The sequence below is a fragment of the Streptococcus sp. SR1 genome, from assembly GCF_000526075.1.
GTDB lineage: Bacteria > Bacillota > Bacilli > Lactobacillales > Streptococcaceae > Streptococcus > Streptococcus halitosis.
The window spans coordinates 57,672-115,342 of record NZ_JATR01000015.1 but is presented as its reverse complement, the minus strand read 5'-3'; the positions used below and the strand labels follow the sequence as shown (position 1 = coordinate 115,342).

The window sequence follows — 57,671 nt, the reverse complement described above, 5'->3', positions numbered from 1 at the left end:
TTTGGTTGCTGTTTCAGGTGTTGTCACGCCGATTACAACAAATTCATCACCTTCCACAGTCTTATCTTTATCAACGATTGTAGAAGCTTCAAAAAGACGAGCTCCATTGACATAGGTATTTGAGCTAAGTAATGGGAATTTCAAGATTTCCTTGTATTTTTTAACTTCATCAAGACCAAAGTCAAACTCATGGTTTCCTACTGCCATGGCATCATACTGCATCTGATTAAGAATTTCAGCACGCGCTTCACCCTTAGTAGAGTTGGAAATCGGTAAACCTTGAAAAGCGTCTCCCGCATCAACTACCAGAGTATTTTGATTTGACTTCGCACGCTCCTGTTCAATGACAGTCGCTAACTTGGCATCTCCAATTACTCCCTTTTCCTCTACAATACGACCATGGACATCATTGGTGTGTAAGATAACGGTGTCCTTTTCTTCGCTTTTGGTAGATTCAGCAGGAGCTGACGGAGTTTCTGCAGGTACAACCGCTTCTGAAGTTGCCGAAGTTTCCGGTACCGCAGGGCTCTCAACAGGAGCTGGAGTCGCCGACGTAGCTGGAGTCGCTACAACAGCTGAACTTTCTGCAGGAGTTGTTGCTTCTTCAGCATAGACTTGTCCAGCTAAGAAGGCTGGAGCTAACAGGGCTGTCGATAAGACAGGTAACAAAGAACGTTTGTTCATTTTAAAATCCCTTTCTTTTCTTTTTCTCTTTTATATTATACGCTATTTCTAAAAATTTTGAAACTTTTGACCTATTTTCATCTTAAATATTCGCCATTTAAACAAAAAAGCTTGGGTTTAAATCCCAAACCTTTAGACCATTTTATTTGAAATCTTTGATGTTCCCATCATAGGTCGCCCAGTCCTTGCTAAAGAAGCGGTCATTCATCTTGTAGTCTGGAGCTGGTTTCGGATCCGTCAAGAAAGGATTGACAACCTTATCAAAAGCCAGCCAACCTAACCATCCTAGATGAATGGTGTCCTTAACAAAATAAGGGTCCCCTCCATTTTTTGAAAAATCAGCAATATTGGTAAAACCCTGACTTTCTAATTGGTAACGAATTTTCTCCACTGCATGTTGATACATCTCTTCGCTGAGCCCTGTGTACTCCATCCACTTCTTGTTAACCGGCTGAATGACAAAGAGCACATTGACATTCGACTTAGCAAATTGATTGAGGACCAGCTGCAAATCATTGTATTCAGAGGACTTGAGGAAGTTGTAATTTTTTTGATACCCTTCCCATTTTTTTAAATCCTTTTGAATCTCTCTCGTATAGAAATGATTTTCCATCCCCATATCGTTATTGGTCGTATTTGCTTCTGCGTCCTTACGAACAATTTTTTCTAACTCATCATAAGAAAATTGATCCGGAAGATCTTTTAAATAGTTCTCCACGTGTTCCTTGTACTTGAGTTGTCCTCGAATGGAGAATTGTCCAAAGAGAGCGGATTGTTTTTCGTTGAATCGCGCAAAAATATCAATAGCAACCTGATCAACATCTGATAATTCTTCACCCTTTGACAGTTTTTGAACAATGCCTTTCAATGCAACATTAGGATTCTGCTTTAACAATCGAATAGCCGCATGCTTTGCAGCAATGTCACCAGATTGATTTCCCAAAAAAGCTGTTAATTGGTCACTGTTAAAAAATCTCTGAAACGCTGCGGGTTCATAATCTGTCTCCGTAAACCACTGAGGCGAAATCACAAATACAGCCTGCTTATTCTCTATTTCTGGCAAAATTTGCTGTAGACCAAAATATTGATTGAGAGAGGCTGCTCCTGCTTGACCTAGAAAGTAAGGACGATAGGGACGATGGTATTTTTCTGCTAAAACAGCTGGATGGACACTATCAAATCGAATCCATTCACTGGACCCTAGAAAAGGAATAAAACGCATATTTGGATCCGTAAGAGCCCTTACTTTTTGGCTTCTCTCTTTAAAACTCTCTGCACTAACAGAAGCCGCCGAGTATTTCTCCTCCGTCAGATTATGGCTTGTTGTACCTGGATAAAAAAAGATGAGTAGAAGAACCAAAAATCCAGCAATGAAGATAGGCCCGAAGATCAGCCACAAGCGTTTAAGCATTCTTCAACTCCGTAATACCTTCTACGATTTTATTAGCCGTATTCCAGTCATCACGACCGAACTCCGTCACTGGAACACGAATGTCAAAACGGTTTTCAATCTCCACAATCAATTCAACCGTTCCCATGCTATCCAAGACACCGGCATCAAAAAGATCTTCATCCATCATGTCAGAAACATCTTCCATAAACAACTCATCAATAATTTCAATAACTTCTGATTTGATATCCATTTTTTATATCCTTTTATTTTTTAAACCATAAATCATTCAAAAATCCAGAAAAGATTAAGAATGAAACCATCACGACATGGAAGGTGACAACCATGCCAAGCAACTGAATCCAGCGATTCTCAGGTAAGGAACCCTTTCCAGCTTTTTTCCGTTCTTTATTGAGCGCTTTTTTCTTACGAACCCAAGCATCATTGATGACCAGCCCAATCCCATGAAAAAGTCCATAGGCGATGTAGTACCAGGTCACACCATGCCAAAATCCCATAATCAGCATATTGAGAATATAGGCTACACTTGAAGTGACATTGCGATTTTTAAAGACCTTCTTTCTGGTCAACACCATGACCATCCGCATAAAGACAAAGTCACGGAACCAGAAAGACAGACTCATGTGCCAGCGATTCCAAAACTCTTTTAAATCCCTTGACAAAAAGGGCTTGTTAAAGTTGATAGGACTATGAATACCCATCAAGTTTGAAATGGCTAAGGCAAACATAGAGTAGCCCGCAAAGTCAAAAAAGAGCTCCAGACCAAAGGTGTACATGACCGCTAAAGCGTAGAGGTTAAAGAAACCACCTGTCTGCAAGGCCAAATTTTTCAGCGGAGGCAATAATGTCTCTCCTAAAATGTGAGCCAAGATAAACTTGTAGAGGAAGCCAAGCATGATATATTTGACAGCCTCTTCTAGCATGTCCATCAACTCATCCCGTTCAGGAATGGTCTCGTAATTTTCATTGAAGCGTTTGAAACGATCAATAGGACCACTTGAGAAAGTCGGCATAAAGAGAAGAAAACGTAAGAATTGCCAAATCGTTAATTCCTTGATGACACCGTCTCTCAACTCAACGATAACCCCAACTGCACGAAAGGTCAAGTAAGAAATCCCTAAAAATCCAAACAAAGATTGAGGTCCATGAATAGCAGGAGATACTTTCACAAAGACGATTGGCAATAGGGATAGAAAGCTAACCAGGTAAAATATCCATTTACTATCCCGTTGTTTCCTGTACCTTTTGTAGAAAGATACAAGAAGTACTTGCCAGATAACATAAAGGATCAAAGCGCTTATTTGATTCGTCTTTCCACCGACCAACATGGTGAGGATAAAGAAGAGACTAACAAACACCTCGTACAAGGCAAAACGTTTCTTGAAAAAAAGACCAATAAAGATAGGTAAAGTCGCAGCAATTACGTATAAAAAGTACTGAAGATCACCATAAGGTTCCAAATGAGGTAGCTGTTTATAAAGCTCCATCATTGGCTGTTTACCTCATTGATCAAGCCCTTGATGTCAATTTTACCATTAGGCGTTAGTGGTAAACTATCTCGATAAAGAAACTTAGACGGCATCATATAGGACATCATGATATCTGCTAGGTCTTCCTTGATAGCCTTGGTAATATCGATATCACGCTCAAACTGCTGACGGACACCGTCTTTTAGGATGACATAGGCCAGTAGATTTTGTACCTTGTGGTCCTTGTTATAACGTGGGACAGCAACAGCCGACTCGATAAAGCGAGACTTGTTGAGGTTTTGAGAGACATCTTCCAGCTCAATGCGATAACCATTAAACTTAATCTGGAAATCCATGCGTCCACCATAGAGAAGCAATCCCTCATCTGTCATGGTTCCTACATCCCCTGTGTGGTAGGCTGGAAGACCTTCGAACTCAAAGAAAGCTTCTGCCGTTTTTTCAGGATTATTCATATAGCCTTTTGAAACAGCTGGCCCTGAAACAATGATTTCTCCTTGCTCACCATTTGGCAGTTTCTTACCTTCTTCATCAATGACAAAGGTTGGAGAATCCGCCTTGGTATAGCCGATTGGCAGGCGTTTGAGAGTCTTCAACATCTCGTCTGTTACAGCAACTGCTGACAAAGCTACTGTCGCTTCTGTTGGACCGTAGGCATTGATAATACGAGCATTTGGGAACCGCTCACGTAGTTTTTGAGCTGTTTTAACCGTTAATTCTTCACCATCAAAGTAGAAATGCGTGATCCCTGGCATTTTCTCGCTGTTAAAGTCTTCTGACAACATGGCCATATCTGCAAAGGACGGTGTTGATGTCCAGATAGCGATTGGCAATGAAAAAATCGTCGCAAAGAGTTTTTTGAAGTCCTGAGTAATGGCTGAAGGAAGAGCGAAAAGCGTACCACCTAGTGCCAAGGTTGGCGCCCAGTACATGACAGATAGGTCAAAAGAATAAGGGGGCTGAGCCAGCATTTGTGGACGACTTGGCGTCGCAAATTCCTTATCTGTAATCATCCAGTTGGTAAAGCTGAGGAGATTGTCATGGGAAATCTGCACCCCCTTAGGCTTACCGGTCGTACCAGAAGTAAAGATGATGTAGTAATTATCATCTCCCTTGACTGGATGCGTCATCTCATAGCTATCCCCTTGAGCAAAGGCTTCTTGAACCTGAGCTAAAGTCATCATTGGCGTAGAGACTTGCTCTAATGGAAAATCTGAGATAGCAATAATCAAGCTTGGCTCTGCAACTTCTACGATAGCAGAAACTCGTTCCAAGGCCGAATGGCTGTCAATTGGAATGTAGGCATGACCTGACTTAGTTAGCGCTACAAAGGTAGCCAACATCTCATATTCCTGACCACCAAAAACGACGACTGGTGATTTCTCAGGCAAGCCAAGTCGATCGATAGCTGCAGCTAAACTATCTGAATCAGCCTTCAGATCACCATAAGTATGCTCTTGACCTAAAACATTATAGACAGGATATGTTGGTTGTATTTGAGCAAAGTGCTCAATCGTTTCAATCATATCTTTTATCGGTTTATTAGACACTGTTCCTTTTCTCCTTTAAACTAGAACTCATTATAAATAAAGCCACCTTGTCCCTGCCCAAGGTAACTAAAAAAATAAAGCAGGCCAAGCAAGATTACAAAATATAGGGCCGTTCGGCCTAAGAATACATGCAGATTTCGTTGTTTTTTCATAAGCTATCCATTAATATATCATTTCTATCGGCTACAAATACGCACTATTAGTAACTTATCTTCCTAACATTTTACCACTTTATCAACCTTTTTTTCAACTGTTTACCATAACTTAAAAGTTCGTTTTAGGTTATTTTAAGATAAATTAAAATGTTAACAGTAAATGTGAACAAAAATTTCCATTTCTATAAAACTCCTATACCAGTCATCACAAATTAAACAGTTTAAAAATTAACAGCAAACACACGGCTCCCCCTTTGGGCATTTTTATGCTAAAATAGAAGGTATGGATAAGATTATTAAAACTATATCAGAAAGCGGAGCCTTTCGTGCTTTTGTCCTTGACAGCACAGAAACCGTCCGCACTGCTCAAGAAAAACATCAAACTCAAGCCAGTTCAACTGTTGCACTTGGTCGCACCCTTATCGCTAGTCAGATTCTCGCAGCCAATGAAAAAGGAGATACCAAGATTACTGTAAAAGTTCTTGGAACGAGCTCTCTCGGTGCCATCATCACTGTCGCAGATACCAAGGGAAATGTCAAAGGCTACGTTCAAAATCCCGGTGTAGATATCAAAAAAACTGCAACGGGTGAAGTCCTAGTCGGACCTTTTGTTGGAAACGGTCAATTTCTCGTTATCACAGACTACGGTACTGGAAATCCCTACAACTCTATGACTCCTCTCATCTCTGGAGAAATCGGTGAAGACTTGGCCTACTACCTGACCGAAAGTCAACAAACTCCTTCAGCCGTCGGCCTCAATGTTCTTTTGGATAAAGACGACAAGGTCAAAGTCGCTGGTGGCTTCTTACTACAAGTATTGCCAAATGCCAAAGAGGAAGAGATTGCCCGCTTTGAAAAACGCATCCAAGAAATGCCAGCCATTTCGACTCTTCTAGAAAGCGACGACCATATCGAAGCCCTTCTCAAGGCTATCTATGGTGACGAATCTTACAAACGTCTATCTGAAGAAGAAATTCGTTTCCAATGCGACTGCAGCAAAGACCGTTTTATGAACGCTCTTGCCAGCCTTCCAAGCTCAGACTTAGAGGAAATGAAAGAGGAAGACCACGGGGCAGAAATCACTTGCCAATTCTGCCAAACAACTTACAACTTTGATGAAAACGACCTGGAGGAACTCATTCGTGACAAATCTTAATACACCCTTTATGATCGGCAATGTTGAGATTCCCAATCGTACCGTTTTAGCGCCTATGGCTGGCGTGACCAACTCAGCCTTTCGTACCATCGCAAAAGAGCTCGGAGCTGGACTCGTTGTCATGGAAATGGTCTCTGACAAGGGAATCCAATACAACAACGAAAAAACTCTACATATGCTTCATATCGATGAAGGCGAAAACCCCGTTTCTATCCAACTTTTTGGTAGCGATGAAGACAGTTTAGCACGCGCAGCAGAATTCATCCAAGAAAACACCAAGACCGATATCGTCGATATCAACATGGGCTGCCCAGTTAACAAAATCGTGAAGAACGAAGCTGGTGCTATGTGGCTCAAGGATCCAGACAAGATCTACTCTATTATCAACAAGGTCCAATCTGTCCTTGATATCCCCCTCACTGTCAAAATGCGTACAGGCTGGTCTGATCCATCCCTGGCCGTGGAGAATGCCCTCGCAGCTGAGGCTGCAGGCGTCTCTGCCCTCGCTATGCACGGCCGTACCCGTGAGCAAATGTATACTGGTCACGCTGATCTTGAGACCCTTCACAAGGTTGCTCAAGCTTTAACCAAGATTCCATTTATCGCCAACGGTGACATCCGTACAGTTCAAGATGCTAAACAACGCATCGAAGAAATTGGTGCTGACGCAGTTATGATTGGCCGAGCAGCCATGGGAAATCCCTACCTCTTCAATCAAATCAACCACTACTTTGAAACAGGAGAAATCCTTCCTGATTTGACCTTTGAAGATAAGATGAAAATCGCCTACGAACACTTAAAACGCTTAATTAACCTCAAAGGAGAAAAAATTGCAGTCCGTGAATTCCGTGGCCTCGCTCCTCACTACCTTCGTGGTACATCTGGTGCAGCCAAGCTTCGTGGAGCCATTTCACAAGCTAGTACTCTTGCAGAAATTGAGGCCCTCTTGCAACTAGACAAAGCATAGTCTCACATCTACAACTCACAAAAACGGCAAAGCTCAAAAATGAGTCTTGCCGTTTTTATATGTTTTCATCTTGTAAATCTAATTGCTTCACTCTAGCTATATAGTAGGACATAATCAAAAACAAATTAAGGCTGACAATCCATATAGACCATTCATGAAGAAAATGCATCAATACAGCCAAGCTGATTGCGCCCACTATGAAACTTCCCACAACAATCCCATAATTTAAGGCCTGACGACGGTATTCTTGGATATTTCCTTCTCTTCTAGCGATGCGATACAAAGCGGTCAACATCTTTCGGTAATTTCCAGACGTCATAAAAATGACATAGGGATGATCTTCAATCAAACTGCCCGTAAATGTTAGCATCATCATTCCTGTTCCAAAAGCAATGAAAGGAACTTCTAATAGAGGAAATCGTGAAAAGAAAGGTAGAATAAGAGTTCCAATAAATAAAGGGAGCAGCATCTTAACCCGCCAGTAGGCCGTTTTGCGGTATTCTTTCATGTGCAATGCAAACAGAAATCCTAGAGAAAAGAAAATAATGGAGCAGAATCGTAGCATCGTATTGGTAACATTTGAGTCGTGCCAATCAGATATCAGTAGGAGAATATTCCCTGTCTGTGTCGCTACCAAACTATGGTATTGAATATGGCAAAACACATCCAAAGAACCACCTACAAATCCAAGAAATACTCCCATCAGTCGTGTGTTTTGAGGTAAGATTAGTTTATCCGCCATGTATTATCACTCGTTTTCCTTTGATTTTTTTATTATACCACTTTCTCTTGGAGAAACTAAGTGAAAAACAGTTGACTCACTCTTTTACAGAACGATTTCTAGTAAGAGTTAAAACATCAAATTTTATTATTGAATCAAGGCAACGCTTGAAACTTTACCATCCGCACCTGTTGTAATTTGGATGATTTTTCCTCCTCCGATTTTAGCATTATACTTGCCATCATCAAGAGTGTAAGAGTAGCCTCTAATAGAGTAGTTTTCTTTATTTCCTTCTGCAGTTTCTACTGTAAATTGGCCCCCTGATGAAACCGTAATAGTTTCGCCATTCGCTCCCTTCCAGTTGCCTGCAGCTGCTGAGAAATCACCATCGACCATGGTTAAAACACCCTTGTAGCGTTTGTTGTGTTCTGCTTGCTTGTCTTGAAGTTTGCGGTCAGTTGTTGGATCATAGCCTGACTGGTTAGACTGGGCTTGAGAGCCTTGCTGAGTTGAAGGTGCCTGAGATGGAGCTTGCTGACTAGGGGCTGCTTGTTCTTGTCTTGATTCAGGCGCTGGTTTCGCTTGTGACTGATCCGCCGCTGTAGAAGACTGACCAGAAGATGCCTGGGCCTTTTCAGATGAAGCTGAGCTTGAAGATTTTTGAGTCTTGCTTTCTTTGCTAGAAGAAGCTGCTTTAGAGCTTGATGATTGACTTGTCTTTGCAGAGCTACTAGTTTGAGTGGTTTCGTTTTTATTTCCACAAGCTGCTAGTAGCAAGGTAGAAGCCAACACAGTCGCTGCCATCAATTTGATATAGGTTTTCTTTTTCATTTTTTACTCCTTTGTAACGTTTTTGAAATATTAAGAAATCTTTTTGTAACATAATTGTAACATTAGGTTTTGAATCTGTCAACTATTTAGAGAACCTATTTTAAAAAATGTTCTCTCCACTATTTCAATTCGTAATCGAAACGAAAAAATAGAAATTTTTTTAGATTAGAGTCCTATTTTTTGCATCGCTCTTGTGCAATTCTAAGAAAGATAGCCATTCATAAAAATGATGATAAATAAAGAGGTCGGGAACTTTGTCCCGACCTCACTTTTTATTTCAATCGATAGGTTTTTCTTGGTTTCTTTTTGGGTACTCGTTTGAGTCCGACTTCTTCTACATATTCGCCGTATTTTACGAGAAAGTTATTGCTGACGATTGGGCGACCAGGGTTGATGAGATTGACCAGTTCAGTCCCCTCGTAGACAGTGAACTCCTCCTCCAGCAGATAGAGGAAGGTCGGGTTCCAGTCGAGACGGCCTTGGATTCGTTTGATGGATTCTTGGATAATGGCATAATGGTCAAAGGCGAAGGCTTGCTCGTCCAGCTCGGCTCCCTCTAGGTAGCATTTGCCCGTCTGAAAATCGACATCTACGAAAACGACATCCTTGGCATCGTCACCTGCCCGAACGAGGTCTAAGGCACGACTAGGTAGGTACACTAAGTGGGCAATGGTCACTGTCCAGCCCCGTGGATCACGACCGGGGGTCGATACGGTCATCAATTGCTCGATTTTCTCCAAAGGTAGATCGAGATTGACTTCTTCACTCACCTCGCGCTGACAGGCATGTGCAGCATCTTCTCCCTTGTCCATAAAGCCTCCAACCAGAGCCAAGCAGTTTTGATAAGGGTGGGCCTTGCGACGGATCAGTAAGAGCTTGATCTTTCCTTCGACAAAGCAGTAAGCCACCATATCCACTGTCACACTTGGTTTTTCATATTGAGGGAGTTCCTGCCTGTAGTACCAGTCTAAAAACTCCTCCTGACTGGCATGGATTTCATAATATTCTTTTTCCGTCATTCCTTCTGGAATCTTTATGTCTGCCATCTTATGCCTCCTTTCGAACTGCCTTGGTCCATTGGTACCATCCCACTAGACTGTTCAGTGTGTAAACCCAGTACATCCCTTGAATGTGGATATTTTCACCCCACCAGAGATAAATACTAAAGAGATTGGTTGCAATCCAGAAAATCCATTGCTCACGGTAGAGACGTGTCATCAAGAGCTGACCAACACCATTGGTCGCATCAGTAACACTATCACGGAAAGGACGAGCGCTATTGATACTTTGATAAGCCAAGCCCATACCAATCCAGATAATGGCAGTCAAGGCTAAGTACTTGAGCCAGTCAATCACAGATAATTTCTTAGCTTCAAAGTGGGATTCTTCTGGTTTTTCCTGTTCATTGATACGATTGGACAACCAAGCATAGAGACCAATCGGCTGCATGACAAAGAAGTAAACGGTCGTCAAAACTTCTCCATAAAAAGTCGCGTTCATGGCCAAGATCAAGTAGATAGCGGAGTTAATGGTCCCAAAGAGATAATTGCTTGCACGCCCTTCTGCTACCAATATAACACAGACAATCCCAGTCCAAGATGCAAACAAGCTCAGCCAGTCATGACTTTCCGTATTTTGTGTGAACTCTAAGATCAAGGGAACACTTGACAAGGCGATGAGATACAACCACTGAAAAAGACTACGGCCGACAAAGAGATCTTTCCAGAGCAGGCGCATAATCCCTGCAAAACCGATCTTGCGGGCTTCCGCATGGACATTTTTAAAGTTTTCGATAAATTGTGTGATTTTTTTAGTTACTGTTTCCATAATTTTCTCCTAATCTGCTTGGTAAATTGCATCAATAGCCACTTTTGCTGCTTCATAATTGCCTAGGTAATCCTCAGCTAGATAAACTAGTGGAATGGTGGTTAAATATCGCTCTCTCATCTGGTCCAGATGCTGGGAAAAACTGTAGCGAATATGGTCTTCCGCCATGGTCATATCTCTAAATCCGTCATTGACATAAGAACCGACAGGCTGCACAAAGAGAATCAAGTCCCATTTTTCCTTGGCCAAGATTGAAACAAAGAGATTGTCAAAGGTTTCTCCTGATAAGTCCTCTTGATCCTCAGCCTCCATGTAATAATCATAGTAGCCCTTGGTTACTAAGGAGTTGGTGTCAGCTATTACTAGGCCTCGATTGGCATTGCTATCGATTAACTTGGAGGTCTGGTCATACTGCCCTAAAAGGAGATAATAGTAATCCTTTGGAGTCAATTCATCGTCGCGGACATTGTTTTTGATCTGATACTCACGTGCGTATTCCAGGCTGACCGGAGCATCGTAATACCTTGCCAAATCCTTGGCCAGAGTGGTCTTCCCATTGCTGGCACTTCCCATAATCAACACTTTCTTTGTAAACTGTCGACGGAAGGGTTGAGCAATATATTTCCAATATTTGCTTGGATTTTCTCGAATCATAGTCGCTGAGATTCCAAACTTTCTTTCTTGCAAAACGGTCTCAAAACCACGATTTGATAATTCTTGCTGGTAGTCACGTTCCCCCACAAAAAAGATCAGTTCTTGCTGGGCTTCATCGTAGGAAATCTCCGATAACATCTGGTCCAACCACTCCTGCCAGCCCATAGGGTAACGGGGAAGGTTGGTCTCATCTAACTTGCAGACAGAGGTCAATTCGTCATCACGAAAAGCCTCTCGGATATAGCGAAATCGTTTTTGAAGACTTAAACCTACCTGCTCACCTCGGTCTCCCTCGTAGCCTGAAACGACTACCCAGACCTGGTCACACTGACGCTTCGCTCGCTGGATCAGATCGATATGCCCTTGATGGAGAGGGGCAAAGGTCCCAAATACCACTGCTGTTTTCTTTTTCATAAACGTTTTTCCTTTTTATGGTTTTTGATATTTTTGTTTTCTATGTTTTTATTGTATACTATATTTTTGTTTTGTCAATAGTCTTTTATTACTTTTTATAAAAAGGTAACAAAAAAAAGAGAAGGCCATCTTTATACTGCCCCTCAAAAGTTGGACATAAAAAATCTAACTTTTGCGGTTCACTAGCCTTCTCTTTTTATATCTTAGATTCATCTCTATATGAAATGACTTATCATTATTAGATACCAATTATAAGTAAAATCTTTGGGATCTTCAATGGTTAACCAATCAAATGCTAAATATCGAAAGTGGATATTTTTAAAAAACTGAATCATTATTTCCTTCTTTTCATCGCGATGAATGAAGTTCCAATCAAACCAAGGAGACCAATGATCTCAAGAACTAGATTAGACGCCACTCCTGTAGATGGTAATTTCTTCTCAGTTGCTGATGTAGGATTTCCTTTTGCCACCGTTTCATTTCCAGTAGCCAGTGGTTTATGATTAACTTCTTTATTCTGGAATTTTCCAGTTCGGCTCTCTCCTATCTGTGTTTGACTATCTTGGATAGACGGCTTAGTCTGCTTAGGTGTAGTGACATTTTGATTCTTAGAAAGTGTCTTAATCGCAAACAAACTGAAGTGGCTCGTTTTAAAGACAACTTGCCCATTTTCAACTTTAGAAGGAATGCGTTCAAGGTCGCCATTTTCCTTTATGTGATAGACGTGAACATCTGATCCAGTCTGCCCAAGCGCGAGCCGAACAGTTCGTTCTCCATTGACATGAGTTTCCTTGCCTCCTTTAGAAAGAGATAAGTCAAACACACGAACTGTTCCCCCTCCTGTTTTACGAGCAATTTTATCAGCCAACTCTTTCGTCGTTACTTCCTTGAGATGTAACTTATCTGCATCTGTAGGTTTATCAAATATTACTGAGACTTTCGTCTTGCCATCTGCTGCTGTAAAAATTTTATGTGTCTTTGGTTGTGCCGGTGTTTGCGGTTTCTTACCCTCTGGTTGAGGACTTGGTTGCATACCTGGTTTTGGAGCAGATGGCTTCTTATCCTCAGTACCGGGTTGTGTCGGTGTTTGCGGTTTTTTGCCTTCTGGTTGAGGACTTGGTTGCATATCTGGTTTTGGAATTTCTTTCTTATCTTCTTTCTTTGGCACTAAGTTGGCCTTCGCTACCTTCAATTCCGATAAGCTCTTCTGAAGCTCTCCTATCTGAGTATCTAGCTGCTTTTCTGTAATATTTACTTGTTCTAGAAGCTCTTTCCCCTGTTTAATGATTTCGCTTGCGCGATTTCTGACCTTTTCATAAGCAGAACCAGCTTCTCCTGTTAACTTAGCTCCATCTGGAACCGTCTTCATTTCTTCTTCAAGCTGACTGATAGCCTTCTGAAGTTCCACAATCTGCTGAATCTTATTAAAGGATGGAAGAAATTCGTTCTTAAAGTAATCCGCTAGATATTTCCCTTCTAAGGTAGCATAATTCTTATTCCATATTTGCTTGATACCTGATTCAAATTCTTTTTCTAAACTAGGAATTTTCGCGTATTTCTCTCGATACAAAGCGACTTGTCTTGTCATCTTTTCGATTTGTGCATGGATTTGATAATAGATAAAGTCATCTATAAACGTTTGGAGAGTTTTGGCAGTGTATGAACCTTTTTCTAACTGCTCTCTAAATGCTTTTATTTTAGCAGGAGCAATCTTTTTAGAATCTTCCCAAATATCTTTTTTCTGCACCTTATAATCACTGTTATTTTCTGGTAACTCTGGATAGTTATTCACTTCAGCCAAAGCTTGCTCTAGTTTTTTTAGCTCTTCCTTAGCCTTATTCTTCAAAGATTCTATCTCTTTCGTTTCTTCAGTCGGTGTCTGAGATTTCCCATCTTTAGTTGGAGGAATATGACCTTCCATATCAGGCTTTCTTTGAGGCTCAGTTGGTTTCGTTAACCCTTTTTTGAATTCCTCCACAACAGCATTTAGCTCTGACTTCGCTGTTTCTAGAATCCGATCTAGTTCCTCTTTTGTTTGAGCTTTAGAAAGCTCTGATCTATATTTATTTACAATTCCTAAGGCATTTTTAATTAATTCATCAAATTTAGACTCGTCCTCAGATTTCAGATCCTTTTTAGTTCTATCCAACAGCTCACTCATGTGATTAGAAAGCGATAGATTAGCTTCTGAAATTTGTTTAGCCAAATCTTGCTGATCAGTCTCCTTAGCACTTCGTTTGTCTCTCGGTTTCGTTGTCTCTTTATTGCCATTAGATGTTTTGAGTTTTGCAATCTCATCAAGAAGACTGTGTTTAGCCTTCAGCACCTCTTCGTTTTTCGCGGCCTGATCGAGTTGCTGAAGCGCCTTTTTTTCCAACTCGCGTAACTGTTTGATTGTGGCATCCTCGTTTGCTTCTTCTTTGTTTAGTTTTTTCTCCTTTATGTTTTTGTCCACTCGTTCATTGACGTAGTTTTGAATTTCTTTTTCAACGTAAGCTTTGTAAGATTTGAATAACTTACCTAGATCAGCAATAACTTCTTGTTTAATCGTTTGGAGTGATTTATCCGACTCGTTCTTAAAATCATTTACAACTCGCTCTTTGATTTTATTGATTTCGCCTACTAAAGAACTTTTATCCTCTTCGGTGATACCTTTTGTAGTTACCATATCGCTAATCAATTTCTTTTGATGGTCGAGTTCTTCATTGATTTTTTTGAAAGTATCTTCCAGCTCTCTATAACTATTCTCCAAAGTTTCTAGGTTATCACGGTCATCTTCTCCCTCAATCTCTTTTATCAAGGAATCTTTCCGCTCAGTTGGTAGGGTACCCTTTCTGATTTCTTCTTTTAAACGTTTTTGAATTTCAGCGACCGCACCTGTGTTCTCTTTTGTAGAAGTATCTTGAGACTGTTCCGAGCTCTCCTTAGTCGGTGGAACTACCTTGTTTTCATCTTTCGATTGATTTTCTTTTTCCTTACTTTCTTGTTCTATATGCTGCTTTTCATGATGTTTTAGTAAGTCTAGGTGAAAATCATTATCTATCGAAAGCAAGCTTCCTGTATCATTCGCCCGTTCGATTTTCTGCTTATATGCTGCTTTTTTATCTGCAGGAAGGTCACTTTCCGCTAGCTCTTTTATTAATTTTTCTTTTGCATCTTTCAAAGTTTCTCTAGCTGGTTCTGTTTTTTTATTATTTTCAGAAGAAATTTCTTTGTTTTCTCCTGCCTTATCCTTAGATGAAGTTTGTTCAGTGACCTTGGCACTATTTGTGGGTGCACTCGAGTTCATCTCATCAGCATGAGCAACACTCCCCATAAAGAAGCTAGCTACTAGTACACTAGCTACTCCTACACTAAATTTACGAATGGAATAACGCATTCTTCGTTCATGATTTGATTTAAACATATCTATATCCTCCGTGATTTTAATTAACTACAGTATATCCTGCCAATATGAATTGTATATGAAATTTGCTATATTATTTTCGCTATCCTTTCATTCTTCCATTAGGAATGATAACTTCTTGCAGTAATTTCTCTTCTTCTGCTATTCTTTGATAAAGAATAACCGCATAGACAGGAAAAATAAAGATAAAAGTTACGTAAGCATGACTCACCAAAGCTAAACCAACTAGCTCAGGGAGAATATTTAAAAAGTAATTGGGATGTTTCACAATTCGAAAGAGAGGATGATCTACATATTTGTGATTATTGACAAGCATTAGCTTAACTGTCCAAATATCTCCCAACAAGTGAATGACCAGCAATAACATCAACATGGAAAAAATAAGCAAAACTAAACCAACTATGCTCATGCCATCAAAATTTGTCTTGTGCACCATTGCTTCAACGAAGCAAGAGAGATAAAAAACAATATGAGCCATCGTTAATCGTTTTGTATTCTCAACTCCAAATTCTTTCCCGCCATTGCTAAGGATTCGTTTTTCATTCTCCATCGAACGTTTTAAAAAAATCAATCGAACGAGGAAGGTTACTAAAATAATCGCTAATACCATACCAGTATCCTTTCTTTTTTCTATATTTAAAATAATATTCTCATGTTAAACCTATGTGAACTTTAACAAAAAAGAACGGAGAGATTTCCGTTCTGTTACTTTATACAACTAATCTGCTTGCAAGTAAATTTTAAATTCCATTCCCTGTTCATAAGGGAGAAAACTATAAGACATTTGATAACTTTCTAGGATGTTATTCACGATATAGAGTCCTAAACCAGACCCTTCAGACTTGTCTGTAACAACTTGAGAGTGGTAAAAAATATCAAACAAATGATTCAACTCTTCTTGATTAAGAGGTTGGCAGGTATTTTTGATAGAAAGATAGCCATCTTGCTCGGATAGGATTACGCGCCCATTTTTATCTGAATATTTAATCGCATTACTAATCAAGTTTGTCAAAACCTTATCCAATGCCTTGAGACTCATGATGACCCTAGTAGCATCTGTCAATTGATTTTCAATTTCTATTCCTCTTGAGCGTGCTAATTCCTGATAGCGAGATAAAACATCCGTCAAAACAGTCTGGATTATCAAGGTCTCGCTACACTCTGTCCACTCTTGGAACTTAGAGGACTCCAAAACTTCTTCGAGCAAGTGACTCATTTGATCAATTTGATCGATACTCTTTGCTATATACTTAGGGTGGTCTTTATAATCCCCAATATTGTACTGCATATTCTCTAGAATAATTCGAAGACTGGCTAAAGGGGTTTTCAACTCATGTGACGCTCCACGAACAAAAGAAACTTTCTGCTTTTGCAACCTGATAATCCGTTCATTTCTTCTCTCAGATTCATCAATGACTGCCAACAAGTTTTCATACACATCATTGATTTGCTTTCCAACTTCCCCAACTTCATCCTTTCGCGTTTCATCAAAGCGAATATCATGATCCAACTCCTGCATCTTACCTGTAACTTTTGAGATATAAAAGAGAGGCTCCAATAAACGTTTCGTATAGAAGTAGGAAAAGAGAAAGGCAAATACAAGCGTTGCTAAAAAGGTATAAGGGAGATAGAGAAGCATAATCCGTGTTGCCTCTTTATAAATATCCACACCTTGAATAAATTGAATGGTTACCTTTTTACCATCAGCTGTCGTAATCTGACGGTCAATCGTTACGATATAGTTAGTGGGGCTGCCTTCCTTTATTTCCAAGTCGTGCACAAGGGAAATTCTCTTATCCAGTACGTCATCTTTCAAATGGGCAGAGATACGAAGAGATTTCGAATAGGACTCCAGCAAACTAGGCAGTTCATGAAAATTTTTGCCTTCTAAGTACCTGCTCATAATAGTCGCACTCTCATTAAACTTCTCACCCTCTTGCTGAATGTAATAAAAAGGAAAGGTCAGATAGATGGCAATATGGATGACCAAAGCGATTGCACCTAAAAGCGAAAAACTTCTTAAAAATGATTTGGTTAATAATTTAGGGTTTTTTATCATAAGCTAATTTTATATCCGGCATTTTTCACTGTTACAATGCAATCCAGATCCAACTTCTTACGAAGATTTCGAATGTAAACATCAACTACTCTATCAAGAGGCAAATCTGCAAAATCATTTGAGATAGACTCGAGTATCTGCTCTCTACTCAAGACCTGGTTCTTATGTTGGATCAAACATTTTAAAACCAACAATTCTTTCGGCTTAATTGCAACCTCCTCGTTCTTGACTCGAGCTTGGTAGGATGTGAAATCCACTGTCACATCTTGATAATGCCAAATATCCTCCACAACATAGTAACGCCTAAGCAAGGCTTGAATCCGTTTGACTAGGAGCACCAGTGAAAATGGTTTTGTCACATGATCATCAGCATAAAGGTCAAATACCTGCATCTGAGTTTCCTCATCTCCGAGCGCACTTAAGACGATTACAGGAATATCATGATTTCCATTAATTTCTTTTAAAACCTCAAATCCACTCCGCTTCGGTAACATCAGATCCAAGACCATCAGATGAATCGGGAACTCATGAAATTTCTCCAAAGCCTCCTGCCCATCCTTTGCTAGAATAACATGATAGCCTTCTTCTCTCAAAAAAGCAGCGACCCCCTCTCTAATCATATCCTCATCATCTACAACTAAAATGTTCATCTATTTCCCTTCTTAACCTATCTAAAATTCACCCTTTTGCTAGGTTTACATTATTTTCATTTCATACGCAAAAAAAGAAACAGGGCTCTATTGAAATGGTGGAAATTTCAGGAAACTCTGCTCTTTTTCATGCTATACAAATCTTAATATCTATTCTTATTATAACCAATATTTACATATTGTCAACTTGTTTCCTTTGGTTTCATAAAAATAAATACAAAAAAGAATCAGGACTTCTCCTGATTCTCCATTTTTAAGCAATATCAAATTTTAGTTGACCAGCTTTGACACCGATTTTGAGGATTTTGCCTGCTACCAGTTCTCCCTTGAGGAGGAGTTCTGCCAGCTTGTCTTCCACCTCTGTTTGCAGTGTTCTGCGAAGTGGGCGAGCTCCCATTTCTGGATCATATCCTTGGCTTGCTAGTAACTTCAGTGCCGAAGCTTGCAGTTTCAAGTCAATACCCTTCTCTGCTAGGCTAGCAATCAATGGTTTAACCATGATCTTGACAATTTCCTGCATGTGTTCACTATCCAAGCTATGGAAGACCACCTTTTCATCAATACGGTTGATAAACTCTGGTCGATAAGCTTTTTTCAACTCTTCGAAGATTCGTTTTTCCATATTTTCTTGGTCAAAACGAATGTCCTTGGCCCCAAAACCGACAGTCTTGTCATCACGAAGGGCTGTCGCACCAAGGTTTGACGTCATGATGATAATGGTATTTGAAAAGTCAACCTTGCGCCCCTTGCTGTCTGTTAGAACTCCATCATCCAAGACCTGCAAGAGAACATTAAAGATGTCTGGGTGTGCCTTCTCGACCTCATCAAAGAGGAGTACGGAGTAAGGCTTATTACGAACCTTCTCTGTCAATTCCCCACCTTCTTCGTAGCCCACATAACCCGGAGGGGCACCGTTGAGACGGCTAGCTGCAAATTTCTCCATATACTCACTCATATCAAAGCGGATAAGAGCTGATTCGTCATCAAAGAGAACTTCTGCCAAAGCCTTAGCCAATTCGGTCTTTCCGACACCCGTCGGTCCTAGGAACATAAAGGAGCCAATCGGACGTTTGTGACTGCGAATACCTGACTGGTTACGGCGAATGGCACGGCTAATACTTGAAACAGCTTGATCTTGACCGATGACACGTTTGTGCAACTCCGCTTCCAAATTAAGGTATTTCTTGGCATCCGTTTGTGTCAGTTTTTGAACTGGAATTCCTGACAAACGACTCAAGGTGGTTAAAATTTCAGATTCTGTTACCAAGTCTTTATAGACAGGGACTTCCTGCTCTTTTGCAATTAACTGGGCAGCTTGTTTCCACTTGCCATCCATCAGGGCCTTGTCAGCTGGAGTCAAGTCGGATTCGTCTGCTTTCACATGCTTGGATTTGTTTTGCACTGTTGCTGCTGCTTCATCTAAGAGGTCGATAGCAGAGTCTGGCAAGTGACGACTGGTCAAGTAACGATGCGCCATCTTAACAGCTGTTTCAACGGCTTCATCTGTGATTTGCACACGGTGGTGTTTCTCATAGGTAGCCTTCAAGCCCTGTAAAATGGTCATACTGTCGGCCACGCTTGGCTCTTCGATCGTCACTTTGGCGAAACGACGAGAAAGGGCTGCATCCTTTTCGATATGTTTTTGGTATTCCTCCTGAGTAGTCGCACCAACAGTTCTCAAAGTTCCACGCGCCAAGGCTGGTTTCAAGATATTGGCCGCATCCAGAGTTGAGTCAATCCCACTACCAGAACCCATGATGGTGTGAAGTTCATCAATAAAGAGGATCACTTTACCATCTTCCTCGATATCCTTGATGATGTTGTTCATACGCTCTTCAAAGTCACCACGGAAACGTGTCCCCGCAACGACATTCATCAAATCAAGCTCTAGAACGCGCATCTTTGCCATTTCAGCTGGTACGTCCCCACTAGCAATACGCTGGGCAAGCCCAAGTGCTAAAGCTGTTTTCCCGACACCAGCATCACCAACCAAGACCGGATTATTCTTGGTCTTCCGACTCAAAATCTGAATCATACGCGAGATTTCCTTGTCACGACCGATAACTGGCTCTAACTTGCCAGAACGCGCTTGCTCTGTCAAATCATGCGTATAGTCCTCGAGACCGCCACTTTGAGCTTGAGGCATGCCCATCATATTGGCCATGGAATTTTGCTTGTCAGTTACTGTGCGATGACGTTGACGCAAAGCCTTGAGATCTTCTCTAGTCCAGCCAGCACGCTCTTCTAGATTACGACGAAGAGCGGCAATTCTGACCTGATCTTTCTGGTCTTCATAAGAGAAGCCTGCTCTCTCCAAGATGCGTGTTGCCAAGGCATTGCCGTCATGCAAGATTGCATAGAGGACATGCTCTGTCCCTAGCATCTTTGCGTGGACCACTGAGGCCACATACTCTGCTTCTGCAAAGAGAACTTCCAAACGATGGGAAAAAGGTAATTCTGTAAAGGTTTCGTCCTGGCTATAGGCCGTTTCAGTCAGTTCCAACGCAACCTCTTCTAAACGGTCCATTTCATAAGGATAATCATTTAAAGTTGCACCTGCCACACTGTAACTGTGATTGGACATGGCAATCAATAAATGCCAAGATTCTAGGTAACGAGCTCCAAAATGGCTCGCAACCATGTAGGCACTTTCGATACATTCATTCAATGCTTTTGAATAGTTCATCTTACTTCTCTTTTCTATCTACCTCTTGCAATAGCTGTCGGAGCATATTGGCACGAACAACTGAGGATTCTTCCCCTAGGACACGATCCGTTGCTACTGAAGTTAGCAAGGTCATCTCCTGCTTGGTCATTAAGTCCTGCTCCACCAAAAGCTGGAGAATATCCTCATAGATCTCCTGACTAACTCGCTCACCAATCGAGTAAAGCAAATCGCGGAGCATCTCATGATGACTGGAAAACTCAATCCGCCCTATGCGAATGTAGCCTCCACCACCACGCTTGCTCTCAACTAAGTAACCTCTACTTTCCGTAAAGCGGGTCTTAATTACATAGTTAATCTGACTCGGTACAACCTGAAAGGTATCTGCCAACTGGCTCCGTTGCAATTCCACGATACCAGACTGGTCTAAAATCGCCTTGATATAGGCTTCGATATGATCTGATGTATTTTTAAATCTCATAGTAAATCAAACTCCTTCTTTGAACCTTGACTATCTTTGACTATTATACCGAAATTTTTTCATTTTTAAAAGAAAAAGGGCGCTGGTGAAGGATAATCTTCACCAACTCCCTATTTTTCTACTTATCTAAGCCCAATTCTGCTAATATTTGTCGTTTGTAGGCAATTTTTTGGACTTCCTTGTCCTCGTCTTCAGACCAATCTAGTTTAATTTCTGAAACAATTTGCCCAGGACGATTTTTTAGGATGTAGATGCGGTCGCTGAGATTGAGGGCCTCTTCGATACTATGTGTGATAATCAAAGTCGTCAGCTGTAGCTGTTTGTGAATCTCCAGATACCAAGTATGGAGTTCCATCTTGGTCATCTCGTCCAAAGCGCTAAAGGCCTCATCCAAAAGAAAGAGTTTGTGTCCAAAAAGATAGGTCCGAAGCAAGGCTACACGCTGGCGCATCCCTCCGCTGAGTTCGTGAGGATACTTGTCCCGTACAGCTGTCAACTGGAAGATCGCAAGGATGTCATCCGCTCGGGCAATAGCCTCTGCCTTATCCACCTTTTGAATCAAGAGCGGCAGGATGATATTGCCAAGCACCGTCTTGTGCTCCAAGAGGAGATCCTTTTGTAACATATAACTCACGCGCCCCTTAGGATTCTCCTCGCCATCAAGGACAATTCGCCCAGACTGGACTTCTAAAATCCCAGCGATTAGGTTAAAGAGGGTGGTCTTTCCAACACCACTAGGTCCCAGGATAGAAACTACTTCACCTGACTTCACCTGCAGGTTGATGTCCTCTAAAATCTTTTCATCGCCATAGGCATAGCTCACGTGTTCTAGTCTAATTTCTGTCATTATTTTACAAATTCATTAGTGAAGCCTTTGTCTGTCAAGTCTTCTTTAAGGATACCATTTTCTTTGTCCCATTTGTAGAAGGCATTCCAGCGTTCTGCGTCATATTGTCCCCATTTTTCCTTGTCGCTTGCGTATTCTTTTGACAAGTATTTTTGAGATTCGATAACAAAGTCACGTTTTTCCTTGAGTTCAGGTGCGTTCTTAATGAGGATATCTGCAGCTTCCTCTGGATGTTCCATGGCATATTGGTAGCCTTTTTTGATAGCTTGGATAACTTTGCGAGCTTCTTCTTTGTTGTCTTTGAGATAGTCGTTGTTAGCGATGATTACTGGTGAGTAGTAGTCAAACTCTTTTACATAGTCTTTCAAATACATGAAGTTAGCGTCTACGCCTTGAGATTTGGCAAGAATACCATCCCAACCGTAGTAGATCCAAGCAGTGTCAAAGACGCCATTAGCAATTGGTGTGATTGAGTTTGAGTCGTTGTTTGGTACTTTTTCGACCTTCTCAAAGTCTCCACCTTGTGATTCTACTAAAGTCTTCAACATTGCAAGCTCCGTTGGGTCATTCCAAGTTCCGTATTTCTTACCAACCAAATCCTTCGGACTGCTTACATTGTCAGATTTACGAGAGATGATTCCTGATGTATTGTGCTCAACGATAGCGGCAACGGCAGTAATTCCTGCCCCTTTTTCCAATTTTTTAGCCATGTAGTCTTGGAAATACACTGCAAATGGTGCCTTACCATTGATCACCAAGTCAGAAGAACTTTCTTCAGGTGGCAATTTCAAATCAACATCCACTCCAGCTTCTTTGAAATAACCTTTTTCCTTGGCAACATACAGCCCTGTGTGGTTGGTATTTGGCGTCCAATCTAGGATAAAGTCAATCTTTTTGAGTTCTGCTTCTTTGTTATCCTTAGAAGCAGTTTCTTGGCCACAAGCCACAAGTACGACAGCTACAAAAGCCGTTACAAGCGTTAAAAACACTTTCCATGTTTTTTTCATTTTGATTTCCTCTTTTCTTTTTCTCAAACGTTCTTGTCCTATGAACGTTTCCATTTAATCACATATTTTTCGCTGACATCGACCAACTTCATACCCAGAAGGCTAATAATCGACACCAGAATAATAATGGCAAACATGGTATCATACTGAAACAGTTTCTTGGACTGAATCATGTAAACACCTAGTCCTTCAAAGCCTCCCAACCACTCAGATACCACTGTTGTGATAAAGGCGTAGGAGACACTGACCCTCAGACCTGCATAAAAGTAGGGCAGGCTGACCGGTATTTTAAAATGCCAAAGGATTTGCCAAGGCTTGGCCCGCATCAGACTAAACAAGGTCAGCATATCCTTGTCACAATGCCTAAATCCATCTAAAATACTGACGATGATAGGGAAAGTTGTTGTCAAGATAATCAAGACAATCTTGGGCAAAATCCCATAACCTAGCCACAAGACCAGAATAGGGGCTATGGCAATGGTAGGAATGGTCTGAACAACCACCATCATAGGGTAGATAAGGTCATTGAGCCAAGCCAGACTGTCCATAAGCACCGCCATGAGACAGGCAATCAAGACTCCTAAGACTAGTCCGAGTAAAGCTACTCTCAAGGTCGCCCAGCTATGGTGCCAGAGAAATTCTCTGTCACGAACAAAGGCCTGGAGAATTTCAAAGGGAGTTGGTAGGATAAACTTGGGTAAAAGTTTGAATATTCCCGCTAACTGCCAGACCGACAAGACTCCTATAAAGCCCAAAAGACTAATGTGTCGTCTCATCATACTTTTCAAGTTTCTCATCGATGCTTAAAATCTCTCCTACATTTATTTTGACATTGGCAAAGACATTATCTGCCTCCTGCTCTACCACTTCAAGCGCTTCTTTGAGAATGCGCATGAGCTCATCAAACTCCCCTTCCAATACCGTTTCAAATGATGTCACTACCATGGTCACGGACTGAGCTTGCAGATAAGCAATCACCTGATCGATAATAGCAATTCGATCAACCCCCTGCGATAGGGGCAAGACTTGCAAGGCAATGCTTGCTTTCATAAAAACCTCCTTTTCTCAGGTTTCCTTTTGACAAAAAGAAAACCCCTTCCATATATGGAAAAGGTGCAGAATTTGGCTAAGTATCGTTCCCTACGCTGGCATTACCCAGATCAGGTGCGGTCGAAGTTTAACACTTCCTCTCAGACTGTACACAGACTCCCATATCTTATATGGACATATAGTAACGCAAATACAAGGAAAAGTCAAGGAAACTGCTTACAGAAAATCTTGAAAAAGAGTTTGAAGGCAAATGCTTCAAACTCTATCATAACTCTCTTATTTAGCCTCGTACCAAGTTGCTCCTTCGTTTTCATCTGCAATGAGGGGAACACTAAGCTGGATGGCTTCTTCCATGGTTTGTTTCACTAGAGCTTTGACGGCTACTAGTTCTGATTTTGGAACCTCGAGGACGATTTCATCATGCACTTGCAACAGCATCTTAGTCTGATAGCCACCTTCAACTAGAGCTTTGTCTAGCTGGATCATAGCAATCTTGAGAATATCTGCTGCCGAACCCTGAATAGGAGAGTTGATGGCCGTCCGCTCTGCAAAACCACGAATGTTGAAGTTGCGCGAATTAATATCAGGCAACTCACGACGACGCTTGAAGAGAGTTTCTACATAGCCCTTATCACGCGCCTCACGCACCACCTCATCCATATAGTTTTTAATACCTGGGAAGCGTTCAAAGTAAGTATCAATGTAGGCTTTTGCTTCCTTACGGCTGATGCCCAGATTATTAGACAAGCCAAAGTCTGAAATCCCGTAAACCACTCCAAAGTTAACCGCCTTGGCATTACGACGGTCGTTTGGAGTCACATCCTCAGGGCGTTCAATTCCAAAGACCCGCATGGCCGTCGAAGTATGGATATCTGCTCCCTCTTGAAAGGCCTTAATCAGATGCTCATCCTTAGAAATATGAGCCAAAACGCGCAATTCAATCTGTGAATAATCCGAGCTAAGAAGAACACTATCCTCCCATTCAGGTACGAAAGCCTTACGAATCAAACGACCTTGTTCCAAACGTACAGGAATATTTTGCAAGTTTGGATCCACACTAGACAGACGACCTGTCTGAGTCAAGTCCTGTACATAGCGCGTATGAATCTTGCCATCATCCAAGATCCAGTCTTGCAAACCAATCACATAGGTAGACTGGATCTTAGCAATCTGACGGTAGTCGAGGATTTTTTTAACAATCGGAGCAATAGGAGCTAGTCGCTCTAGCACATCCACGGCTGTCGAGTAACCTGTTTTGGTTTTCTTAGTGTATTCTAGAGGAAGACCGAGTTTTTCAAAGAGAAGCGCGCCCAACTGCTTAGGGGAGTTGATATTAAACTCCTCACCAGCCAACTCGTAAATCTCTTGAGTCAGTTTTTCAATAACAAGCTCATTTTCAGCCTGCATCTCAAGCAGAGTTTCTTTTTTGACCTTGATACCAGCAATTTCCATCTTAGCAAGGACAAAAGCCAGAGGTTGCTCCATGTCATAGAGGAGATCTAACTGTCCATGTTCACTGAGTTTTTCAAGTAAAACCGGCTCAGTCTCAACCAATACAGCAATCTTGCGAGCCAAGTGCTCCAAGAATTTCTCACGTTCAGGAATTGCCCTCTTGACCCCCTTACCATAGAAAGTCTCATCATCGACCAAATAAGTCTGGCCATAGAGATTCGCAATGGTTGAAATTTCATTATTCTCGACAGTAGAGAGGAGGTATTTGGCCAAACGGCTGTCAAAAGCAGGAGCCTGTAAATTCAAACCAAAGCGATTTAAAAGAACCTTAGCTTTCTTAAAATCATACACTTTCAGAGGTGTTTTTTCTAGAAAATCCTTGAGAATCGGCTCCTGCAAGAGCTCAAGTTTGTCTGTAGCGTAAAGTTTATCCCCACAGGACCAGGCAAAACCAACCAAGTCATCTGTATGGTAATTCTCACCAAAGAGTTCAAAGTGGAAGATAGAGTCTGCGCTCAGCATGTCTTGACTAACGTGGTCAACGATAGTGAAATCCAAATTTTCAGGCGCATCCTTCGACGAAACATTTAGAGCTTGCTTGAGCTGTTTGAAGCCCATTTCATCGTAGAATTTTCCGAGATTTTCCACATCTGGTCCACTATAGACCAAATCATCAAGGCCAATCTCAATCGGTGCCTGAGTCTCAATGGTTGCTAGCGTTTTCGATAAAAAGGCTTGTTCCTTGTCATTGATGAGATTTTCCTTCATCTTAGAAGCCTTCATCCCATCGATATTTTCATAAATACCCTCAAGCGAACCGTGTTCTAGTAAGAGCTTGATGCCCGTCTTTTCACCAATCTTAGTGACGCCAGGGATATTATCAGACTTATCCCCCATCAGAGCCTTGAGGTCTATAAACTGAGCTGGTGTGAGTCCCATCTTTTCCATAAGGTAAGCTGGTGTAAAGGCCTCAAACTCAGCCACACCTTTCTTGGAAATCTCGACCACCGTATGCTCGTCCGTCAACTGGATCAAATCCTTATCTCCGCTAACGATTGTCACATCAAAAGAATCCTTCTCAGCCAAACGGCCTAAAGTCCCAATGATATCATCTGCCTCATACTGGGTTAATTCATAGTGGCGAATCCCAAGGTGGTCTAGCAACTCACGAATGAAGGGAAATTGCTCACGAAACTCATCTGGAGTTTTAGCGCGACCACCCTTGTAGTCCGCATACATCTCTGTTCGGAAAGTCGTCTTACCTGCATCAAAGGCTACCAAAACATGACTGGGCTCAACCCGCTCCAAGACATGATTCAACATGAGTTGAAAGCCATAGATTGCATTGGTATGAAGGCCATTAGCATTTTTAAACCGATCCAACTGCTGATAGAGCGCAAAAAAAGCTCGAAAAGCAACAGAAGATCCATCAATTAATAATAATTTTTTCTTGTCCATACACCCATTATAAAGGAAAGAGGGGAAAAATACCATCGGAAAGAATAGGCAAATGGTAATGAAGTCCTCTTTTTTATATTCTTTCTAGATTCTAGCTCCGTTACTATCTACTTGATAGCCATCCACAGTGGTATTCACTGCTAAAGCCCCTGAAGCATTAACGTAGTAATACTTTCCTCCTACTTGGAACCACTGGCTAGACTTCATAGCCCCTGAACTCTCCAAATAATACCATGTTCCATTTTCCTTGAGCCATCCCGTCTGCATCTCACCTGAAGCCTTTAGATAATACCAGTAAGAGCCATCCTTAATCCAGCCAGTTGACATGGCCCCATTTTCTTTTAAATGATACCAATTGTCGTTAACTTTTTTCCAACCTATCACTAGCTTACCATTCTCTCGGTAATACCAACTCCCTCCTTCTTTTTTCCAGCCTTTCTCTGTATTGCTTAACTCTGCATACTGCACATATCTTCTAGCACCACTGTAGGATAGATAGCCGAGCCACTTATAACCATCCTTTTCAAGAACTTGATCATAACTCACACTCTCACCAGCATAATAGTAATCAATAACCTGTCCTGTACTTGACGGTTGGTCCATAATCGGCGATTTCCCCGTGAATACTATTGTCCCGCTGGACGGAAGCTCTGAGTTACGAGAACCCTCACTCACACTATGGGTAGCGGATAAATCCCTGAAATGAATAAAACCTGTCATCGAACTAGCCTTGACTTTTCGACGGTTATACTTTTCTCGAACCCCATAGTTATACTCTTCGATTTCAATCGTATCCCCTGATACATTTGATACCCAGGCCACGTGCCCATAATAACCTTCTGTCGACCAAGCAATAGCTCCAACTTCTGGCTTAGTATCCACACGGTAGCCTTCTCGCCTTGCACGATGTCCCCATTCATTCGCATTTCCGTAAGCAGGAGGAATCTCAAAGCCATTTACACTACTCAAACGAAAGGCCGCAAAAGAGGTACACTGGCGAGAATACATCCGCCACTGATCGATTTCAACACTACCATTTTTGTAGTGAAGCGGATAGTCATCTCCACGCGCTACACTATCAGCTTGAACCGATTCTCCACCAAACAAAAAGGTACTTGTAACAAACAAAGTAGCCAGCCCTACACTCAACTGAGTACATCTACTCTTCTTAACTCCTGATTTAAAAAACGTCATTCATTCTCCTTAATAATATATATTTCCGAGGTTACCCTCGTTTATACTATTCGGGAGAAAAAGAAAAAAGTGAGCAAAGCTCACTTCATTTTAGGATTCTTGGTCTAGATAGCGAATCAAGTTCTTTTCTGTCAAGATATCTGAGTAGGTGAAGGATTCAACATAGACATTAGCTTGTTTATCTCCCTCAACATCCCCAAATTCAACGATAAATAGAGATGGATAAACCTCAATTAGCTTACCCAATCTATTTTTTTGGCGCTTACGGCCATTTTCCAAAGTCATTTCAACGACTTGTCCCTCATGTGCCTTGATTTCTTCTTTGATTTTTTTCATCTTGGCTACATCTGTAAATGCATCTGACATCTTATGCCTCCCTCTTTGAAATACTTGAAAATTTATTGTATTCTTTTTGGAAAATCAATTCCACCGTTCCGCGAGCTCCACTACGGTTTTTCTCGATGATAACCTCAACCTTATTATTTGGAATTCCTTCCTCTTCTTCACCCGCACGATCGTAGTAGTCGTCACGGTATAGAAAAGCTACGATATCCGCATCCTGCTCGATAGAACCCGATTCACGAATATCAGACAAGACTGGTCTCTTATCCTGACGCTGTTCCACTCCACGAGATAACTGACTAAGAGCAATGACTGGAACTTTCAATTCCTTGGCTAGAATTTTTAACTGACGAGAAATTTCAGAAACTTCTTGTTGGCGGTTCTCACGACCAGTCCCTGTAATAAGCTGTAGGTAGTCTATCAAAATCAATCCTAGATTGCCCGTTTCTTGAGCCAGTTTGCGTGACCGCGAACGAATTTCCGTGATCCGAATCCCCGGCGTATCATCGATATAGATACTCGCGTTGGCTAGGTTCCCTTGAGCAATGGTATACTTTTGCCACTCCTCATCAGTCAATTGACCCGTACGGATAGAATGAGACTCCACCAAGCCTTCGGCCGCCAACATACGGTCTACTAGACTTTCCGCACCCATTTCCAGTGAAAAGATGGCAACCGTCTTGTCCAACTTAGTCCCAATGTTCTGAGCAATGTTCAAGGCAAAGGCCGTCTTACCAACTGCTGGTCGCGCCGCTAGGATAATTAGTTCCTCCTCATGGAGACCTGTCGTCATATGGTCCAAATCACGGTAACCCGTTGCAATACCAGTGATATCCGTTGTTTGTTGTGACCGAACTTCTAGGTTCCCAAAGTTGATATTTAGAATATCTCGGATGTTCTTGAACCCACTACGATTGGCGTTTTCGCTAACATCAATAAGCCCCTTTTCAGCCTGAGCGATGATTTCATCTGCAGGCTTAGAAGCTTCATAGGCTTGGTTGACAGACTCTGTCAACTTGGAAATCAAGCGACGTAGCATAGCCTTTTCGGCTACGATTTTAGCATAATATTCCGCATTAGCTGAGGTTGGTACAGAGTTGACAATTTCGACAAGATAGGACAGGCCGCCAATATTTTGGAGATCCCCTTGACTATCCAAAATCGTCCGAACTGTAGTCGCATCAATTGCTTCCCCACGATCCGACAAATCTACCATCGCTTGGAAAATCAATCGATGAGCATACTTAAAGAAGTCACGAGAATCAATGTATTCTCGGACAAAAACGAGCTTACTCTCATCTATAAAAATAGCCCCCAAAACAGATTGTTCTGCTAAAATATCCTGAGGTTGAACTCGCAGTTCCTCTACTTCTGCCATCCGACTTTCCTTCCTTTTACAATCTTGTCAAGAAGTTGTAAACTTAGCCTTCTTTTACACGAAGATTGATGACACTTGTAACATCTTGATAGATCTTCACTGGTACATCAATCAAACCTACTGCTCGAATTGGTGCTTGCACTTGAATATTGCGTTTGTCAATCTTAATACCAAACTGCTTTTGCAATTCTTCTGCAATTTTCTTGTTAGTGATGGAACCAAATGTACGGCCATCTGGTCCAACCTTTTCAACAAACTCTACAACTGTTTCTTCTGCCTCAAGCTTAGCCTTGATGGCTTTTGCTTCAGCAATCATTTCAGCATGAGCCTTTTCTTCTGATTTTTGTTTTCCACGCAACTCACCCACTGCTTGAGCAGTTGCTTCCTTGGCCAAATTCTTTTTAATCAGGAAGTTTTGAGCGTAGCCAGTTGGCATTTCCTTAATTTCGCCTTTCTTCCCTTTTCCTTTAACATCTGCTAAAAAGATTACTTTCATTCTTCTTTCTCCTTTTCCTTTAGTTCTTCCAAGATTAGTTGAGTCAATTTTTCTCCCGCTTCCGACAAACTCATATCCTCGATTTGCGCAGCTGCTAGATTAAAGTGACCTCCACCACCCAGCTCTTCCATAATGCGTTGCACATTGATTTTACTACGACTTCGAGCCGAGATAGAGATAAATCCTTGTGTATTTTTTGCCAGAACGAAACTAGCCTCAATGCCGGACATAGCTAACATAGCATCAGCAGCCTTACTAATAACAACGGTGTCATAAGTGGTTGGGTCCTTAGCTTGGGCAATCAAGATATCTGAACCTAACTTACGACCTTGTAAAATGAGTTCATTTACCTCACGATACTCTTCAAAATCTGTCGCAGCAATCTCCTGAATAGCAATACTGTCACTTCCCCGTGTTCTCAGGTAGCTAGCCACATCAAAGGTTCGGCTCGTCACGCGAGATGTGAAATTCTTGGTATCCAGCATCATACCAGCCATCAGTACGCTAGCCTGCATACGACTCAAACGATTTTTCTTAGAATTTTGGAACTGAATCAATTCTGTTACCAACTCACTGGCACTACTTGCCCCACTTTCAATATAGGTGATGACTGCATTCTCAGGGAAATCCTGATCACGTCTATGATGGTCAATAACAATAGTTTGAGTAAACAAATCATAAAAATCTTTTGACAAGGTTAAAGCCGTCTTGGAATGATCCACCAGAATCAATAATGAACGGTTTGTAACTAGCTTCATCGCATCTGTAAGAGATAAAAGTTTCGTGACATCTTCCTTCTTCAAGAACTGAATAGCACGTTCGATATCTGCTGGCATATGGTCTGCATCGTAGACAGCATAACTGTTCTCAATAATATTACTTGCAAACAACTGCATACCAACAGCAGAGCCCAAAGCATCCATATCTAGATTTTTATGACCGACTACAAAAACTTGGTCAACACTTCGAATCTTATCAGAAATGGCTGTCATCATGGCTCTGGTACGTGTACGAGTACGTTTGATAGATGCAGCAGTTCCTCCACCAAAGTAGACAGGATTCTTGGTTTCGTTATTTTCCTTGACCACCACCTGGTCACCACCGCGAACTTCTGCTAAGTTCAAGTTGAGCAAGGCAATTTTCCCTATCTCTTCATGATTTCCATCACCATAAGAAAATCCCATACTTAAGGTTAGGGCCAGTTGCCTCTGTTTTGATTCTTCTCGGAAACTATCAATAACAGAGAATTTATCATTCATCAATTCCTCGAGTACTGTGTAATCTGTGAATAAATAAAAACGATCCATCCCCACACGGCGAGAAAATATAGCATACTTACTAGCAAATTCTGAAACAAAATTAGCTACAAAGCTATTGATATGGCTGATATCAGAGTCAGACGTCGCATCCTCCAAATCATCGTAATTATCCACTGAGATAACCCCAATGACTGGACGACTAGTTACCAATTCGACAGTCGCTTCGTACTCCCCAGAAACATCAAAGAAATACAAAACACCCGAAGCCTTGTCCATATGAACAGCATACCGTGTTTCGCCCAAGGTAGCATACGAACCAGGATTCCCAACAGAAGCCTTGATGATGGTTTGAATTAATTCAACATCAATTTCCCCTTCTTCATTCGTCAAAATCAGCTCAGCATAGGGATTAAACCATTCCACTTCGCCACTAGATAAGTCTAATTTCAGGACTCCCACCGGCATTTGATCAAGCAAAGTACTCAAGCTATTTTCAGCTTGATGATTTACGTATTGGATTTGTTCAATTTCGCTCTTTTCATACTGTTTTTTTTGCCAGACAAATAAAAGCAGATAAAGAAGTACAAATAAAAACAAGACACTGATTGTTACAACATTATTTTGTGAAAAAATAATCAGCATTGTTAAGGTTCCGAAAGTTGCAATCCCTAGTAGAATCGCAGAATTCGGAGTTAAATTATTTTTTTTCATTCTAAACCTCTTGCGCATTATTATATCACAAATGCCCTTAAAAAGCGACCTTTAAAGAGAAAGCACTGCTTTTATTATAGTAAGATACTCTTAAAGAAAACATACATAAAAAAGGAGAGCAAATGCCTCGCTCTCCTTTTTCCACATCAGTGCAGAATCTTCCGCCTAGATTACATTATTCACCTAATTCTAGTCGAATGTCTTGTAGGCGCTCTTGCGCCTGTTTCACAATTGATTCTAAAATAGACTTACATGGTTTGATGTCTTTCACCAAACCTGCAATTTGTCCGCTCATCATTGAACCATGAACTGTATCACCTTCATAGACAGCCTTAGATAGGGAACCGATCGTAATTTCTTCCAGTTCCTCTCGGTTTGTACCTTTCTGCTCTAATTCAATATAGTGATCTGTCATCTCATTGCGAATACAACGAACTGGCGCTCCCGCAATGCGACCTGTAACCGCAGTCGCTGTATCACTTGCCGCCAAAATAGCTTCTTTATAGGCTGGAGAAATTGGACATTCTTCTGAAGCAAGAAAAACTGTTCCCATTTGAACTCCTTGTGCACCTAGGGCAATCGCAGCAGCCAGCCCTCGGCCATCTGCCACACCTCCGGCAGCAATGACCGGAATTGATACCGCATCAACGATTTGCGGGATAAGAGCCATTGTATTGGTCTCTCCGATATGCCCACCAGCTTCTGAACCCTCAGCGATTACAGCATCAACTCCCAATTCTTCCATTTTTTGAGCATGCTTGACACTGGCAATAACTGGAATAACCTTGATTCCTGCTTCTTTCAAGTAAGGCATGATATGCTTAGGTGTTCCTGCACCTGTAGTTACCACCGGAACCTTTTCTTCGATGATAACAGTCACAATATCCTTGATGTTTTTCATCATCAACATAATGTTGACACCAAAAGGCTTATCTGTCAACTTTCTCAATTCACGAATTTCTTCTCGCAACTGCTCTCCAGTCATACCACCTGACGCAATAATTCCTAATCCTCCAGCCTCAGAAACAGCTGCTGCTAGTTGATAGTGGGAGATTTGAGCCATGGCCCCTTGGAAAATTGGATATTGAATCTGTAAAAGTTTTGTAATTGACATATGAGTCCTCCTTTTATTTTCTGTTGATTCTTGTTGGCAAATGGATGCATAGTGCACCAATATCCCCGTCAACAAGAAAATGTTACATTTGTCTCCTCATATTCTGTTATCCTAAAAAATCTGGCTTACGATCCTGCTGATCTGTAAAAGGAATAAGTGGGGGGCGAGAACGTAGAACATAATCTACAAATTCCTTCCCATCCTTGTCAAACTCTACCACCGCGAAAAATTGATCATGATAAAAGAAAAACTTGTAATGATTCTCAAAAGCCTGACGCAACCATTTCTCTTTGGCTAAAATGGATTTCATAGGATAATCATCAACTGCTGGAACCCAGAGAGGATTTCGATGAACATGTGATAACATCAAGTCCCCCATATGGATCATCGTATCTTTCCCCTGTTTGAGCAAGATAATACTGTGGCCATTGCTGTGACCACTTGTGTGAATCATTTGGATTTCTGGAATGACATTGATATACTCTGAGAAAGTCGTCACCTGATCTTGAATCGGTTCCCAATTCTCTCTCAGATAAGTTCCTCGTGTTCGATTATTAGGGTTTCTCATCTCATACCATTCGACATCATTCACAATAATCTTAGCGTTTGGATACTTGGAAACCAACTCTCCTTGATCATTCACACGCGTCAAGCCACCAGAATGATCATGATGCATATGTGTCATCAGCACGATGTCAATGTCTTCAGGCGATAGTCCTAAAAGAGATAAACTTTCTTCTACCCGACTTTCAGTTAAGATTCCTAAGTTGCGCCTTTGTTTATCGGATAATTTTGCTGTATCAAAACTTGCATCTATCAAGTAATTTTTACCCTTGTACTGGATCAAAATAGGATCCGTCAATTCTGCCATCATATTAGCATCATTTGTTGGGTAGTAACGAGACCACACAACTTTCGGAACCGGACCAAAAAGAGTCCCTGCATCCGTCAATTTATCGGCTCCACGTAGCCATGTCAGTTTCATATCATGAAATTGATATTCCTGTAAGGTGAGTTCTGCCATGCTTTACTCCTTTATCCATTGGGCTGCTATTCTTTTACGAATCGAATCCCCAGATTTTCCATAGATTTCAATCGTTTTGGCATCCTTTAGATAACGGTCTATGGGGATGTCATCCAAGGTTTGAAGAGGTCCAATTAATCTAATAATTTCCTCAGAAATCTCAATTGCTACTTTTGTCGTATAAAGTTTTATCTGAGATACAAAGAGAGAATCCGCCTTCATCCTATCCTTGTAGGAAGCAAAGTAAGATTCAGCCGCACACAGCTTAGTATACAAGTCTGCGAATTGATGTTGATAGACTGTCGCATCGATTAATGGTTTCCCAAATCTTCTTTTGACCTTTACAAAAGCCAGACCTGTTTCAAAAGCTCCCTCAGAGATACCAATAGAGATTGCGCTTAATCCTAGCTGTAATTTTTTGATAATATCATTTAACTGAGTTTCCCCATTTAGCGTCAATCCTAGAAGACTATCTTCTGGCAATATGACCTGATCAAAAGTTACCGAATTCACAGGCAAACCCTGTAAACCAGGTTTTGCAATATCATCTCCAAAAGCAACTCCCGGTCGAGTCGTATCAACAATGAAAAATCCGTATCCATCTTCTCCGTTAGCTTCTTGAACCTTGGCTAAGATTAACAAAATATCTGTATAGCGGCAATTTGATACAATTGACTTCTTCCCAGTTAAAGACCAACCTGTTTCTGTTTTCCTTGCAGTTGTTGCAATAACCTCCAAGCTGTCCATCAATTTTCCTTCAGAAAATCCCAAGCCAGCTAAGATTTCTCCCCTTACTAATGGTTCTACATAACGCGATTTTTGTTCCTGACTCCCATATCGTAAAATAGGATAGATACCATAACATGCCTGAGTTAGTAGAACAGCAGAAAAAGCAGGAAAATCTTTTGAAATCAAGCGAATAAAGGTTAAAAACTCGGTTCTCAAAACAGAATCTTGACTATCTAAAAGCAAGGAAAAGATATCAAATTGCTCAATAAACTGATAAAGCAATTCTCTAGGGAACTGTTGTTCATCCTCATGAGACTTAAGATAGTCCCGAATCAACACTTTCACATCTGCCTTCAATTCTCGTGCCAGCACGTCATTATAGGTCATCGCATTCACCTCATCTTAGTTGTCAGAAAACGGTTGGTAATAATCTTTCAACAATTCTTCATACACATAAGACTCTACTTCATTGTAGGAGTTTTTATAGGGTCTACAAAACCAAATATTAAATGGAATCGGATCCTTGAATCTAACCGCCTTAAAACGACTCTTATCCACAAAATATTCAACCGGCCTTGGCAAAAGGGCAATCAAATCTGTCTGATGAGTTGATTCAACTAGGAAGTCCCAAGTAGAGGAAAGATAAGCAAATTTAGCCTCAATTCGTTGTGAACGAAGTTTTTCTGTCACTAAATCATAAGTCGTAAATGTTTTGTTGAAGGTTGCCAATTCATAACCAGCAATATCAGACCATTCCAACAAGCTTTTCTGAGCCAACGGATGATCCTTATCCATATAAGCAACGTATTCATCCAATTGAATGATATGTTGTTCATATTTTTTAGCATCCAGGCTCGTAGGCTCTATCAGAATAGAGAGATTCAAATCTCCATCAACCATTTTTTGACGAATTTCCTTCCCTCCACCTTCCGTAACCTGGATATGGATATGAGGATTATTTTTCAGAAAATGAGGCAAGGCACTAGCAAAATAAACTCGTAAAATCAAGGACGGAATACCAAAATTAATGGTGCCTTTTTGCTTTTGAGCTTCTATATGGATCATGGAAAGCATTTCTTCATGTCGATTCACAATCTCGGTCGCATAACGATAAATTTTGCGTCCCGCCTCTGTTAAACTTTCTAATCTTCCATTCTTACGATTGAATAATTGAACCCCTTCAGCTGCTTCAAAATTTGTCACAAATTGACTCAAGGCTGATTGACTAATGTGAATCTTCTTTGCAGCAATGGAAAGGTTGCATCCGCATTCTATGATATTGATGAAATAGTTCATTTGGATAATATCCACTTACCCATCACCTAGCTTTCCTTCACTATTTTAGTAAGTCAATTAGACAACTATTCTAGTGTTTGATAGTTGTCTACTGACTTTTTATCGAAATAACATTTCGAATACTTCATTTTAACGCTGTATATAAAGCGCTTACAATACTATCTAGTTTATATCATAACACACTAAGTAGAAAATAGCTCTTTTTTTGCTTAAATCGGCATTGTTTTCAGGTCTTCTGAGACAATGACTTCCCCAGCTGTTTTTTCAAGAACTTCTTCTAATGTCACACCAGGAGCCAGCTCTTTCAACAGGAATTTACCATCTTTGAATCCAAAAACAGCTAATTCTGTGATGACAAGATCCAATACTCCTTTAGCTGAAAGTGGCAAGGTACATTCTTTCAACAACTTAGATTCCCCATCAGCAGTTGTATGTTGGATAGCCCCGATTACACGCTTAGCTCCTACCAATAAGTCCATTGCGCCACCCATACCAGGAGCAAATTTCCCTGGGATAATCCAGTTCGCAATGCTTCCATCTTGGCTGACTTCAAGAGCTCCAAGAACGGTTGCATCCACGTGTCCACCACGAATAATGGCAAAGGAAGTTTGTAGATCAAACAAGGCTGCTCCTGGCAACAATGTAATAGGAGCTCCACCAGAGTTCGCTAAATTGGCATTATAGTTGTCCTTGGTAGGTGTTTCCCCAAATCGAAGAGCGCCATTTTCTGCCTGTAAAATAACATTTACACCTTCAGGAATGTAATCAGCAGAGGCATTTGGAATCCCAAAACCAAGATTGACCACATCTCCATCTTTAAATTCAAGTGCTACACGTCTTGCGATAATCTCTTTTGCTTTCATTTTACTTCACCCCCGCCAGTTTCTTTGTCTCTGTCCACAGATCTCCCATCATCTGATGATGCTCTTGTGGTGTCAATCCTTGAACGACATAGTCAACTAGGATACCAGGGATGTAAATATCATTTGGATCAATGTCTCCGACTTCAACCAATTCGTTTGTCTCAACAATAACTGTGTCAGCTGCTAGAGCGAGTTGAAGGGAGATGTTTTTAGTAGTCCCATCCAGATAAAGGTTGCCATACTTATCCGCCTTTGTAGCTTTAATCAAGGCAACATCAATCTTCAATGGATCATAAATCAAATATTCTTTTCCATTTCGAGTCACTTTTTCGTGTTCATCTTCAAGAATTGTTCCTACACCTGTTGGTGTTAAGACTGCTCCAAGGCCCGCGCCCGCAGCATGCAAGCGTTCTACGACAGTTCCCATCGGAGTGAACTCCACTTTCATGGCTCCCGAGAAATAATCATGCTGAGCAGCAGCGGATGTCCCTACATGGGCTGCAATGTACTTTGTAACCTGATGGTTTTCACAAAGTCGACCAACTCCAACTTCCTTACCGGGTTGAGAGGTTACAACAGACACCAAGGTCAAATCTTGCTGGTTTTGACGAACCAGTTCCTCAATTAACTCAAGTGGCTCTCCCACTCCGAGAAAACCAGAAATACCAACTTTATCTCCTGAATGAATCAAGGAAATAGCTTCAGACAATGTTACAACTTTCATAACCTATCTCCTCTCTTATTTACGTTGAAAGACAGCTTTGCGTTTTTCAACAAAAGCGCGCATTCCTTCTACCTTATCTTCTGTTGAGAAGAGTAGAGCTTCCGCTTCTGTTTCCAAACGAATAGCATTTTTCAGAGGGAGTTCTGAGCCAACTTGGATAATATGTTTAGCTTTTTCAACTGCTAGCGGTGCATTTTTCATAATCGCTCCTGCTAGCTCTTCTGCCGCAGGCAATAGTTCTTCTGCTGCTACCAACTTGTTAAGAATTCCAAGATCGTATGCTTCTTGTCCTTTAACCATTCTAGCAGTGAAGATTAATTCCTTTGTTTTACTAGTACCAATCAAACGAGACATTCTTTGAGTACCTGCAAAACCAGGAATGATTCCCAAGCCGACTTCAGGGAAGCCAACCATTGTCTTGTCATAGCCGATTCGGATATCAGTTGAAAGAGCTAATTCTAAACCGCCTCCCAAAGCATAACCATTCAATACTGAAATAGTTGGCTGAGTCAATTCAGATAAGCGGGTAAAGGTGTCGTTCGCATAGGTCATGTATTCATGAGCCTGAATTGGAGACATTTGGTCCATCTCTTTAATGTCTGCTCCTGCGACAAATGCTTTCTCTCCTTGACCGGTCACAATGACAACACGAATGTCCTCGCTTGCTTCAATTTGGTCTAAAGCGAGATTCAAATCCTTTAAGACTTCTGAACTTAAAGCGTTCAAAGCCGATGGACGGTTAATTGTTAGATAGCCAAAACCATTCTTAACCTCTAATAAAACAGTTTTACTCATTGTTCTGCTCCTACTTGATTTATTTTGAGTACAGAGTACAGCGTCAACAAATACCAACACAAAATGTAAGAGCTTACATTTTCATCATAATCCTTTTTTCCCTATCCGTCTACTTAATCTTTATTTATAGACCTATAAGTCCAGCTTATAGAATAGAGCCATTCAATCTACCCTCAAAGTCTTAGGAAAAGCAAAAATACCTTATCAAGCACTTTCGGAGAAAGACACTTGATAAGGTATGTAACTATGAGATCGGATCAATATCTCATTTTGTAATCGTAATATTGAAAAAGAGGAACTGACGTTCAGTTTTCTAATAACTAACGTTCAACGATGAGGGCTGTTCCCATCCCTCCTCCGATACAGAGAGTTGCTAAACCAGTTTTGGCATCACGTTTCATCATCTCATGTACCAGAGTCACTAAGATACGGCAGCCTGAAGCTCCAATTGGATGACCAAGAGCAATCGCGCCACCATTAACATTGACAATATCTGTGTTAAAGCCAAGTGTTTTCCCAACCGCACAAGCCTGAGCAGCAAAGGCTTCATTTGACTCGATCAAGTCAAGATCATCAACTGTCAAATTGCCTTTTTCTAGAGCTTTGCGAGTCGCATAAATCGGTCCACATCCCATAATTTTAGGATCCAAACCTGCACTTGCATACGAACGAATGCGAACAATCACTGGGAGTCCCAATTCTTCAGCTTTTTCAGCGCTCATGACCAAGACAGCCGCTGCTCCGTCATTGATACCTGATGCATTACCCGCTGTAACAGAACCGTCTTTTTTGAAAACAGGTCGTAGCTTAGACAGACTCTCCAAGCTAGCATCTTTTCTAGGAAATTCATCTGTATCAAAGACGATAGAATCGCCTTTACGTTGAGGAATAACCACCGGAACAATCTCTTCCTTAAAGCGTCCAGATTCTATAGCCGCCACTGCTCGTTTTTGTGATTCCAAAGCAAGCGCATCTTGATCATCTCGGCTAATACCATATTCTTCTGCCACATTCTCAGCTGTAATCCCCATATGGTATTCGTTAAAGGCATCAGACAAACCGTCCTTAATCATGGTATCTACCACTTTCGAATCTCCCATACGACCACCCCAACGGAAACTTGGCAAAACGTATGGCGCCTGACTCATGTTTTCTGCACCACCAGCTACGATAATATCTGCATCGCCGCATCGAATCGCTTGAGCAGCCAACTGCACTGCCTTCAAACCGGAACCACAAACCTTGTTGATAGTAAAGGCTGGTGTAAATTCAGGGAGTCCTGCGTGAATGCTCATTTGACGAGCTACGTTTTGACCTAAACCTGCGCCTAGGACATTCCCCATAATCACTTCATCTACCTGCTCTGGTTTAATATTCGCTTTTTCCAAAGCACTCTTAATTACCAAAGATCCCAAATCAACAGCAGAAACATTCTTCAAGCTCCCGCCAAAGGAACCTAAAGGTGTTCGCACTGCCGAAACAATAACTACGTCTTTCATGACTACCTCCATCAGTGTCTAGTAAGTAAAGAAACCTTCTTTTGTCTTCCGTCCCAATTTTCCTGCTTCGACCATTTTCTTAAGAAGAGGGGCAGGACGGTATTTTTGATCACCAAACCCTTGGTTTAGGACGCCCATAATAGCCAAACAAACATCCAACCCAATCAAGTCAGCAAGAGCCAAAGGTCCAATAGGATGATTTGCACCAAGTTTCATCGCTTCATCGATTTCTTCGGCACTAGCCACTCCTTCACCTAGAATGTAAATGGCTTCATTGATCATAGGAATCAAAATTCTGTTCACAACAAAACCATAAGAATCTTTAACATCAACTGGTGTTTTACCAATTTTCACTGTCAGTTCACGAACCGCCTGAACCACTTCTTCTGAAGTCTGCAAGGCCTTAATAACCTCTACAAGTTTCATGATTGGGGCAGGATTAAAGAAGTGCATTCCAATCACGCGCTCTTGATGTTTAGTAGCAGCAGCTATATCCGTGATTGACAAAGAGGATGTGTTTGATGCTAAGATAGTTTTAGGATCTGTCAATTCATCCAATTGTTTGAAAATATTCAACTTAATCTCACGATTCTCAGTTGCAGCTTCAATCACCAATTGGACTTGTTTCGCATCTTCATATGAAACAGATGGAAGCAAATTGGCCAATACCTGATCCTTCTCATCCGCAGACATCCGTCCTTTTTCAACTGAACGTTCCAATTGTTTTGTGATATTATTCAAGCCTCTTTGAACAAATTCTTCTTTAATATCGTTTAAGTAAACTGTAAAACCAGCCTGAGCAAATACTTGAGCAATTCCGCTTCCCATTTGACCAGAACCAATAATCATCACCTTAGATATCATTATTTTCTCCTTCTTATTTTACAAAAATCCAGTGCATGAAGCAAGGACTATTGAACAGAAATCCTTCAATCGCCCTTCTGACATTAAACAAAGGCACCTAGTCCAGTAATCTCACGACCAACAATCAAGGCATTCACTTCGTGTGAACCTTCATAGGTATAGATTGATTCAGCATCTGCAAAGAAACGAGCAACGTCTGTCTCAAGTGTAATACCATTACCTCCGCAAGTTTCACGAGCAAGGGCAACTGTTTCGCGCATCACCAAGGAATTGTGCATCTTAGCAAGAGCAGAGTTAAGCATCAATTCATTACCTTTCTCTTGCATCTCAGCAATACGAGTTGAATAAGCAATAACTGCTACAGCATTTGCTTGCATACGAGCCAATTTTTCTTGAACAATTTGGAATTTGGCAATTGGACGTTTGAACTGTTCACGATCTTTAGCATATTTAAGAGCTGCTACATAAGATCCACAAGTCACTCCCATAGCAATGTGAGCAACGTCCGCACGAGTGAAGGTCAAGATACGGGCTACATCACCAAAACCATTGATATTTACCAAACGGTCTGAATCTGGAACCTCTACATTCTTCATAGTAATATGGCCATTGCGGACACAACGAAGAGCAATCTTATGTGGGATTGGTTCCGCATGATATCCAGGAGCTCCCTTACGAACGATAAAGCATTTCACCTTGCCATCCGCAACATCACGAGCAAATACAGGAACGACATCCGCAGTATCTGAACCACCAATCCAGCGTTTTTCACCATTTAGAATCCACTTGTCTCCAACACGTTCTGCAGTAGTTGCAAGTCCTCCAGCAATATCAGAACCTGAAAGAGGTTCAGTCAAAGCGAAGCAACCTTGCCAATCAAATGCAGCTAGTTTTGGAAGAAATTCTTTTTGTTGACGCTCATCACCACCCAAGAGAATTGTGTTGTAGCAAAGTCCACCATGAACGGTGTAGAATGTTGCCATAGAAGCATCGAAGCGAGCAAGTTCAAGATACAAGAAAGCAATATAAAGTTCAGAAGGTTTCCAGCTGCCCTCACGTCCTTCAAACAATTTTGGATTGTTCATAATTTGAGCGCCCTTAGCCACAGCATAGAATTCTTCAAAAGGAAAATCAGGTTTTTCCCAGTATTCATTAATAACCGGACGGAGATGTTTCTCAATCAAACGGCGAGTTTCTTGTAAAACCTCTGCTTCTCCCAAAGTTAGACCATCCGCATAGTGAAAAAGGTCCTCAGGATATAGTTCGCGTAAAATTTCTTCTTTTGTTGCCATAGTCATGACTCCTTTATTTGTTATAAGAGCGCTTACATTTTTGTATTCGCTATTTGTTGACAACCCCATTCTATCCCTTAGGGTATTATTTTGTCTACTTAATAAATATAAACACCCCTATAAGTTCAGATTATAGGGGCTGATTCTGACTGTTTTATCAAGGATTTCCTCGTTTTTCTACTTACTTATAGGCACAAGAAAAAGTGGTTTACAAATCAGTAAACCACTCTTATTAGTTATTTCAATTTTATGATTCTTTTACTTCGAGCAAACCAACTTCACCATCTTCTCGACGATACAAAACATTAGTTGTTTGATCTTCTACATCTACATAGATAAAGAAATCATGTCCCAATAAATCCATTTGAAGAAGCGCTTCTTCTAAATCCATTGGCTTCAAATCAATTTGTTTTGAACGAACGACTTTGGGTTGCACAACATCTGCATCTTCAACTAGAGCATCTGTAAAGAGTTGACTTGTCGCAACTTTATTTTTATTCTTGCGTTCGATTTTAGTCTTATTTTTACGAATCTGACGTTCAATTTTATCTGTTACAAGATCGATAGAACCATACATATCTTGAGAAACATCTTCTGCACGAAGAGTAATAGATCCAAGTGGAATTGTTACTTCAACCTTTGCTGTTTTCTCACGGTAAACTTTCAAATTCACACGTGCATCCAACTCTTGCTCTGGTTGGAAATACTTTTCGATCTTTTCGAGTTTAGAAACTACATAATCACGAATTGCTTCTGTTACTTCTAGGTTTTCACCACGGATACTATATTTAATCATATAAGTACCTTCTTTCTAAACATTTTTGTTTTTCTAACTATATTATAACGCTTTCATTTTCATTTTGCAAATTTTTTCCTCATCTTACAAAGGAAAAAGTTTTAACTTCCAAAGCACCTGCTTCTTCCAAAAGTCGTTTCACACGATTCACAGTTGCCCCTGTTGTATAGATGTCATCAATCAGCAAAATCTTCTTAGGAAGTGAGATTCCATCTTTAATAAAAAATGGAATTTCAGTAGCCAACCTTTCCAAACGGCTTTTAGAAGAACTAGCGCTCTCTTCTCTTTTTCCTAATATATCTTTAAAAGAAAAGCCTGCTGCCTCAACCAAACCCTCGACTTGGTTGAACCCCCTCTCAAGCAATCTTCCAGGACTTAGGGGAATTACAACAAATTGATAACCTTTATACTTTTTCAGCTCCTCAGCAAGAACAGAAGCAAAAACTTTTCTAAGCAAAAAATCGCCATCAAACTTATAGCGACTGAAAAAGTCTTTCATAGCTTGATTATAGGTAAAGATTGCCTTATGATCAACACGAACTCCTTCTTTACACCAAAACTTACAATCTTGACACTTAGTTGACATATCTGTTTTCATACAGTTTGGACAATAATTCTCTCCAATCTTCTCAAAACTAGAAGCACAAGCTGAGCAAAGATAACTGCAGTCATCCTTCAAAAGGAAGAGACTGCTAAAAGTCAGCTCACTCTTTGTAGTCTGGCCACATAATAAACAGTTCATAACCCTGCCTCCTTATTCATCTGCTTGATTTCCTTGATTGCCTTCTTGATGGAAGCATTTAATCCATCATGAAAGAAGAGCAACTCACCAGTTGGTCTATCCATACTGCGTCCAACTCGCCCTCCAATCTGAATCAAACTAGACTTGGTAAAGAGACGATGATTAGCTTCTACTACGAAAACATCCACACAAGGGAAGGTAACCCCGCGTTCCAAGATTGTCGTACTGATTAGTATTGTTAGTTCTCCATCTCGAAAAGCTTGCACCTGCTCTAATCGGTCTTCTGTCACAGAAGACACAAAGCCGATATTCTCATTCGGGTACTGCTCCTTCAAGATTTCTTTTAGTTTTTCGCCTTTCTTAATCTCTGATGCAAAAATCAGTAAGGGATAACCTGTTCTTCTCTGTTTCTCAATATAAGTCTTTAACTTGGTTGACAATTGATTTTTCTCTAAACAGCGATTAAAATCCGATAACCAGACTGGTTTAGGAATAATCAATGGATTTCCATGAAATCGTCTTGGCAAGCTCAATCGTTTTAATTCTCCTGTGCGAACCTTCTTATCTAACTCATCTGTAGAAGTCGCTGTAAGGAATATCTTTAACCCCTCCTCCTTTACACATTGGTTTACAGCGTAGTAAAGTATAGGGTTGTCAACATAAGGAAAGGCATCTACTTCATCTACTATCAGCAAATCAAAAGCATGATGAAATTTTAACAACTGGTGAGTCGTTGCAACAACTAGTGGAGTTCGAAAATAGGGCTCTGATTCGCCATGAAGCAGTGCTATCTCACAAGCAAAGTCATTCTGCAGTCGCTTATACAATTCCAAACATACATCAATTCGAGGACTGGCCAAACACACTACACCACCATTATTGATTACCTTGGCCACAACTTGATAAATCATCTCCGTCTTTCCAGCTCCTGTTACAGCATGAACCAAGGTCGGTTCTTTCTTTTCGACTGCTCGAATCAATCCCTCTGACACCTTCTCCTGAAAAGGGGTTAACTTACCACGCCACTTGAGGACATCTTGCTTAGGAAAATCTTCTTGCGGAAAATAGTATAAGGCTTGATCACTCCTGACTCGCTTCATCAGTAAGCACTCCCTACAATAGTATGCGCCAATAGGCAAATACCATTCTTCTAGAATCGAACTATTACAACGTTGACAAAACAGTTTCCCCTTCTCTTTTCTCATTGCTGGCAGTCTCACTGCTACCTGTCGTTCTTCTTCCGTTAATTCTTTCTCAGTAAACAAGCGACCGAGGTAATTTGGATTTACTTTCATACTTTAATATTCGTAAAAATCTAGCACTTTAGATATTTTTTTAGTACAATTGAATCATGGAATTTAGAACAATTAAAGAGGATGGGCAGGTCCAAGAAGAAATCAAAAAATCCCGCTTTATCTGTCATGTCAAGCGTGTTTATAGCGAAGAAGAGGCTCGTGACTTCATCACTACCATCAAAAAAGAACACTATAAAGCCACCCATAACTGCTCTGCTTTTATTATAGGGGAACGCAGTGAAATCAAACGTACGAGTGATGATGGGGAACCTAGTGGTACTGCTGGAGTCCCTATGCTGGGTGTCTTAGAAAATCATAATCTAACCAATCTCTGTGTGGTAGTGACACGCTACTTTGGTGGCATCAAACTAGGTGCTGGCGGTTTGATCCGTGCCTATGCAGGTAGTGTGGCCTTGGCTGTCAAAGAAATTGGCATTATTGAAATCAAAGAACAGGCTGGTATAGCCATTCAGATGTCCTACACTCAGTATCAAGAATATGGCAATTTTCTTAAAGAACATAATCTCATGGAGCTGGATACAAACTTTACAGATCAAGTTGATACAATGATTTATGTTGATAAGGAAGAGAAAGAAAATATCAAGGCTGCTCTTGTAGAGTTTTTTAATGGAAAGGTTACTTTAACGGATCAAGGTTTACGAGAAGTTGAAGTCCCTGTAAACTTAGTGTAAACAAAGGAGAAATACATGGCGTTTGGAAAATTTATTCAAGGACTTGCTGGTAACTTCAGCGAGGAAAACAAAGAGACTCTTATCAAAGAATATGGACAATATCTACTAGAGAATGAAGAAATTCAAAGTGGATATAAACTTATTCGCGATTCAATTATTTTTACAAATATCCGTATCATCTTTACAGATAAGCAAGGTGCCACTGGTCGCAAGATGTCTGTTAAGTCACTCTTTTTGATGAACATTGTAAACGTTGAAATGGAAACTGCTGGAGCAGGTATAGATGATAGTGAGATTACGATCACTTATTTAGAAAATGTCTTTCTAAAAGCACATAATGAGCATCTGAGTTTCCATAAATTTGAATTCCCTAAAAAAACGGACATCCTTCCGCTTTACACCTATTTATTAGAATTGGCTTATCACAATCGATTAAAAATTAATGGCTTAGACCTTTGATATAAAAAAATCCTATCACTTTGATAGGATTTCTATATTTTACAAATAGCCTTGAGCGCGTTATACTAGTATCATCTTATACAAAGAGGTATATCTATGACTATTTATAATAATATCACTGAACTAATTGGACAAACACCGATTGTTAAACTCAACAACATTGTTCCAGAGGGTGCTGCAGACGTCTATGTTAAACTAGAAGCTTTTAACCCTGGATCGTCAGTAAAAGACCGTATTGCCCTTAGTATGATTGAAAAAGCGGAACAAGATGGTATTCTAAAACCGGGTGCTACCATTGTTGAAGCAACGAGTGGAAACACTGGTATCGGTCTTTCATGGGTTGGTGCCGCTAAAGGATATAAAGTTGTTATCGTCATGCCTGAAACGATGAGTGTGGAACGACGTAAGATTATCCAAGCCTATGGTGCTGAACTCGTCCTTACTCCTGGAAGTGAAGGAATGAAAGGGGCTATTGCCAAAGCTCAGGAAATCGCCGCTGAACGTGACGGCTTCCTTCCCCTCCAATTTAATAATCCAGCTAATCCAGAAGTGCACGAAAGAACAACAGGAGCTGAAATACTGGCTGCTTTCGGTTCTGATGGACTAGATGCTTTTGTGGGTGGTGTTGGCACCGGTGGAACGATCTCAGGTGTTTCTCACGCTCTTAAAGCAGCAAATTCAAACATTCAAGTTTATGCAGTTGAGGCAGACGAGTCAGCTATCTTGTCTGGTGAAAAACCAGGACCTCACAAAATTCAAGGCATCTCAGCTGGATTTATTCCTGAAACCCTTGATACAAAAGCCTATGATGGTATCGTCCGCGTAACGTCAGATGATGCTCTAGCACTCGGACGTGAAATTGGTGGAAAAGAAGGCTTCCTTGTTGGGATTTCTTCAGCTGCAGCAATTTACGGGGCAATTGAGGTTGCCAAGAAATTAGGTACAGAGAAGAAAGTTCTTGCTTTAGCACCAGATAACGGCGAACGTTATTTGTCTACAGCACTCTACGAATTTGAAGTGTAGTCTCCTAAATGCACTTAGCCCTTATTAAAGGGCTTTTTATATACTCATATAGAGCCTATTCTCTAAAACAAAGTTTTGGGGCAGATAAAGGCTTGCTGGGGTTACACGAGATGTAATCTGAGAGGTAAGCGTCAAGTGAGAATTAACATGGGATTCATACTCATGGCCAATAACCTCTTAAAATACAATAAGAGAAGGAGTCAAAATTAAAAAGCTAGAGTTCCTCAATTGGAAACCTCTAGCTTTTTTGTGGCTGAGAACTATTTTGTTTCAGATTCTTTAGTTATTCAAGGCTGCTGCCATTGTAGCTGCAACTTCAGCTTCAAAATCATTTGCAGCTTTTTCGATACCTTCACCAACTTCAAAGCGAGCGAACTCAACTACTGAAGCGTTAACTGAATCAAGGTAGGCTTCAACCGTCTTGCTGTCATCCATGATGTATACTTGTGCAAGAAGTGTGTATGCTTGGTCAACTTTAGTGTTGTCAAGCATGAAGCGATCCATTTTACCTGGGATGATTTTATCCCAGATTTTTTCCGGTTTGCCTTCTGCAACCAATTCAGCTTTGATATCTTCTTCAGCTTGAGCAATCACTTCATCAGTCAATTGAGCTTTTGATCCATATTTCAAGTGTGGAAGAGCTGGTTTACCAACCATTGCACGGCTATCATTATCTTGGTCAATCACGTGGTTCAATTGTGCCAACTCATCTTTAACGAACTGCTCATCCAATTCTTTGTAAGAAAGAACTGTTGGTTTCATCGCAGCAATGTGCATTGAGATTTGTTTAGCAAGCGCTTCGTCTCCACCTTCAATAACAGAGATAACACCAATTCGACCACCATTGTGTTGGTATGCTCCAAAGTGTTGCGCATCTGTTTTTTCAAGCAAAGCAAAACGACGGAATGAGATTTTTTCACCGATTGTAGCTGTTGCAGATACATAGGCTGCTTCAAGAGTTTCACCTGAAGGCATTGTCAAAGCAAGTGCTTCTTCGTTGTTCGCTGGTTTACCTTCAGCAATTACTTTAGCTGTTGCATTTACCAACTCAACGAATTGAGCGTTTTTCGCAACGAAGTCAGTTTCAGCATTTACTTCAACTACTGCTGCAACGTTACCGTTAACAAATACACCAGTCAAACCTTCAGCTGCAACACGGTCAGCTTTCTTAGCTGCCTTAGCCATACCTTTTTCACGAAGCAATTCGATTGCTTTTTCGATATCACCTTCAACTTCAACCAATGCTTTCTTAGCGTCCATAACACCAGCACCAGATTTTTCACGCAACTCTTTAACAAGTTTAGCTGTAATTTCTGCCATTTTGATTCTCCTATATTTTTTAAAAATAGGAGAGCCGGGCTAAGCCCCGCCCTCCTAGGTAATGATTACTTATTTGAATTAAGCGTTGTCGCCTTCTACAACTTCAACGATTTCTTCGATTGAGTCAGCTTGAGCTTCTGAAGCTTTAAATTCTGCTTCAACTGCTGCTGCATCTTCACCTTGACGTCCTTCGATGATAGCGTCAGCCAATTTAGCTGTGATCAATTTAACCGCGCGGATAGCGTCATCGTTAGCTGGGATGATTACATCGATATCGTCTGGATCAGTGTTTGTGTCAACCATCGCTACAACTGGGATTCCCAATTTTTTAGCTTCTTTAACAGCGATTTGTTCTTTATGTGGGTCAACTACGTACATTACATCTGGGATACGAGGCATGTCTTCGATACCACCCAAGAATTTTTCAAGACGTGCACGTTGTTTGTTAAGAAGTGCAACTTCTTTCTTAGGAAGAACATCAAAGATTCCTTCTTCTTCCATGCGTTTGATTTCTTTCAAACGAGCAATACGTTTTTGGATAGTTCCCCAGTTCGTAAGAGTTCCACCCAACCAACGGTGGTTGATGTAGTATTGACCTGAACGTTCTGCTTCTTCCTTAACAGCATCAGCAGCTTGTTTCTTAGTACCAACAAACAATACAACTGCATCGTTAGCCGCAGCATCACGCATGAAGTCGTATGCTTGGTCAGCGTATTTTACAGTTTGTTGCAAGTCGATAACGTGGATTCCGTTACGTTCAGTGAAGATGTACTTAGCCATCTTAGGGTTCCAGCGACGAGTTTGGTGACCAAAGTGTACACCAGCCTCAAGAAGTTGTTTCATTGAAATTACTGCCATGAGTATTTCTCCTTTTTGTTTTTTTCCTCTTCTTGATTTCAACTTGCAAAACGACCCGAGGGCAACAGTTTCACAATTCATCAAGAATGAGTATTATCGTTTACACGACAAGTTTCATTCTACCACATTTTAGCGATATTTTCAAGTGATTTTGATAGATTGTATGCGGTAGATTTTTTTAGAACGCCTAAATTCATACAATTTTTAGGAGAACATCACCGAGTTTTAAAAAAAGACTGAACAAATTTCTTGCTCAGTCTTGACATTGATACACTTATCAGGTATCATTAATTAAAGACTGAGTAAGAAGGTCGGTTTCTTACTCGGTAAGGCGAGAAGTGTTAGCGCACTTTTCGTCTTTTTTTATTCGATTAATTTAAGTAGATTATAACACATTTTTACATACCGCGCAAGCATTTTATGTTTGATTGTAGCACAAAAAGACCTTTTTTTGCAAAGGTTATTATTATATAACTTTTTATACACTTTATTATGTACTTCTATTGTTTTCGGAAGTAGGATAACCTTTTACTATCAGGGTAACATTGATATCTAGATGTGTTTTCTTTATCAGTTTTACTCATTCTCTTTTTAATGGTATAAGCAGAAACTTCCTCTAAAGAAATAAATTTTTCATAATCCTCTCTCCAGTTGCCAAAGAATAGTTCCCTCAAGGAATCCTCATAATTCAAAACAATTATCCGACTCATCGTTTCAGCTCCAGCAAGAGTCCAATACATTCCTCTTTTTTTCATTCTATAAGTGACCTTACGATGCTGACTCTCCATTATACCGATTCCTGCATGACTGAATCCTCTCTGTTCGGCTGGTTTAGTATATTGGAAATTTCTCAATATTTTACTCTTGAACTTCTCAAACAACTCTTGTTCTTCTTCTGTATTGATATAACTTTCGGTCGTATCTAGGACAGTTCTCATTAACTGCTTATCATGTTGCTTAATCGCCTGGAAAGCTCTCTCTAATAGATCTTCAGAGTAAAATTTTAAATAATTCTTCAACTCCTTATTTACATGATACTCATCCCAGAAATGTTCGTGGCGTTTAATTCGCAAAACCTTCGCAATCTCTTTGAAAACATAGGGTGTATATCCATGACCTCCATCAGAGTTCGTAATTAATAAAGTCTGATTCGTAATTTCGTAATTATTGAACAGATAATCGATCACCTGCTCCCTCACTAAGCGGTTATCAAGGCCAATAAATTCCTTTTTGTCCTGGAGTTCAAATCGATTGCTGCCAACTTTATGGCTTCCCGTATGGACTACAAAATGGGATAAATCATAATGTTTATTATCCTTCTGTGTGTCTCGTGCTTTGACCATCACACCGTCACCCTCAATATAAATAACCTGGGCTTTTCTTTTGCTAACTTCTTTATTCTCTTCATAATATCGATAGCCTTCTCTTTCCTCCAATAACTTCTCACAGATTTTTACAGCTTTTACTACAATTGGCTTTGTGATAGAGATGTGATAAGTCAATTGGATCACCTGAGTTACTTTATCATATGGCATCAAAGTAGATAATTTGGCCACCTGGTACATAAATTCCCATGAGAAGCGGACGTTCTTTTGAAGCCCTAACTTTTCATCTACTGGAATGACCCAATGATCTCCCTTTTTCCAACGTCTTCTTCTGAAAGTAAACTCACCAAATGTAAAAGCGACGGTTCGCTCCATTGAATGAATACAGGTATAGCCCTTTGCTTTCATGACTGGAATCATCTCCTCATCATACCTAGAAACAAAGTTATAAAATTCTTTTGCATTTTGAAACAGCAATTGATTTTTTAATTCTCTCTCATCAAAGAAAGCCATTCAGAATCCTCCCTTATTAAAATTACGCTTATTTTAATAAATTTTGACCTGAATGTTCAAATAATCCTTTGTTCTGACAAAAAAAGAGCCTATCTTTTCAGATAAACTCTTACTTGTCATACCAGGGTTTCTCTTTCTTACTCAAATAGGATTTGCTCATTTCAATAGTAGCTATCCCCATAGGAATCAAAATAATACTCCATAAAACCGTCACAATTCCATCTGCAATAAAGGAAAAACCACCTGTAAAGTGAAGTCCCAAATACAGTAATAATACAACTGGAAGGAAAGCTGGAGCGAATTTCAAAACGGCCAAACCTAAAACAATTATAAACACCGTACTAAGTCCAAATGTTTTATAGAACACATAGATTGCTATAGCTCCGATAAAAATAAAGAACAGCTGAACAAGTCTTTTAATATCAATGAAAATCATCATAGATTCCTCCTACTTCATCAGTAATATTTTAAAATCTCATCTGTTAGGTAAATTCTATTGGGTAGATTGGATCCTTGGCGGACTTCTTCAATTAAACCATGATTCTTTAGCTTCTTTTTCAAAGAAATCACTTTACTTTTACCTGATTGAAGAGCCTCCATTAGCTCCTCTATAGGGTAACATACAAAAGTATTTCCATTTTCATCATATCCTTTTAATTCGAAGTCAACTGCAGCTCTTAAACGATTTAACAAAAGCATGTAGAGAAAAATTCCACTACTCTTCAAATCATTGAACTGTGGGTTGTCTACTATTGGACGAGGGATGACAATTTGTCCTGAATCTATTGCTGCTGAAGAAAATTCAGGAATATCTGATAGATTTGATAAGTATTTCATTGCTGCATTTCCTTTCTTATGGAACGCTATTTTTTCTTTCGCTCCATCTTTTCCCATTCTCTTATAATCAGATTCTCGAGATAAGATGAAGCTGATTTTTCACCGTGATACTCTACTAAAGCATCTAGCATATCGTATCTAACATTATGATGTAAAGAGAATGGATATCTTTGCTTTTTGTTATAGCTTTCAGGAGACTTTCTAGCCTCCTGATTTTGTTTCCTCGACAAAGGAGGCTTTTCTCTCTTTGGTGTACTTTGGAATGTTTGTTTTACTTGTGCGAATCGATTCTCTGTCATGCTACCTCTCCTTCTAACACACTCAAAATATTTTCATATACGTAGTTTATATTATCATAAAACTTCTGATGTGTCTCTTGTTGGTTAGCTGTCATCTCTTCATGCTGCTTAAAGACACTCTGACCAATCACAAGGCTCTTGGCCATGAGCTCTTTCTCCTGGATAGATCCCAAGTAAGCCTGATCTTCTTCAACAACTTCTAAAAATTGTTTACAGGTGTCTGTTACATTGTTTCCAACGTACTTAATCTTATTCCCAATAAGATAAGGTTCTGCTTTAACATAGCTTTTCTTAGTAATAACTTCGATAGCCTCGCTCTTAATGAAGTCTACAAAATTTTTCAAAGATAACCAGGCACGAAAACCATTAAGAGAGGCATCAGAAACAGCCAAGACAATATCTGATACAGCTATAAAATTTGCTGTAACTAAACTCTCATCATTGTGCGTATCAATTAGAATGACATCAAATTGCGCTTCTAACTCTTCGTAATGTTCGCTAAACCACATAAACAACTGGAGATACTTGTTGTTTCGACTAGCAAGATCTAACTGCTCATCTGTCAAACGCTCATCACCACAAATCAAACTGAGATTTTCCGATATTGGAACAATTTCATACTCTCCAGTTGTAAATATATCATAGACAGTTTTCTCACATTTTACATCAAATGTTCTTGTTAAATTACATTCCCAAGCGCCATCAATGAGTAGTGTTCTAAGTCCCTTAACACGTGCCAACCAATCTCCTTCATTAAAGGTATCTGTAGTCTTCCCACCGCCACCTTTTCCTAAGTTTGTAGTCTGAATCTTCATGATTCCCTCCTTGGATAATTGTATATTTTGTTATATAACTTTTTATATACTTAATTATACCTAAAACAACTTTATTTGTCAATATAAAAGCACAAAAAGTTATATAACTTTTTGTGCAACTTGTTATCCGTATGTACCACCTATATTTCCGCCAACATAGGCTTTTAGCTGGATTTGTTGAACTGTAGTATTGAAATTTCCAACGAAATAGCTGTTCTCTTCTCCATTCTTAGTTAAAACAACCAAAAATTGAATCACATCATCTGATTCAGTTGGCATCACTTCCAATTGTTTAGGTTGAAAATCATACTGATTCGTCAGAAGAGCCATCGCAAAGGTTTGAACCATCGCATTCTGTGTCATAGATAAATGATTCTCGATTGTTCCCTTGACATTTGGCAGAAAATTCGTCTTTTTTATATCTGCTACTGCTTCTTCAAAGGCTTTTAACACTTCTTTTTTGTCTTCTGAGCTTGCCTCTGCGTAGGGGCGTTCTAGTTTTAACTTAGCTGTCCGATAATTCTTCTCGTCTGCTGTTTCTTCTTTGGAAGGCAGCTCGTTTTGAGTGGTTCCTGAAGAACTCACCTGTGCAGCTTCTTCTATTTTAGTTTGTTGAGATGGCCTGAAACTCGATACAATCCCTATTCCTGCCAAAACCAATAGAATACCAACTACAATCGATACAACCATATTCTCCTTTATCCAATCAATCATTTTATATACTCCTTTTAATTTGAACTTAATTTAGCTTCTCTGTCATCTGGATAAGCAAAAGAGATTACCTGTTCTTGTTGTTGTGATTTAGTCCAAATACGATAATTCCATGTATATGGAGTTTTGAACTGATCCCAGCCACTCAGAGGTGTATTTTGTTCTACAAATAAGATAGAGCCATTCTCGAAAACATGACATACAATTCCAGTATGACCATATCCTCCACCTCCTACCTGTGTAGAAAAAATAGCGCCTCTTTTGGGTGTAGCCTTAACTGAATTTCCAAATATTGCAGCCCATGCTGCTGCCTGATCTTTCCCATTACCTTGAACTGAACCAGAATGCCCCCATAAGTGATTTCCAATACTAATTGTAAGATTCACACATTGTCCAGCATACTCGTCACTTCCAGGATTATACCATCCTGTAGACTTAGCATAATCCATGCCTAAGCTCTTAGGATCAATAATGAATGGTTTCAAGCTATCTGGTAAGTCTTCTGGTTTGTACCCCCACGCAGTCGCATCTGAAGGGACAGTTCCCGTTCCATCGGTACTGCTACCTGACTCACCACATCCACTTCTCTCAGCTGAAGAAGACACCGCACTATCTGAAGAACTGATATCTTGTGTACTGGATCCTTCAAAAGGCTTCTCGCCATGAGCAGCAATAGCTTCCTTATCAAGCCACTGATACTTCGTACCTAGTTTTTGGTACATATCAGTTAGTTTGCTCTTATAAGTGCCATCTGTGGCCCATCCACCATCTGCTATAGCAGATAGGCTAGCAATACCATTTGTATTGTTTATAGCCCCTTTATAGAGTGTCTGGTGAGCCATAAACTCAGCTTTCCCTACGATCCCTGCATCGTAGCTAGAGAACCAAGTATAAGCTCCTCCTGTACCGTCTCCGACATTCGCTCCAGGCTTTGTCCCACTTAAATCAACACTATCTTCACCATACGTCGCAAGAGTAACTGGAAAATTACTTTTACTAGAGGTTTTAACACCTCCCATATTGTGAGCTTTCCAGAAAGAAGTACCATTAGGATTCGTAAAATTGAAGCCATTCTCTATCATTGTTTGAGTGATAGAGGCTGAAGGTAGGAAACCTCCTGCCTTCCAAGACAGGATGTAGGCTTCCTTATGCTTTTTTACAAAGTCATCGATGGAACCATCAGCTGAAGAAACTGTGGAGTCGCCAGTTGAAGATGTTGTTTCTACAGCACCACAATCATTTCTTCCATTATTGGTTACAGCTCCCATTATCCCAACTAACATGGTTATCCCAACATTGATAATTAATAGGAGAGCCACAAAAGGAATGAGGATCTTCAGTTTAAATATTTTTTTCATGGATACCTCGCTTATTTACCATAATCCTAATATTGTTCGCAAAATTCCATAAAAAACTAAAAATACAATAAATCCTATTCCAATCTTCTTGAGACCGTTCAAAAACTCCTTATCTCGTTCTTTTTGTGCTTCCAGGCGTTTTGGATCAGATTCTCCCTCTGAAGCGAAATAATCTCTTTCTTGTTGCATGCGATATTTACGAATCAATACGTATTGATCAAATCTCTGCTTAGTCCTGGCAATCATTCCTAGTTTATTTTTGGCCATTCTGGTTTACCTTCCTTTCTTACTCAATACCGCCATAGCGCTCAACTTCAGGGGCTAACAGCTGTTGGTTAAAGACCAGATTTCCTACCCCTGCAATATTCATGAATAACTGTCCTTTCGCCAGACGAGGCAAAGTCTCTAGTTCAGACTGGTTCATTGATCCAGATAAGGCGTTAGCTAGTAGAGGAACACTGGTTTCGTCCGTCTGAGCAAAAACTCTATATTGCATCAGACCAAAAATCCTCTGGACTGCCGTTACGTACGGATCCTTATGAGTGCCAATCCCCGTCTCAAACAGAATCCCTCGCAGTGAATTAACAGACAATACAACACCAGCAAAGTTTTCGCCCATTGTATCAATCATATCAGCCAGAAGGTTGACACTACTTTCATGCTTAGGGTCAATGAGTGTCTGTGCCCCACTAATATTGACAATATAGTGCTGCATATCCATCTCCGTTAAGTCAGGACGTCTCTTCAGTAATTGCTTACAGCGTTTTCCGTTATTGACAATATCAGCTGAGACAAGTGAAAGAACAGAGAATATCTGAACATTTAACAAATGAGGGGCGTTCTTCAACCCTGAGAAGTCAAATGTTACAACTTGCTCTGAAGAGATATCTTGAAATTCGGTTGTTCCCTCGAAAATTTCTGCGTTTGTTGTCAATAGTTCGTTAAACGTATTGTAAATACGCTTAACAGCCTTGTGTTCGGCTTCATCCGCACTAGTTTGTTCCAGCCGACGTTTGTAGGCATCAACAAACAAAATAAAATCAGACAGAATAGGATACTCTTCCTTCACAATATCCGTCGCTTTCAGTTTTTCTGGATTCAACGAAGGATTTCGAGCCCACAATTCTTCCTCAATATAGAAATCATTCAGGAGAGTTCCAAATGTAATTAAATCGTCTCCTGTCACTTCATTATTCAGGAGTTTATAGATACTCTTCAGTTTCTCGATATGAAGGTTGTAAGATTTCTTCTTATCAATTTCAGTTCCTGCTTCATTGGTTACTGTTGGAAATACCTGGAAGATATTGATACGGTTAGCCTCTCCTGATAAATCAAGAATCAATCCATGTTGTTTTCGTGTCTGATCAAGAAACTGGCCAGTAGCATCAAAGTTACGAATATAATGACCCTTCGCATAGAGACCATCTGTGTGTTTCATAAGAAAAGATCGTTGTCCCATCTTTGGATTTCCCGATAGGATCATAAAGGAGCGTGTTCTTTTCTCGTCACGTTCTAGAAAATTGAAATTTACTGCTCCGTTTGTTGGAGTCCATCCAAGATAGAAGCCTTTCTCATCTTCTAGCTTCGTATGATTAAAGAAATATCCACCAGCTATTGAGTGAGCTGGAGTCGGTATCCCTCTTCGATGATTGGGCAAATCAATCTGATATTCGGCTGGAATAAATGGAGCATGGTATTCAAAATCTAATTCTCCAGACAGAATAGTGGATTTGAATTTCGACGTTTTGTCTTTGACTTCTTCAACCCTCTTAAATAATTCTTCTTTTGTTGATGCAAACACAAAGACACGAATATACATCCCATACATAGCTATATTTCGCTTATCAATTTCACGGCTTAGTTTATTAAGATTATCAATCTCATCTAGTTCTTTCCGATTATTGGTTAGTTTACTATTGTTTGTAATCCGTGTTGACTTCTCTTCAATAGAGTCCTCAATCTCTTTTTGAAGCTGTCTGTTATCCTCCTTGTACAGCGATAGGAAGGAACGTGTTCCAGGAATCAACAACAATTCAGAAAGCCAAAAACGATCCATTCCTTCAGTTGGATATTCATAATAGTGTAAGACCGTATGGTATCCATCTCCACTTATCCA

56 protein-coding genes (2 of these 56 cut by a window edge) are annotated in these 57,671 nt (G+C 40.4%); 5 read left to right on the top strand and 51 right to left on the bottom strand.

Annotated elements, in window-relative coordinates; translation table 11 throughout:
* The 6 genes from nt5e to HMPREF1518_RS05525 all read right to left on the bottom strand — a co-directional run.
* Positions 1-684, bottom strand: partial view of a cell surface ecto-5'-nucleotidase Nt5e gene (nt5e, locus tag HMPREF1518_RS05550; RefSeq protein ID WP_033584731.1) — the 5' portion only. The gene continues 1,368 nt to the left of window position 1, outside the view; only the first 684 of its 2,052 coding nucleotides appear in the window; the start codon lies at positions 682-684; its stop codon lies beyond the left edge, outside the window.
* 142 nt (positions 685-826) lie between these two features.
* The gene (gene dltD / locus HMPREF1518_RS05545) at positions 827-2,095 is read right to left on the bottom strand and encodes a D-alanyl-lipoteichoic acid biosynthesis protein DltD (RefSeq protein WP_000919834.1); all 1,269 of its coding nucleotides are present in this window, start codon (positions 2,093-2,095) and stop codon (positions 827-829) included.
* Positions 2,088-2,327 (bottom strand): D-alanine--poly(phosphoribitol) ligase subunit DltC, encoded by a 240-nt coding sequence (gene dltC / locus HMPREF1518_RS05540; protein WP_000351972.1) that lies wholly within the window; start codon positions 2,325-2,327, stop codon positions 2,088-2,090. The genes dltD and dltC overlap by 8 nt, the downstream gene beginning before the upstream one ends.
* Positions 2,328-2,340: 13 nt before the next feature.
* The gene (dltB, locus tag HMPREF1518_RS05535) at positions 2,341-3,585 is read right to left on the bottom strand and encodes a D-alanyl-lipoteichoic acid biosynthesis protein DltB (RefSeq protein ID WP_000970386.1); all 1,245 of its coding nucleotides are present in this window, start codon (positions 3,583-3,585) and stop codon (positions 2,341-2,343) included.
* Positions 3,582-5,132: a D-alanine--poly(phosphoribitol) ligase subunit DltA gene (gene dltA, locus HMPREF1518_RS05530; protein ID WP_033584728.1), complete on the bottom strand. Its 1,551-nt coding sequence runs from the start codon at positions 5,130-5,132 to the stop codon at positions 3,582-3,584. Before dltA ends, dltB begins: the two co-directional genes overlap by 4 nt.
* Before the next feature lie 20 nt (positions 5,133-5,152).
* Positions 5,153-5,284, bottom strand: a complete 132-nt coding sequence (locus HMPREF1518_RS05525) for a teichoic acid D-Ala incorporation-associated protein DltX (protein WP_007518064.1) — start codon at positions 5,282-5,284, stop codon at positions 5,153-5,155.
* Between the two features lie 286 nt (positions 5,285-5,570).
* On the opposite strand from HMPREF1518_RS05525, the gene hslO reads away from it, so the two are divergent.
* Positions 5,571-6,443, top strand: a complete 873-nt coding sequence (gene hslO, locus HMPREF1518_RS05520) for an Hsp33 family molecular chaperone HslO (protein ID WP_000357832.1) — start codon at positions 5,571-5,573, stop codon at positions 6,441-6,443.
* Complete coding sequence (gene dusB, locus HMPREF1518_RS05515; protein WP_033584726.1) at positions 6,430-7,410, top strand: tRNA dihydrouridine synthase DusB; 981 nt, start codon at positions 6,430-6,432, stop codon at positions 7,408-7,410. Before hslO ends, dusB begins: the two co-directional genes overlap by 14 nt.
* Positions 7,411-7,465: 55 nt before the next feature.
* Here dusB and HMPREF1518_RS05510 read toward each other — a convergent pair whose 3' ends face one another.
* The 34 genes from HMPREF1518_RS05510 to HMPREF1518_RS05345 form a co-directional block, all read right to left on the bottom strand.
* Complete coding sequence (locus tag HMPREF1518_RS05510; protein WP_033584724.1) at positions 7,466-8,152, bottom strand: YoaK family protein; 687 nt, start codon at positions 8,150-8,152, stop codon at positions 7,466-7,468.
* A gap of 126 nt (positions 8,153-8,278) precedes the next feature.
* Positions 8,279-8,962 carry a hypothetical protein gene (locus HMPREF1518_RS05505; protein ID WP_033584722.1) on the bottom strand — a complete coding sequence of 228 codons (684 nt, stop codon included), beginning with the start codon at positions 8,960-8,962 and terminating at the stop codon, positions 8,279-8,281.
* 272 nt (positions 8,963-9,234) lie between these two features.
* On the bottom strand, positions 9,235-10,008 hold the full coding sequence (locus HMPREF1518_RS05500) for an NUDIX domain-containing protein (protein WP_033584721.1): 774 nt from the start codon (positions 10,006-10,008) through the stop codon (positions 9,235-9,237).
* Between the two features lies 1 nt (position 10,009).
* Positions 10,010-10,789, bottom strand: a complete 780-nt coding sequence (gene pnuC / locus HMPREF1518_RS05495) for a nicotinamide riboside transporter PnuC (RefSeq protein ID WP_033584719.1) — start codon at positions 10,787-10,789, stop codon at positions 10,010-10,012.
* A gap of 9 nt (positions 10,790-10,798) precedes the next feature.
* Positions 10,799-11,857, bottom strand: a complete 1,059-nt coding sequence (locus tag HMPREF1518_RS05490; RefSeq protein WP_033584717.1) for an AAA family ATPase — start codon at positions 11,855-11,857, stop codon at positions 10,799-10,801.
* Between the two features lie 334 nt (positions 11,858-12,191).
* On the bottom strand, positions 12,192-15,263 hold the full coding sequence (locus HMPREF1518_RS05485) for a GAG-binding domain-containing protein (protein ID WP_033584716.1): 3,072 nt from the start codon (positions 15,261-15,263) through the stop codon (positions 12,192-12,194).
* Between the two features lie 82 nt (positions 15,264-15,345).
* Entirely contained in the window at positions 15,346-15,873 is a 528-nt protein-coding gene (locus HMPREF1518_RS05480; protein WP_033584714.1) for an isoprenylcysteine carboxyl methyltransferase family protein, read from the bottom strand.
* 108 nt (positions 15,874-15,981) lie between these two features.
* Entirely contained in the window at positions 15,982-17,322 is a 1,341-nt protein-coding gene (gene bgrS / locus HMPREF1518_RS05475) for a sensor histidine kinase BgrS (RefSeq protein WP_033584712.1), read from the bottom strand.
* Positions 17,319-17,972, bottom strand: coding sequence for a response regulator transcription factor BgrR (gene bgrR / locus HMPREF1518_RS05470; protein WP_001024193.1), 654 nt, complete (start codon positions 17,970-17,972; stop codon positions 17,319-17,321). The genes bgrS and bgrR overlap by 4 nt, the downstream gene beginning before the upstream one ends.
* Before the next feature lie 253 nt (positions 17,973-18,225).
* Entirely contained in the window at positions 18,226-20,658 is a 2,433-nt protein-coding gene (locus HMPREF1518_RS05465) for an ATP-dependent Clp protease ATP-binding subunit (protein ID WP_033584710.1), read from the bottom strand.
* Position 20,659: 1 nt separating this feature from the next.
* A complete protein-coding gene (locus HMPREF1518_RS05460; RefSeq protein ID WP_001211263.1) occupies positions 20,660-21,118 on the bottom strand; it encodes a CtsR family transcriptional regulator in 459 nt (152 codons plus the stop codon).
* 118 nt (positions 21,119-21,236) lie between these two features.
* Positions 21,237-21,965, bottom strand: coding sequence for an ABC transporter ATP-binding protein (locus HMPREF1518_RS05455; protein ID WP_033584708.1), 729 nt, complete (start codon positions 21,963-21,965; stop codon positions 21,237-21,239).
* The gene (locus HMPREF1518_RS05450; protein WP_033584706.1) at positions 21,965-22,972 is read right to left on the bottom strand and encodes an ABC transporter substrate-binding protein; all 1,008 of its coding nucleotides are present in this window, start codon (positions 22,970-22,972) and stop codon (positions 21,965-21,967) included. The genes HMPREF1518_RS05455 and HMPREF1518_RS05450 overlap by 1 nt, the downstream gene beginning before the upstream one ends.
* Before the next feature lie 38 nt (positions 22,973-23,010).
* Positions 23,011-23,769, bottom strand: a complete 759-nt coding sequence (locus HMPREF1518_RS05445) for an ABC transporter permease (protein ID WP_081730814.1) — start codon at positions 23,767-23,769, stop codon at positions 23,011-23,013.
* Positions 23,732-24,022, bottom strand: coding sequence for a thiamine-binding protein (locus HMPREF1518_RS05440; RefSeq protein WP_033584704.1), 291 nt, complete (start codon positions 24,020-24,022; stop codon positions 23,732-23,734). Before HMPREF1518_RS05440 ends, HMPREF1518_RS05445 begins: the two co-directional genes overlap by 38 nt.
* 276 nt (positions 24,023-24,298) lie before the next feature.
* Positions 24,299-26,932: a DNA polymerase I gene (polA, locus tag HMPREF1518_RS05435; protein ID WP_033584702.1), complete on the bottom strand. Its 2,634-nt coding sequence runs from the start codon at positions 26,930-26,932 to the stop codon at positions 24,299-24,301.
* 84 nt (positions 26,933-27,016) lie between these two features.
* A complete protein-coding gene (locus HMPREF1518_RS05430; protein WP_033584700.1) occupies positions 27,017-28,126 on the bottom strand; it encodes a CHAP domain-containing protein in 1,110 nt (369 codons plus the stop codon).
* A 90-nt stretch (positions 28,127-28,216) separates the two neighbouring features.
* Positions 28,217-28,492 (bottom strand): Veg family protein, encoded by a 276-nt coding sequence (locus HMPREF1518_RS05425; protein ID WP_001278166.1) that lies wholly within the window; start codon positions 28,490-28,492, stop codon positions 28,217-28,219.
* 1 nt (position 28,493) lies between these two features.
* Positions 28,494-29,846, bottom strand: coding sequence for a replicative DNA helicase (dnaB, locus tag HMPREF1518_RS05420; RefSeq protein ID WP_000852476.1), 1,353 nt, complete (start codon positions 29,844-29,846; stop codon positions 28,494-28,496).
* A gap of 43 nt (positions 29,847-29,889) precedes the next feature.
* On the bottom strand, positions 29,890-30,342 hold the full coding sequence (gene rplI, locus HMPREF1518_RS05415; RefSeq protein ID WP_000864201.1) for a 50S ribosomal protein L9: 453 nt from the start codon (positions 30,340-30,342) through the stop codon (positions 29,890-29,892).
* A complete protein-coding gene (locus HMPREF1518_RS05410; RefSeq protein ID WP_033584698.1) occupies positions 30,339-32,312 on the bottom strand; it encodes a DHH family phosphoesterase in 1,974 nt (657 codons plus the stop codon). Before HMPREF1518_RS05410 ends, rplI begins: the two co-directional genes overlap by 4 nt.
* Before the next feature lie 175 nt (positions 32,313-32,487).
* The gene (locus HMPREF1518_RS05405) at positions 32,488-33,468 is read right to left on the bottom strand and encodes a nitronate monooxygenase (protein WP_256283325.1); all 981 of its coding nucleotides are present in this window, start codon (positions 33,466-33,468) and stop codon (positions 32,488-32,490) included.
* A 64-nt stretch (positions 33,469-33,532) separates the two neighbouring features.
* Positions 33,533-34,450, bottom strand: a complete 918-nt coding sequence (locus HMPREF1518_RS05400) for an MBL fold metallo-hydrolase (protein ID WP_033584696.1) — start codon at positions 34,448-34,450, stop codon at positions 33,533-33,535.
* Between the two features lie 3 nt (positions 34,451-34,453).
* Positions 34,454-35,566: an acyl-CoA dehydrogenase family protein gene (locus HMPREF1518_RS05395; protein ID WP_000221883.1), complete on the bottom strand. Its 1,113-nt coding sequence runs from the start codon at positions 35,564-35,566 to the stop codon at positions 34,454-34,456.
* Positions 35,567-35,581: 15 nt separating this feature from the next.
* A complete protein-coding gene (locus HMPREF1518_RS05390; protein WP_000351428.1) occupies positions 35,582-36,490 on the bottom strand; it encodes a LysR family transcriptional regulator in 909 nt (302 codons plus the stop codon).
* A 194-nt stretch (positions 36,491-36,684) separates the two neighbouring features.
* Entirely contained in the window at positions 36,685-37,338 is a 654-nt protein-coding gene (locus HMPREF1518_RS05385; RefSeq protein ID WP_000644731.1) for a 3-oxoacid CoA-transferase subunit B, read from the bottom strand.
* A gap of 1 nt (position 37,339) precedes the next feature.
* Positions 37,340-38,062, bottom strand: a complete 723-nt coding sequence (locus tag HMPREF1518_RS05380; protein ID WP_033584694.1) for a CoA transferase subunit A — start codon at positions 38,060-38,062, stop codon at positions 37,340-37,342.
* A gap of 15 nt (positions 38,063-38,077) precedes the next feature.
* Positions 38,078-38,857, bottom strand: coding sequence for an enoyl-CoA hydratase/isomerase family protein (locus HMPREF1518_RS05375; protein ID WP_033584692.1), 780 nt, complete (start codon positions 38,855-38,857; stop codon positions 38,078-38,080).
* 320 nt (positions 38,858-39,177) lie between these two features.
* The gene (locus HMPREF1518_RS05370) at positions 39,178-40,356 is read right to left on the bottom strand and encodes an acetyl-CoA C-acetyltransferase (protein WP_033584690.1); all 1,179 of its coding nucleotides are present in this window, start codon (positions 40,354-40,356) and stop codon (positions 39,178-39,180) included.
* Between the two features lie 18 nt (positions 40,357-40,374).
* A complete protein-coding gene (locus tag HMPREF1518_RS05365) occupies positions 40,375-41,223 on the bottom strand; it encodes a 3-hydroxybutyryl-CoA dehydrogenase (RefSeq protein ID WP_025172369.1) in 849 nt (282 codons plus the stop codon).
* An 80-nt stretch (positions 41,224-41,303) separates the two neighbouring features.
* Complete coding sequence (fadE, locus tag HMPREF1518_RS05360; protein WP_000201480.1) at positions 41,304-42,512, bottom strand: acyl-CoA dehydrogenase FadE; 1,209 nt, start codon at positions 42,510-42,512, stop codon at positions 41,304-41,306.
* A gap of 247 nt (positions 42,513-42,759) precedes the next feature.
* On the bottom strand, positions 42,760-43,308 hold the full coding sequence (gene hpf, locus HMPREF1518_RS05355) for a ribosome hibernation-promoting factor, HPF/YfiA family (RefSeq protein ID WP_000599116.1): 549 nt from the start codon (positions 43,306-43,308) through the stop codon (positions 42,760-42,762).
* Between the two features lie 79 nt (positions 43,309-43,387).
* Positions 43,388-44,050, bottom strand: a complete 663-nt coding sequence (locus HMPREF1518_RS05350) for a ComF family protein (protein ID WP_033584687.1) — start codon at positions 44,048-44,050, stop codon at positions 43,388-43,390.
* The gene (locus HMPREF1518_RS05345; protein ID WP_033584685.1) at positions 44,047-45,345 is read right to left on the bottom strand and encodes a DEAD/DEAH box helicase; all 1,299 of its coding nucleotides are present in this window, start codon (positions 45,343-45,345) and stop codon (positions 44,047-44,049) included. The genes HMPREF1518_RS05350 and HMPREF1518_RS05345 overlap by 4 nt, the downstream gene beginning before the upstream one ends.
* 56 nt (positions 45,346-45,401) lie before the next feature.
* Here HMPREF1518_RS05345 and HMPREF1518_RS05340 point away from each other — a divergent pair, with 56 nt between their 5' ends.
* The 3 genes from HMPREF1518_RS05340 to cysK all read left to right on the top strand — a co-directional run bounded on the left by HMPREF1518_RS05340 (position 45,402) and on the right by cysK (position 47,519).
* Complete coding sequence (locus tag HMPREF1518_RS05340; protein ID WP_033584683.1) at positions 45,402-46,037, top strand: YigZ family protein; 636 nt, start codon at positions 45,402-45,404, stop codon at positions 46,035-46,037.
* Positions 46,038-46,052: 15 nt separating this feature from the next.
* Entirely contained in the window at positions 46,053-46,496 is a 444-nt protein-coding gene (locus tag HMPREF1518_RS05335; RefSeq protein ID WP_033584681.1) for a PH domain-containing protein, read from the top strand.
* Positions 46,497-46,592: 96 nt separating this feature from the next.
* Entirely contained in the window at positions 46,593-47,519 is a 927-nt protein-coding gene (gene cysK, locus HMPREF1518_RS05330) for a cysteine synthase A (protein ID WP_000158479.1), read from the top strand.
* A 279-nt stretch (positions 47,520-47,798) separates the two neighbouring features.
* Here the strand turns inward: cysK and tsf are convergent, their stop codons facing one another.
* The 11 genes from tsf to HMPREF1518_RS05275 form a co-directional block, all read right to left on the bottom strand.
* The gene (gene tsf / locus HMPREF1518_RS05325) at positions 47,799-48,839 is read right to left on the bottom strand and encodes a translation elongation factor Ts (RefSeq protein ID WP_000808088.1); all 1,041 of its coding nucleotides are present in this window, start codon (positions 48,837-48,839) and stop codon (positions 47,799-47,801) included.
* Between the two features lie 78 nt (positions 48,840-48,917).
* The gene (rpsB, locus tag HMPREF1518_RS05320; RefSeq protein ID WP_033584679.1) at positions 48,918-49,697 is read right to left on the bottom strand and encodes a 30S ribosomal protein S2; all 780 of its coding nucleotides are present in this window, start codon (positions 49,695-49,697) and stop codon (positions 48,918-48,920) included.
* 500 nt (positions 49,698-50,197) lie between these two features.
* Positions 50,198-51,535, bottom strand: a complete 1,338-nt coding sequence (locus HMPREF1518_RS05315; protein ID WP_033584677.1) for an ISLre2 family transposase — start codon at positions 51,533-51,535, stop codon at positions 50,198-50,200.
* Between the two features lie 109 nt (positions 51,536-51,644).
* On the bottom strand, positions 51,645-51,974 hold the full coding sequence (locus HMPREF1518_RS05310) for a hypothetical protein (protein ID WP_006152272.1): 330 nt from the start codon (positions 51,972-51,974) through the stop codon (positions 51,645-51,647).
* 17 nt (positions 51,975-51,991) lie between these two features.
* On the bottom strand, positions 51,992-52,372 hold the full coding sequence (locus tag HMPREF1518_RS05305) for a replication initiator protein A (RefSeq protein ID WP_006151485.1): 381 nt from the start codon (positions 52,370-52,372) through the stop codon (positions 51,992-51,994).
* Positions 52,373-52,398: 26 nt separating this feature from the next.
* On the bottom strand, positions 52,399-52,671 hold the full coding sequence (locus HMPREF1518_RS05300; RefSeq protein WP_006151642.1) for a hypothetical protein: 273 nt from the start codon (positions 52,669-52,671) through the stop codon (positions 52,399-52,401).
* Complete coding sequence (locus HMPREF1518_RS05295) at positions 52,668-53,486, bottom strand: ParA family protein (RefSeq protein ID WP_006151733.1); 819 nt, start codon at positions 53,484-53,486, stop codon at positions 52,668-52,670. Before HMPREF1518_RS05295 ends, HMPREF1518_RS05300 begins: the two co-directional genes overlap by 4 nt.
* A gap of 123 nt (positions 53,487-53,609) precedes the next feature.
* Positions 53,610-54,200 carry a hypothetical protein gene (locus HMPREF1518_RS05290; protein WP_033584675.1) on the bottom strand — a complete coding sequence of 197 codons (591 nt, stop codon included), beginning with the start codon at positions 54,198-54,200 and terminating at the stop codon, positions 53,610-53,612.
* Positions 54,201-54,214: 14 nt separating this feature from the next.
* Positions 54,215-55,555 carry a CHAP domain-containing protein gene (locus HMPREF1518_RS05285; RefSeq protein WP_033584673.1) on the bottom strand — a complete coding sequence of 447 codons (1,341 nt, stop codon included), beginning with the start codon at positions 55,553-55,555 and terminating at the stop codon, positions 54,215-54,217.
* A 15-nt stretch (positions 55,556-55,570) separates the two neighbouring features.
* Positions 55,571-55,822 (bottom strand): hypothetical protein, encoded by a 252-nt coding sequence (locus HMPREF1518_RS05280; protein ID WP_001107251.1) that lies wholly within the window; start codon positions 55,820-55,822, stop codon positions 55,571-55,573.
* Positions 55,823-55,841: 19 nt separating this feature from the next.
* Positions 55,842-57,671, bottom strand: the 3' portion of a protein-coding gene (locus tag HMPREF1518_RS05275) for a virulence factor (protein ID WP_033584671.1). It continues 117 nt past the right edge of the window; the window shows 1,830 of its 1,947 coding nt (coding positions 118-1,947); the start codon falls outside the window, past its right edge; its stop codon occupies positions 55,842-55,844.

Excerpts from the sequence above, each read along its gene's own strand:
- HMPREF1518_RS05525 (WP_007518064.1), bottom strand. The coding sequence starts at position 5,284 with ATGAAAAAACAACGAAATCTGCATGTATTCTTAGGCCGAACGGCCCTA.
- tsf (WP_000808088.1), bottom strand. The coding sequence starts at position 48,839 with ATGGCAGAAATTACAGCTAAACTTGTTAAAGAGTTGCGTGAAAAATCT.
- bgrR (WP_001024193.1), bottom strand. The coding sequence starts at position 17,972 with ATGAACATTTTAGTTGTAGATGATGAGGATATGATTAGAGAGGGGGTC.
- HMPREF1518_RS05510 (WP_033584724.1), bottom strand. The coding sequence starts at position 8,152 with ATGGCGGATAAACTAATCTTACCTCAAAACACACGACTGATGGGAGTA.
- bgrS (WP_033584712.1), bottom strand. The coding sequence starts at position 17,322 with ATGATAAAAAACCCTAAATTATTAACCAAATCATTTTTAAGAAGTTTT.
- dltD (WP_000919834.1), bottom strand. The coding sequence starts at position 2,095 with ATGCTTAAACGCTTGTGGCTGATCTTCGGGCCTATCTTCATTGCTGGA.
- HMPREF1518_RS05505 (WP_033584722.1), bottom strand. The coding sequence starts at position 8,962 with ATGAAAAAGAAAACCTATATCAAATTGATGGCAGCGACTGTGTTGGCT.
- HMPREF1518_RS05300 (WP_006151642.1), bottom strand. The coding sequence starts at position 52,671 with ATGACAGAGAATCGATTCGCACAAGTAAAACAAACATTCCAAAGTACA.
- HMPREF1518_RS05375 (WP_033584692.1), bottom strand. The coding sequence starts at position 38,857 with ATGAGTAAAACTGTTTTATTAGAGGTTAAGAATGGTTTTGGCTATCTA.
- hpf (WP_000599116.1), bottom strand. The coding sequence starts at position 43,308 with ATGATTAAATATAGTATCCGTGGTGAAAACCTAGAAGTAACAGAAGCA.
- HMPREF1518_RS05465 (WP_033584710.1), bottom strand. The coding sequence starts at position 20,658 with ATGAACTATTCAAAAGCATTGAATGAATGTATCGAAAGTGCCTACATG.
- HMPREF1518_RS05425 (WP_001278166.1), bottom strand. The coding sequence starts at position 28,492 with ATGTCAGATGCATTTACAGATGTAGCCAAGATGAAAAAAATCAAAGAA.
- HMPREF1518_RS05315 (WP_033584677.1), bottom strand. The coding sequence starts at position 51,535 with ATGGCTTTCTTTGATGAGAGAGAATTAAAAAATCAATTGCTGTTTCAA.
- dnaB (WP_000852476.1), bottom strand. The coding sequence starts at position 29,846 with ATGGCAGAAGTAGAGGAACTGCGAGTTCAACCTCAGGATATTTTAGCA.
- HMPREF1518_RS05410 (WP_033584698.1), bottom strand. The coding sequence starts at position 32,312 with ATGAAAAAAAATAATTTAACTCCGAATTCTGCGATTCTACTAGGGATT.
- HMPREF1518_RS05310 (WP_006152272.1), bottom strand. The coding sequence starts at position 51,974 with ATGATGATTTTCATTGATATTAAAAGACTTGTTCAGCTGTTCTTTATT.
- HMPREF1518_RS05295 (WP_006151733.1), bottom strand. The coding sequence starts at position 53,486 with ATGAAGATTCAGACTACAAACTTAGGAAAAGGTGGCGGTGGGAAGACT.
- cysK (WP_000158479.1), top strand. The coding sequence starts at position 46,593 with ATGACTATTTATAATAATATCACTGAACTAATTGGACAAACACCGATT.
- rplI (WP_000864201.1), bottom strand. The coding sequence starts at position 30,342 with ATGAAAGTAATCTTTTTAGCAGATGTTAAAGGAAAAGGGAAGAAAGGC.
- HMPREF1518_RS05500 (WP_033584721.1), bottom strand. The coding sequence starts at position 10,008 with ATGGCAGACATAAAGATTCCAGAAGGAATGACGGAAAAAGAATATTAT.
- HMPREF1518_RS05380 (WP_033584694.1), bottom strand. The coding sequence starts at position 38,062 with ATGAAAGTTGTAACATTGTCTGAAGCTATTTCCTTGATTCATTCAGGA.
- hslO (WP_000357832.1), top strand. The coding sequence starts at position 5,571 with ATGGATAAGATTATTAAAACTATATCAGAAAGCGGAGCCTTTCGTGCT.
- HMPREF1518_RS05350 (WP_033584687.1), bottom strand. The coding sequence starts at position 44,050 with ATGAACTGTTTATTATGTGGCCAGACTACAAAGAGTGAGCTGACTTTT.
- HMPREF1518_RS05290 (WP_033584675.1), bottom strand. The coding sequence starts at position 54,200 with ATGATTGATTGGATAAAGGAGAATATGGTTGTATCGATTGTAGTTGGT.
- HMPREF1518_RS05450 (WP_033584706.1), bottom strand. The coding sequence starts at position 22,972 with ATGAAAAAAACATGGAAAGTGTTTTTAACGCTTGTAACGGCTTTTGTA.
- HMPREF1518_RS05445 (WP_081730814.1), bottom strand. The coding sequence starts at position 23,769 with ATGAGAAACTTGAAAAGTATGATGAGACGACACATTAGTCTTTTGGGC.
- HMPREF1518_RS05395 (WP_000221883.1), bottom strand. The coding sequence starts at position 35,566 with ATGACCTATAATGACGTGCTGGCACGAGAATTGAAGGCAGATGTGAAA.
- HMPREF1518_RS05480 (WP_033584714.1), bottom strand. The coding sequence starts at position 15,873 with ATGGTATTAGCGATTATTTTAGTAACCTTCCTCGTTCGATTGATTTTT.
- HMPREF1518_RS05455 (WP_033584708.1), bottom strand. The coding sequence starts at position 21,965 with ATGACAGAAATTAGACTAGAACACGTGAGCTATGCCTATGGCGATGAA.
- HMPREF1518_RS05280 (WP_001107251.1), bottom strand. The coding sequence starts at position 55,822 with ATGGCCAAAAATAAACTAGGAATGATTGCCAGGACTAAGCAGAGATTT.
- HMPREF1518_RS05345 (WP_033584685.1), bottom strand. The coding sequence starts at position 45,345 with ATGAAAGTAAATCCAAATTACCTCGGTCGCTTGTTTACTGAGAAAGAA.
- HMPREF1518_RS05460 (WP_001211263.1), bottom strand. The coding sequence starts at position 21,118 with ATGAGATTTAAAAATACATCAGATCATATCGAAGCCTATATCAAGGCG.
- HMPREF1518_RS05305 (WP_006151485.1), bottom strand. The coding sequence starts at position 52,372 with ATGAAATACTTATCAAATCTATCAGATATTCCTGAATTTTCTTCAGCA.
- HMPREF1518_RS05370 (WP_033584690.1), bottom strand. The coding sequence starts at position 40,356 with ATGAAAGACGTAGTTATTGTTTCGGCAGTGCGAACACCTTTAGGTTCC.
- HMPREF1518_RS05485 (WP_033584716.1), bottom strand. The coding sequence starts at position 15,263 with ATGTTTAAATCAAATCATGAACGAAGAATGCGTTATTCCATTCGTAAA.
- HMPREF1518_RS05400 (WP_033584696.1), bottom strand. The coding sequence starts at position 34,450 with ATGGCAGAACTCACCTTACAGGAATATCAATTTCATGATATGAAACTG.
- HMPREF1518_RS05285 (WP_033584673.1), bottom strand. The coding sequence starts at position 55,555 with ATGAAAAAAATATTTAAACTGAAGATCCTCATTCCTTTTGTGGCTCTC.
- fadE (WP_000201480.1), bottom strand. The coding sequence starts at position 42,512 with ATGGCAACAAAAGAAGAAATTTTACGCGAACTATATCCTGAGGACCTT.
- rpsB (WP_033584679.1), bottom strand. The coding sequence starts at position 49,697 with ATGGCAGTAATTTCAATGAAACAACTTCTTGAGGCTGGTGTACACTTT.
- polA (WP_033584702.1), bottom strand. The coding sequence starts at position 26,932 with ATGGACAAGAAAAAATTATTATTAATTGATGGATCTTCTGTTGCTTTT.
- dltB (WP_000970386.1), bottom strand. The coding sequence starts at position 3,585 with ATGATGGAGCTTTATAAACAGCTACCTCATTTGGAACCTTATGGTGAT.
- HMPREF1518_RS05335 (WP_033584681.1), top strand. The coding sequence starts at position 46,053 with ATGGCGTTTGGAAAATTTATTCAAGGACTTGCTGGTAACTTCAGCGAG.
- HMPREF1518_RS05490 (WP_033584717.1), bottom strand. The coding sequence starts at position 11,857 with ATGAAAAAGAAAACAGCAGTGGTATTTGGGACCTTTGCCCCTCTCCAT.
- HMPREF1518_RS05440 (WP_033584704.1), bottom strand. The coding sequence starts at position 24,022 with ATGAAAGCAAGCATTGCCTTGCAAGTCTTGCCCCTATCGCAGGGGGTT.
- dltC (WP_000351972.1), bottom strand. The coding sequence starts at position 2,327 with ATGGATATCAAATCAGAAGTTATTGAAATTATTGATGAGTTGTTTATG.
- HMPREF1518_RS05430 (WP_033584700.1), bottom strand. The coding sequence starts at position 28,126 with ATGACGTTTTTTAAATCAGGAGTTAAGAAGAGTAGATGTACTCAGTTG.
- HMPREF1518_RS05340 (WP_033584683.1), top strand. The coding sequence starts at position 45,402 with ATGGAATTTAGAACAATTAAAGAGGATGGGCAGGTCCAAGAAGAAATC.
- HMPREF1518_RS05385 (WP_000644731.1), bottom strand. The coding sequence starts at position 37,338 with ATGAAAGCAAAAGAGATTATCGCAAGACGTGTAGCACTTGAATTTAAA.
- pnuC (WP_033584719.1), bottom strand. The coding sequence starts at position 10,789 with ATGGAAACAGTAACTAAAAAAATCACACAATTTATCGAAAACTTTAAA.